At 74.5% G+C, this 44,200-nt stretch carries 44 protein-coding genes; 22 read left to right on the top strand and 22 right to left on the bottom strand.

Annotated features, from left to right (window positions below; translation table 11 throughout):
* Positions 1-160: 160 nt before the first annotated feature.
* From V6U77_RS22930 to V6U77_RS22940, 3 genes are all read right to left on the bottom strand, one after another.
* Complete coding sequence (locus V6U77_RS22930; protein ID WP_334608681.1) at positions 161-1,336, bottom strand: cysteine desulfurase family protein; 1,176 nt, start codon at positions 1,334-1,336, stop codon at positions 161-163.
* Positions 1,337-1,458: 122 nt separating this feature from the next.
* Positions 1,459-2,115, bottom strand: a complete 657-nt coding sequence (locus V6U77_RS22935; RefSeq protein WP_334608682.1) for a class F sortase — start codon at positions 2,113-2,115, stop codon at positions 1,459-1,461.
* Positions 2,112-2,942, bottom strand: a complete 831-nt coding sequence (locus tag V6U77_RS22940; protein ID WP_334608683.1) for a DUF4397 domain-containing protein — start codon at positions 2,940-2,942, stop codon at positions 2,112-2,114. Before V6U77_RS22940 ends, V6U77_RS22935 begins: the two co-directional genes overlap by 4 nt.
* Before the next feature lie 230 nt (positions 2,943-3,172).
* Here V6U77_RS22940 and V6U77_RS22945 point away from each other — a divergent pair, with 230 nt between their 5' ends.
* Entirely contained in the window at positions 3,173-3,775 is a 603-nt protein-coding gene (locus V6U77_RS22945; protein WP_334608684.1) for an RNA polymerase sigma factor, read from the top strand.
* Positions 3,729-4,517 carry an anti-sigma factor gene (locus tag V6U77_RS22950; protein ID WP_334608685.1) on the top strand — a complete coding sequence of 263 codons (789 nt, stop codon included), beginning with the start codon at positions 3,729-3,731 and terminating at the stop codon, positions 4,515-4,517. Before V6U77_RS22945 ends, V6U77_RS22950 begins: the two co-directional genes overlap by 47 nt.
* 117 nt (positions 4,518-4,634) lie before the next feature.
* Here the strand turns inward: V6U77_RS22950 and V6U77_RS22955 are convergent, their stop codons facing one another.
* The 5 genes from V6U77_RS22955 to V6U77_RS22975 all read right to left on the bottom strand — a co-directional run bounded on the left by V6U77_RS22955 (position 4,635) and on the right by V6U77_RS22975 (position 10,838).
* Positions 4,635-7,343, bottom strand: coding sequence for an HAD-IC family P-type ATPase (locus tag V6U77_RS22955; protein ID WP_334608686.1), 2,709 nt, complete (start codon positions 7,341-7,343; stop codon positions 4,635-4,637).
* Between the two features lie 170 nt (positions 7,344-7,513).
* Complete coding sequence (locus V6U77_RS22960) at positions 7,514-8,473, bottom strand: electron transfer flavoprotein subunit alpha/FixB family protein (RefSeq protein WP_334608687.1); 960 nt, start codon at positions 8,471-8,473, stop codon at positions 7,514-7,516.
* Between the two features lie 11 nt (positions 8,474-8,484).
* On the bottom strand, positions 8,485-9,264 hold the full coding sequence (locus V6U77_RS22965) for an electron transfer flavoprotein subunit beta/FixA family protein (protein ID WP_334608688.1): 780 nt from the start codon (positions 9,262-9,264) through the stop codon (positions 8,485-8,487).
* 366 nt (positions 9,265-9,630) lie between these two features.
* Entirely contained in the window at positions 9,631-10,038 is a 408-nt protein-coding gene (locus V6U77_RS22970) for a hypothetical protein (RefSeq protein WP_442934484.1), read from the bottom strand.
* 2 nt (positions 10,039-10,040) lie between these two features.
* Positions 10,041-10,838, bottom strand: a complete 798-nt coding sequence (locus tag V6U77_RS22975; RefSeq protein WP_334608690.1) for a GNAT family N-acetyltransferase — start codon at positions 10,836-10,838, stop codon at positions 10,041-10,043.
* A 41-nt stretch (positions 10,839-10,879) separates the two neighbouring features.
* Between V6U77_RS22975 and V6U77_RS22980 the strand changes: the two genes are divergently transcribed.
* From V6U77_RS22980 to V6U77_RS22990, 3 genes are read left to right on the top strand one after another with little or no spacing between them, the layout of a single operon-like run.
* Complete coding sequence (locus V6U77_RS22980) at positions 10,880-11,272, top strand: YidH family protein (protein ID WP_334608691.1); 393 nt, start codon at positions 10,880-10,882, stop codon at positions 11,270-11,272.
* Complete coding sequence (locus tag V6U77_RS22985) at positions 11,269-11,646, top strand: DUF202 domain-containing protein (protein ID WP_334608692.1); 378 nt, start codon at positions 11,269-11,271, stop codon at positions 11,644-11,646. The genes V6U77_RS22980 and V6U77_RS22985 overlap by 4 nt, the downstream gene beginning before the upstream one ends.
* A 27-nt stretch (positions 11,647-11,673) precedes the next feature.
* Entirely contained in the window at positions 11,674-12,111 is a 438-nt protein-coding gene (locus tag V6U77_RS22990; protein ID WP_334608693.1) for a PLD nuclease N-terminal domain-containing protein, read from the top strand.
* 44 nt (positions 12,112-12,155) lie between these two features.
* Here the strand turns inward: V6U77_RS22990 and V6U77_RS22995 are convergent, their stop codons facing one another.
* Together V6U77_RS22995 and V6U77_RS23000 are read right to left on the bottom strand one after the other, a co-directional pair.
* On the bottom strand, positions 12,156-13,778 hold the full coding sequence (locus V6U77_RS22995; protein ID WP_334608694.1) for an acetolactate synthase: 1,623 nt from the start codon (positions 13,776-13,778) through the stop codon (positions 12,156-12,158).
* 140 nt (positions 13,779-13,918) lie between these two features.
* A complete protein-coding gene (locus V6U77_RS23000) occupies positions 13,919-14,692 on the bottom strand; it encodes an enoyl-CoA hydratase-related protein (RefSeq protein WP_334608695.1) in 774 nt (257 codons plus the stop codon).
* Positions 14,693-14,791: 99 nt separating this feature from the next.
* Between V6U77_RS23000 and V6U77_RS23005 the strand changes: the two genes are divergently transcribed.
* Positions 14,792-15,265 carry a DUF6232 family protein gene (locus tag V6U77_RS23005; protein WP_334608696.1) on the top strand — a complete coding sequence of 158 codons (474 nt, stop codon included), beginning with the start codon at positions 14,792-14,794 and terminating at the stop codon, positions 15,263-15,265.
* Here the strand turns inward: V6U77_RS23005 and V6U77_RS23010 are convergent.
* Positions 15,208-15,510: a nuclear transport factor 2 family protein gene (locus V6U77_RS23010; protein WP_334608697.1), complete on the bottom strand. Its 303-nt coding sequence runs from the start codon at positions 15,508-15,510 to the stop codon at positions 15,208-15,210. The two genes, V6U77_RS23005 and V6U77_RS23010, sit on opposite strands and share 58 nt — an antisense overlap.
* Before the next feature lie 351 nt (positions 15,511-15,861).
* On the opposite strand from V6U77_RS23010, the gene V6U77_RS23015 reads away from it, so the two are divergent.
* Both V6U77_RS23015 and V6U77_RS23020 read left to right on the top strand, forming a co-directional pair.
* Positions 15,862-16,341, top strand: coding sequence for a DUF6232 family protein (locus V6U77_RS23015; protein WP_334608698.1), 480 nt, complete (start codon positions 15,862-15,864; stop codon positions 16,339-16,341).
* A 57-nt stretch (positions 16,342-16,398) separates the two neighbouring features.
* A complete protein-coding gene (locus tag V6U77_RS23020) occupies positions 16,399-17,148 on the top strand; it encodes a hypothetical protein (RefSeq protein ID WP_334608699.1) in 750 nt (249 codons plus the stop codon).
* Between the two features lie 32 nt (positions 17,149-17,180).
* On the opposite strand, the gene V6U77_RS23025 is transcribed toward V6U77_RS23020, so the two are convergent.
* From V6U77_RS23025 to V6U77_RS23035, 3 genes are all read right to left on the bottom strand, one after another.
* On the bottom strand, positions 17,181-18,077 hold the full coding sequence (locus V6U77_RS23025) for a ribokinase (protein WP_334608700.1): 897 nt from the start codon (positions 18,075-18,077) through the stop codon (positions 17,181-17,183).
* Between the two features lie 76 nt (positions 18,078-18,153).
* Complete coding sequence (locus tag V6U77_RS23030) at positions 18,154-18,960, bottom strand: ABC transporter ATP-binding protein (protein WP_442934485.1); 807 nt, start codon at positions 18,958-18,960, stop codon at positions 18,154-18,156.
* A 323-nt stretch (positions 18,961-19,283) separates the two neighbouring features.
* On the bottom strand, positions 19,284-20,459 hold the full coding sequence (locus V6U77_RS23035; RefSeq protein ID WP_121396220.1) for an ROK family transcriptional regulator: 1,176 nt from the start codon (positions 20,457-20,459) through the stop codon (positions 19,284-19,286).
* A gap of 167 nt (positions 20,460-20,626) precedes the next feature.
* On the opposite strand from V6U77_RS23035, the gene V6U77_RS23040 reads away from it, so the two are divergent.
* On the top strand, positions 20,627-22,078 hold the full coding sequence (locus V6U77_RS23040; protein WP_334608702.1) for a glycoside hydrolase family 3 N-terminal domain-containing protein: 1,452 nt from the start codon (positions 20,627-20,629) through the stop codon (positions 22,076-22,078).
* An 84-nt stretch (positions 22,079-22,162) separates the two neighbouring features.
* Positions 22,163-23,365, top strand: coding sequence for a PP2C family protein-serine/threonine phosphatase (locus V6U77_RS23045; protein ID WP_334608703.1), 1,203 nt, complete (start codon positions 22,163-22,165; stop codon positions 23,363-23,365).
* Between the two features lie 4 nt (positions 23,366-23,369).
* On the opposite strand, the gene V6U77_RS23050 is transcribed toward V6U77_RS23045, so the two are convergent.
* Entirely contained in the window at positions 23,370-23,726 is a 357-nt protein-coding gene (locus V6U77_RS23050) for an STAS domain-containing protein (RefSeq protein WP_334608704.1), read from the bottom strand.
* A 167-nt stretch (positions 23,727-23,893) separates the two neighbouring features.
* Between V6U77_RS23050 and V6U77_RS23055 the strand changes: the two genes are divergently transcribed.
* From V6U77_RS23055 to V6U77_RS23065, 3 genes are read left to right on the top strand one after another with little or no spacing between them, the layout of a single operon-like run.
* Positions 23,894-24,487 carry a hypothetical protein gene (locus V6U77_RS23055; RefSeq protein ID WP_334608705.1) on the top strand — a complete coding sequence of 198 codons (594 nt, stop codon included), beginning with the start codon at positions 23,894-23,896 and terminating at the stop codon, positions 24,485-24,487.
* Positions 24,484-24,978 (top strand): thiol-disulfide oxidoreductase DCC family protein, encoded by a 495-nt coding sequence (locus tag V6U77_RS23060; protein ID WP_334608706.1) that lies wholly within the window; start codon positions 24,484-24,486, stop codon positions 24,976-24,978. Before V6U77_RS23055 ends, V6U77_RS23060 begins: the two co-directional genes overlap by 4 nt.
* The gene (locus V6U77_RS23065) at positions 24,941-25,639 is read left to right on the top strand and encodes a TetR family transcriptional regulator (protein ID WP_334608707.1); all 699 of its coding nucleotides are present in this window, start codon (positions 24,941-24,943) and stop codon (positions 25,637-25,639) included. Before V6U77_RS23060 ends, V6U77_RS23065 begins: the two co-directional genes overlap by 38 nt.
* 195 nt (positions 25,640-25,834) lie before the next feature.
* Here the strand turns inward: V6U77_RS23065 and V6U77_RS23070 are convergent, their stop codons facing one another.
* A complete protein-coding gene (locus V6U77_RS23070; protein WP_334608708.1) occupies positions 25,835-26,497 on the bottom strand; it encodes a GNAT family N-acetyltransferase in 663 nt (220 codons plus the stop codon).
* Positions 26,498-26,858: 361 nt separating this feature from the next.
* Here V6U77_RS23070 and V6U77_RS23075 point away from each other — a divergent pair, with 361 nt between their 5' ends.
* The gene (locus V6U77_RS23075; RefSeq protein WP_334608709.1) at positions 26,859-27,044 is read left to right on the top strand and encodes a DNA repair protein; all 186 of its coding nucleotides are present in this window, start codon (positions 26,859-26,861) and stop codon (positions 27,042-27,044) included.
* 121 nt (positions 27,045-27,165) lie between these two features.
* Positions 27,166-27,684 (top strand): hypothetical protein, encoded by a 519-nt coding sequence (locus tag V6U77_RS23080; RefSeq protein ID WP_334608710.1) that lies wholly within the window; start codon positions 27,166-27,168, stop codon positions 27,682-27,684.
* A 4-nt stretch (positions 27,685-27,688) separates the two neighbouring features.
* On the opposite strand, the gene V6U77_RS23085 is transcribed toward V6U77_RS23080, so the two are convergent.
* Complete coding sequence (locus V6U77_RS23085; protein ID WP_334608711.1) at positions 27,689-28,414, bottom strand: Clp protease N-terminal domain-containing protein; 726 nt, start codon at positions 28,412-28,414, stop codon at positions 27,689-27,691.
* A 195-nt stretch (positions 28,415-28,609) separates the two neighbouring features.
* On the opposite strand from V6U77_RS23085, the gene V6U77_RS23090 reads away from it, so the two are divergent.
* Complete coding sequence (locus V6U77_RS23090) at positions 28,610-29,578, top strand: peptidoglycan DD-metalloendopeptidase family protein (protein ID WP_334608712.1); 969 nt, start codon at positions 28,610-28,612, stop codon at positions 29,576-29,578.
* A 9-nt stretch (positions 29,579-29,587) separates the two neighbouring features.
* Here the strand turns inward: V6U77_RS23090 and V6U77_RS23095 are convergent, their stop codons facing one another.
* The 5 genes from V6U77_RS23095 to V6U77_RS23115 form a co-directional block, all read right to left on the bottom strand.
* On the bottom strand, positions 29,588-30,193 hold the full coding sequence (locus tag V6U77_RS23095) for a response regulator transcription factor (protein WP_101411373.1): 606 nt from the start codon (positions 30,191-30,193) through the stop codon (positions 29,588-29,590).
* Positions 30,190-31,380: a sensor histidine kinase gene (locus V6U77_RS23100; protein WP_334608713.1), complete on the bottom strand. Its 1,191-nt coding sequence runs from the start codon at positions 31,378-31,380 to the stop codon at positions 30,190-30,192. Before V6U77_RS23100 ends, V6U77_RS23095 begins: the two co-directional genes overlap by 4 nt.
* Entirely contained in the window at positions 31,377-32,207 is an 831-nt protein-coding gene (locus V6U77_RS23105) for an ABC transporter permease (RefSeq protein WP_334608714.1), read from the bottom strand. The genes V6U77_RS23100 and V6U77_RS23105 overlap by 4 nt, the downstream gene beginning before the upstream one ends.
* Positions 32,208-32,215: 8 nt before the next feature.
* Positions 32,216-33,148, bottom strand: coding sequence for an ABC transporter ATP-binding protein (locus V6U77_RS23110; protein WP_334608715.1), 933 nt, complete (start codon positions 33,146-33,148; stop codon positions 32,216-32,218).
* Positions 33,149-33,345: 197 nt separating this feature from the next.
* Positions 33,346-34,818 carry an amidase gene (locus tag V6U77_RS23115; RefSeq protein ID WP_334608716.1) on the bottom strand — a complete coding sequence of 491 codons (1,473 nt, stop codon included), beginning with the start codon at positions 34,816-34,818 and terminating at the stop codon, positions 33,346-33,348.
* A gap of 457 nt (positions 34,819-35,275) precedes the next feature.
* Between V6U77_RS23115 and V6U77_RS23120 the strand changes: the two genes are divergently transcribed.
* The 6 genes from V6U77_RS23120 (at position 35,276) to V6U77_RS23145 (ending at position 43,788) form a co-directional block, all read left to right on the top strand.
* Positions 35,276-36,220, top strand: coding sequence for an ABC transporter ATP-binding protein (locus tag V6U77_RS23120; protein WP_334608717.1), 945 nt, complete (start codon positions 35,276-35,278; stop codon positions 36,218-36,220).
* Positions 36,220-36,981 carry an ABC transporter permease gene (locus tag V6U77_RS23125; protein ID WP_334608718.1) on the top strand — a complete coding sequence of 254 codons (762 nt, stop codon included), beginning with the start codon at positions 36,220-36,222 and terminating at the stop codon, positions 36,979-36,981. Before V6U77_RS23120 ends, V6U77_RS23125 begins: the two co-directional genes overlap by 1 nt.
* Before the next feature lie 78 nt (positions 36,982-37,059).
* A complete protein-coding gene (locus V6U77_RS23130) occupies positions 37,060-37,881 on the top strand; it encodes a hypothetical protein (RefSeq protein WP_334608719.1) in 822 nt (273 codons plus the stop codon).
* Between the two features lie 4 nt (positions 37,882-37,885).
* Positions 37,886-39,676 (top strand): non-ribosomal peptide synthetase, encoded by a 1,791-nt coding sequence (locus V6U77_RS23135; RefSeq protein WP_334608720.1) that lies wholly within the window; start codon positions 37,886-37,888, stop codon positions 39,674-39,676.
* Between the two features lie 2 nt (positions 39,677-39,678).
* A complete protein-coding gene (locus V6U77_RS23140) occupies positions 39,679-42,741 on the top strand; it encodes a condensation domain-containing protein (RefSeq protein ID WP_334608721.1) in 3,063 nt (1,020 codons plus the stop codon).
* 51 nt (positions 42,742-42,792) lie between these two features.
* Positions 42,793-43,788: a TauD/TfdA family dioxygenase gene (locus V6U77_RS23145; RefSeq protein ID WP_334608722.1), complete on the top strand. Its 996-nt coding sequence runs from the start codon at positions 42,793-42,795 to the stop codon at positions 43,786-43,788.
* The last annotated feature ends 412 nt before the right edge of the window (positions 43,789-44,200 follow it).

Here is a 44,200-nt window from a genome sequence, read left to right on the forward strand (position 1 = left end):
CGACTTCCCCCACCCCCCCGCCCTTCCCCCCCTCCCTCCGCCCTCCCACCCCGTCCTCCTGCCGATCATGCAGTTGTGGCGGTGGAGGAATGCCGCGGAAAGCCACGCTTCGGGCACCACAACTGCATGATCGCCGCAGGAGGAGTGGGGGGAGGTGGGGTCAGCGGGGGGTGCGGAGGGCGGCGGCGCGGCGGGCGCGGTCGACGGCGACCGGGAGGGCGGCGATGAGGGCGTCGACGTCGGCGGGGGTGCTGGTGTGACCGAGGGTGAAGCGCAGCGACGAGCGGGCGCGGTCGTCGTCGGCGCCCATGGCGATCAGCACGTGCGACGGCTGGGCCACCCCGGCGGAGCAGGCGGAGCCGGTCGAGCAGGCGATGTCCTGGGCGTCCAGCAGGAGCAGCAGGGCGTCGCCCTCGCAGCCCGGGAAGGAGAAGTGCGCGTTGCCCGGCAGCCGGTCGGTCGGGTCGCCGTTGAAGACGACCTCGGGCACCGCGTGCCGGACCCGCTCCACCAGGTCGTCGCGGAGCGCGGCGATGCGGGCCGCGTACTCCTGCTGGCCCTTGACCGCCGCCTCCACGGCGACCGCAAAGGCCACGATGCCGGCGGTGTCGAGGGTGCCGGAGCGCACGTCGCGCTCCTGCCCGCCGCCGTGCAGCAGCGGGGTGGCCGACACGTCGCGGGCGAGCAGCAGGGCCCCGACGCCGGTCGGCCCGCCGAGCTTGTGCCCGGTGACGGTCAGCGCGGCGACCCCGGCGGCGGCGAAGTCCACCGGCACCTGCCCGACCGCCTGGATCGCGTCGGTGTGGAACGGCACCCCGTGCTCGGCGGCGACGGCGGCCAGCTCGGCGACCGGCTGCACGGTGCCGACCTCGTTGTTGGCCCACATCGCCGTCACCACCGCGACCCGGTCGCCGTGCGCGGCCAGCTCGGCGCGCAGCTCGTCGGGGCCGAGCCGGCCGGCGGCGTCGACGGAGAGCCAGCCCACGCCGGCCCCCTCGTGGTCGACGAGCCAGTCCACCACGTCGAGCACCGCGTGGTGCTCGACGGCGCTGGAGACCACCCGGTCCCGCCGCGGGTCGGCCGACCGGCGGGCCCAGAAGATGCCCTTCACCGCGAGGTTGTCGCTCTCGGTCCCGCCGCCGGTGAAGACGACCTCGGAGGGCCGCGCGCCCAGCGCGGCGGCCACCCGTTCCCGCGACTCCTCCACCCGCCGCCGGGCACGGCGGCCCGCCGCGTGCAGTGACGACGCGTTGCCGACCTCGCGGGCGGTGGCGACGTACGCCTCGAGTGCCTCGTCGAGCATCGGGGTGGTCGCCGCGTGATCCAGGTAAACCATCACCGTTCAGCCTACGACCGGTGCCGGACCCTGCGGAGCCCGGAGTACGCCGTGCGCGGCCGGGGCGGGAGGTGTCGCGCTCCCCGCCCCGGCCGCGAGCCCGCGACGAACCGGGGATCCGGTCAGGCCGGCACGGCGGTGACCACGATGTTGTCGCGGTACCGGCGTGCCTGCGCGTCGAACGGTCCGCCGCAGGTGATCAGGGTCAGCCGGGGCTTGCCGTCCCGGGCGAAGTACCGGTCCAGGGGGATCTTGGTCTTGCGGTACTCCTCCCGGGCGATCACCCGGTACTCCTTGCCGACGCCGTCGACGCCGGTGGCGGTGAGGGTGTCGCCGCGGTCGAGTTCCCGGAGCCGGAAGAAGGCCCCCTCGCCCTGGGTGGCGCTGTCCACGTGCCCGGCGACGACCACCGAACCGGCCTTCGCCTCCAGCCCGGGGCCGTGGCGGTACCAGCCGATCCGGTCCACGCTGGGCGGCACCTCGAACTCGCCGGTGGCGCCGTTGATGCCGACCGCGTCGACCGTGGCCCTGACCCCGATCGCCGGGATGACCAGCCGTACGGGCGGGACGGTCCGCGTACCGCCGGGCAGGTCGCCCCGGGCCACGGACACCGACGGGCCGGCGGCCGGCGTGCTCGGGACGGTGCTGGCCAGGTCGGCCGCCTCCGCCGCGCCGACGTCCTCGGCCGGCTGGGAACCGCAGGCGACCACGGTCGCGACGGTGAGCGCGGCGACGCCGGCGGCCACGGCCGCCAGCGCCCCGCGATGACGCACCGTCACCTGCGACCGGTCCGGGCGGTGGCCACCCGCGCCCCGCCGCCGACGAGGAGCAGCGCGCCGGCGCCGGTCAGCACGTACCACCAGGTGTCCACGCCGGTGCCGGCCCGACCGCCGTCGCCACTGGGCACCCCGGCCGGGGCCGAGTGCAGGCCCGTGATGGTCTGCGCCACGACGCCGAGGTTCTTCGCCTCGGCCGAGCCGATGGCGTACACGATCGTCGCGGTGCCCTCCTTGAGGTCGAGGTCCGCCGGCCCGATCGCCACCGTGTCGGTGCCGGCGAGCACCACGTCGGCCTTGACGGTGCCCGCGTCGACGTCGCCCTTGGCCTCGTTCGGGTTGGTGAGGCCCTCGAAGACCGGGGTGCCGCCGGCGCGCACGTCCACCGCCGGGGCGGCCGCGGTGTGCCGGACGATCAGCCGGGCCTTGCCGGCGGCGACCTTGCCGGTGTCGTTGACGAACGGCGTGATCTTCGGCTTGCCGGCGGCGTCGAGGTGGGCGGCGATGCTGATGTTCGCCCCGCCCGGCACCTCGGCGTCGTCGACGGTGAGGATGGCCTGGGCCACCGGCTCGCCGGGCTTGGTGAGGGCGATGTCGTACGCGCCCTCCGCCAGGTCCAGCGGGCCGGCCACGTCGCCGGGCTTGAAGTTGTCCAGCGTCTTCTCGCCGTTGACGTACACGTCGACCGGGGTGTCCGGGATGCCGTGCACGACGGAGACCTTGGACGAGGCGGCGTACGCGGGGGTGGCGGTGAGGGCACCGGCTCCGGCGAACGTCAGCGCGGCGACCGCGCCGCCCGCCGCGACCCGACGGAAGTACGAGAGCTCCATGTCTGCCTCCTGGTATTTGGTGCTGATTCGTCAGGCCTGGTGTGCAGAACGAGTTACGCCCCGCCCACCGCCGCCGGATGCGGCCGGGAACAACTTCTTTTCGTCCGCCGGATCCGCATCCGTCCGGCGCCCGCGGAGCGAAGAGCTGCTGAGACCAGACCGACCGGAAAGGTGGGGCGATGGCTGTGGGAGTTACAGTCGGGCATGCCCCCTGGAAGGCGAGCCGCCCTGTGACAGCGGCACGGCAGGAGCCGTACCCACCCGAGGACGACCTCGCCGCGCGCTTCCGCGCGGGCGACGAGCAGGCGTTGCGGGAGGCGTACGACCGGTACGGCCGGGTGGTCCTGCACCTGGCGACCAGCACGTTGGCCAACCGCAGCGACGCGGAGGACGTGACCCAGACCACCTTCGTCGCCGCCTGGTTGGGGCGGGACACCTTCGACCCGGAGAAGGGCTCGCTGGTCGGCTGGCTGCTCGGCATCGGCCGGCGCAAGGTGATCGACCGGCTGCGGGCCTCCGCGCGGGAGACCCGGGTGGTCGAGACGGTCCGGCAGCTGCCGGAGACGGCGCGCACGGGCCCCGACCCGGACACGGTGGTCGACCGGCTGGTGGTCGCCGACGAGCTGGCCCGGTTGCCCGACGACCAGCGGCGCATGCTGGAGTTGGCGTTCTTCGACGACCTGACCCACCAGCAGATAGCGACGGTGACCGGGGTGCCGCTGGGCACGGTCAAGAGCCACATCCGGCGCGGCATGGCGAGCTTGAAACGCAGATGGGAGGTGGACGGTGTCACATCTGGACCACGACCGGCTGGTCTTCCTGGCGCTCGGTGAGAGCGAGGCGGACACCACGGAGAGCACCCACCTCGGCGCCTGCGCGCACTGCCGGACCGAGATGGACACCCTCCAGCACGTGGCCGGCCTGGGCGCCGGCACCCAGGGCCTGCACGATCTGCCCGACCCACCGGAGCACGTCTGGCAGGACATCGTCGCGGAGATCCGCGCGGCGGAGACCCTCCCGGCACTGCCCGGGCCGCGTGCCGAGCGGTCCGACGAGCGCCCGTCCGGCGACCGGCCGGGCGATGGCGCGGGCGGGGTGCTCCTCGCGCCGTCGCGCCGTCGCGGGCGCTGGTCGCGTTGGGCCGCGACCGCCGCGACCGCGGCGGCCGCCGCCGTGGTCGGCGTCGTCGGCACCCTCGTCGTGCTCGACGGGACCGGGCCGACGCCGGAGCCCGCCCCGCCGCGGGTGGTGCTGGCCAGCGCCCCTCTGAAGGCGTACGGCGCGACGCCGCCGGACGCCAACGGCGAGGCCCGGGTGTTCGACAACGGCCGATTGCACCTGCATCTGGCGAATCTCCCGGACGTCCCGGGGTACTACGAGGTGTGGCTCATCAACCCGCGGAACATGCAGATGTTCTCGGTCGGTGTGCTCGGCGACGCCACGGACGAGCTGCTGCCGTTGCCGCCGAACGTGGACCTTGAGGCATACTCGGTTGTCGACGTCTCCGCCGAGGCGTACGACAACAACACCGCCCACTCCGGCAAGAGCCTGTTGAGGGGCACCCTGACGGGCTGATCGGCGGGCCGGCTCAGCTCCCCGGCCCGCCGATCAGCTCCCATCGCCGGCCCCGGTCGTCGCCTCCGCAGCTCGGCCGAGGCGCCGGCCGGCCGGTCGGCCGGTCGGAGGGGCAGGTCAGCCGAGGCGGCGGCCGAACCGGCCGAACCGCTTGTCGAGCGCCACGATGGCGGAGACCACGACGGCGATGCCCAGGATCCGCAGCCACGCCTGCCCGTCGATGGGCGCCGTGCGGAACAGGTCGTTCATCACCGGCAGGTAGGTCAGGGCGAGCTGGCCGAGGGCCTGCACGAGCACCCCGACTATCAGCCAGCGGTTGCTGAACAGGCCCAGGCGCCACGGCGAGCGGGTCAGGGAGCGGCAGCTGAACAGGTAGAACGCCATCACGGTGACGAAGAGGTTCACCGCGGCGGTGCGCGCCTGCGCCAGGTCGGCCCCGCCGGAGCGTTCCCACTCGAACAGCCACCAGGCGCCCACCACCAGCAGCGCGGAGACCAGCAGCACCCGGACCACCAGCGCGACGGTCAGCAGGGGCTGACCGGGATCGCGGGGCGGCCGGTCCATGATCCCGGGTTCCTTCGGCTCGAAGGCGAGCGTCAGGCCGAGGAACACCGCCGTGGTCATGTTGATCCAGAGGATCTGGCTCGGCAGGATCGGCAGCGCCGAGCCGAGCACGATCGCGACGAGGATGACCAGCCCCTCCGCCGCGTTGGTGGGCAGCGTCCAGGTGATGAACTTGGTCAGGTTGGCGAAGACGCCGCGCCCCTCCGACACCGCCGCCTCGATGGTGGCGAAGTCGTCGTCGGTGAGCACGACGTCGGCGGCCTCCTTGGCGACCTCGGTGCCGCTGCGGCCCATGGCCACCCCGATGTTGGCCTGGCGCAGCGCGGGGGCGTCGTTGACCCCGTCGCCGGTCATGGCGACGACCTGGCCGTCGGCCTGCAACGCCTCCACCAGCCGCAGCTTCTGCTCGGGGGAGACCCGGGCGAACACCGACGCCTGCCGTACGGCCGCGGGCAGTTCCCCGGCGGGCAGCGCCGCGAGGTCGGTGCCGGTCAGCACGTCACCGGGACCGGGCTCGGTCCGCAGCAGCCCGATCCGGCGCGCGATGGCGCTGGCGGTGGCCAGGTGGTCACCGGTGATCATCTTCACGTCGATCCCCGCGCGGTGGCAGGAGGTGACGGCCGCCGCCGCGGCGGCCCGGGGCGGGTCGAGCATCGCGTGCAGGCCGGTGAGGACCAGGTCGCCGGCCAACTCCTCCTCCACGAGCCCGTCGGTCGGGCCGAGCGGCCGCATCGCGGTGGCGAGCACCCGCAGCCCCTCGGCGGCCAACTCGTGGGCGGCGGCCAGCACGGCCGGGGCGTCGAGCGGCCCCGTCGAGCCGTCGGGGCGCAGGGTCGACCCGCACCACTCGACCACCCGCTCCACCGCCCCCTTGACGAGCACCACCCGGTCGCCGCCGGGACGCTCGTGCAGGGTCGCCATGAACTGCCGCTCCGAGGTGAACGGCACGGCGGCGACCCGGGGCAGCTCGGCGGCGACCTCGTGCGCGTGCAGCCCCACCTTGGCGCCCGCCACCAGCATCGCCCCCTCCGTGGGGTCGCCCAGCACGACCCAGCGGCCGTCCTGCTCGTCCAGGCGGGCGTCGTTGCACGCCACGCCGGCCAGCAGCGACCAGCGCAGCGGGCCCTGCCCGGTCGGGGCCGGGCCGCCGGCGGAGTCCCGGATCCCGCCGGTCGGCGTGTAGCCGGTGCCGTCCACGTCGTAGCGCCCCTGCGGGGTCCAGAGCACCTGCACCGTCATCTGGTTCTCGGTCAGGGTGCCGGTCTTGTCGGTGCAGATCACCGTGGTGCTGCCCAGCGTCTCCACCGCCGGCAGCCGCCGGATCACCGCGCGGCGGCGGGCCATCCGCGAGACGCCGATCGCCAGGGTGATCGTCACGGCGGCGGGCAGCCCCTCCGGGATCGCGCCCACGGCGAGCGCCACGGCGGCGGTGAACGTCTCCCCCGCGTCCTGCCCGCGCAGTACGCCGATGCCGAAGGTCACCGCGGCGAGGAACAGGATCGCGACGGTGAGCAGCCGGCTGAACCGGGCGAGCTTCACCGTCAGCGGGGTGTCCAGCACCTGCGCGCCGCCGACCAGGCGGTGGATCCGGCCCAGCTCCGTCTCCGCCCCGGTGGCCACCGCGACGCCGGCCGCCGTGCCGCCGGTCAGCAGGGTGCCCGAGTAGAGCAGGTTGCGGCGGTCGGCCACCGGCGTCTCGGCCGGCACGACCAGCTCGTCCTTGCGTACGGGCAGCGACTCGCCGGTCAGCGCCGACTCGTCGGCCCGCAGCTCGGCGGCGCGCACCAGCCGCAGGTCGGCGGGCACCTTCTCGCCCGCCTCCAGCAGCACCACGTCCCCGGGGACCACGTCGTCCGACGACACCTGGCGCTGCCGGCCGGCGCGCAGCACGCGGGCCTGCGTACGCACCATCGCCCGCAGCGCGTCGAGGGCCGCCTCCGCACGGGACTCCTGCAGGAAGCCGACGACGGCGTTGACGAGCACCACCCCGAAGATCACCGCCGAGTCGACGTACTCGGCGAGCAGCAGGGTGACCACGCCGGCGGCGACCAGCACGTAGATCAGCGGGTTGTGGAACTGGCGCAGCAGGCGGCGCAGGGCTCCGCCCCCGGCGGCGCTGGGCAGCACGTTGGGTCCGTACCGCTGGAGCCGGGCCGCCGCCTCCTCCTCGGTCAGCCCGTGCTCGGTGTCGGTCCCGAGCAGCAGCACGACCTCGTGCGCGGCGAGCGCGTGGTGATCGCCGTCGGACGTCCTGGCCGGCATCGGCACACTCCTGTTCCGCCCGGGGACGGCCGGGCGCGGGTGCCCCCGGAGATCGTCTCCATCGTCGCAGGCCGACCCGGGGCGCGCGAGCCGTTCGGGCGCGGCCCCGGCAACGGCGAGGGCCGGCAACCGCGTCGCGGTTGCCGGCCCTCGCGCGGTCGGACGTCAGCTCACTTGCGCTTGCGGATCTCGTCCGCGGCCTGCGGGACGATCTTGAACAGGTCGCCCACCACGCCGAAGTCGGCCAGCTCGAAGATCGGCGCCTCGCCGTCCTTGTTCACCGCGACGATGGTCTTCGAGGTCTGCATGCCGGCCCGGTGCTGGATGGCGCCGGAGATGCCGAGGGCGACGTAGAGCTGCGGGGAGACCGTCTTGCCGGTCTGCCCCACCTGGAACTGGTGCGGGTAGTAGCCGGAGTCGACGGCCGCACGGGACGCGCCGACGGCGCCGCCGAGCAGGTCGGCCAGCTCCTCGACCAGCTTGAAGTTGTCGGCGTTGCCGACGCCGCGACCACCGGAGACGACGATGCCCGCCTCGGTGAGCTCAGGGCGCGAGCCCTTCTGCTCGGCGACCCGGTCGACGACCCTGGCCAGCTTGTCGGTGTCGGTGACCGCGACGGTGAGCTGCTCGACGGCCGGGGTGGCCGCCGCCGGGGTCGGGTTGACCGAGTTCGGCCGGACGGTGACCAGCGGCAGGCCGCGGGTGACCTTGGACTTGACGATCGTGGAGCCGGCGAAGGCCACCTGGGTGGCGGTGCCGTCGGCGGCCAGGCCGACCACGTCGGTCAGGATGCCGTTGTCCAGCTTGACGGCCAGCCGGGCGGCGATCTCCTTGCCCTCCTGGGACGACGCCAGCAGCACGGCGGACGGCTGCGTACGGGAGACCAGCTCGGCCACCACGGTCGCCTTGGGGGCCACCAGGTAGCCGTCGATCTCCTCACTCTCGGCCGCGTAGATCTTCTCCGCGCCGTACTCGCCCAGCTTGGCGCTCAGCGCCTCGGCGGCGCCGGGGCCGCCGAGCACGACCGCGCTCGGGGTGCCCAGCTCGCGGGCGAGGGTGAGCATCTCCAGGGTGACCTTCTTGACGCCGAATTCCCGGGTGGCTTCGACGACGACGAGAACCTCAGACATGTCCAGACCTCTCACACGAACTTCTCGGTGGCGAGGAACTCGACCAGCTTGACGCCGCCGTCGCCCTCGTCGGTGATCTTCGCGCCGCCGGAGCGCGGCGGGCGCTTGGTGTGCTCCAGCACGGCGCTGGTCGCGCCCTCGAAGCCCACCTCGGCCGGGGCGACCCCGAGGTCACCCAGGGAGAGCGTCTGCACCGGCTTCTTCTTGGCGGCCATGATGCCCTTGAAGGACGGGTAGCGCGGCTCGTTGATGGTGTCCCAGACGGAGACCACGGCGGGGGTGGTGGCGGTGACCACCTCGTAGCCCTCCTCGGTCTGCCGCTCGACGGTCAGGCTGGAGCCGTCGACGGTGAGCTTGCGGGCGCCGGTCAGCGCCGCGATGCCCAGCCGCTCGGCGATCATGTGCGGCATGACCTGGACCCGGCCGTCGGTCGACTCGCTGCCGCACAGCACCAGGTCGGCGTTGAGCTGACCGAGCGCGGCGGCGAGCACCTTCGAGGTGGCGACGGCGCAGGAGCCGTGCAGGGCGTCGTCCACGACGTGCACGGCCTTGTCCGGCCCCATGGAGAGCGCCTTGCGGATCGACTCGGTCGCCCGGTCCGGACCCATGGTCAGGACGGTCACCTCGCCCCCGTGCGCCTCCTTGATCTTCAACGCCTCCTCGATGGCGTACTCGTCCATCTCGTTGATGACGTTGTTCGCCGAACCGCGGTCGACGGTGTTGTCGTCAGTGCGCAGGTTGCGGTCCGCGCCCGAATCGGGCACCTGCTTGACGAGTACGACGATGTTCATCGCGCTTCGACGACCCTCCTGTTGGTGTTGCGATCGCTCGCCCGGTCTGGGGCGCAGCCTCGCGCGTCCGCTGACGCCGGTCAACCGCGCGGTGCTGTGCAGTTGCCCACGGCGCAATGTTACCTGCCAGTAGCATTCCGCTCCGGCGACCTCAGGGTGACACAGCTCACCGAAGGCCCTGCGGGCGGGTAATCTGGCGAATCGGGAGGTGTCACGAAATGTCAGAAAAGGCCAGCGGCCATCATCCCGACGTACCGCGGCACCTGTGTCGGCGGACGCGACCCGACGCCTACCGGTGCGCCTGCGGCCGGCTGCGCGACCGGTGCGTACGGGCCGCTGTCCGGGCGCTCTGGTCGCCGGGGCGGCTCACGCCGGCTGATCGAGCGCGTTCCGGATCCGCGCGATGACCGCCGCCTCGGCCGGGGCCACCCCCCGGTGCGCCTGCGCCACCCGTTCGGCCGCGGAGAGCACCACCTCGCGGTAGCCCGCCACGTCCTGCGGCGACTTCTCGCGCAGGATGCGCACGGAGCGACCCAGCGCCGGCAGCACCACCGACTCGATCTCCCGCGCCGAGTCCCGGGGCAGTTGCGGCAGCGGACCGCTGGTCAGCGCCTCCTTCACCACCCCGCTGCTGTCGGCCATCGCCCCGGAGGCGGCGAAGCTCTCCCGGAACAGGGCCAGCATCCCCGGGTCCGCGTTGGCGACCAGGAACACCGCCCCGAACGCGCCCGTCTTGAGGGTCAGCCGCTCCTCGGCCGTCAACCGCTGCTCCATGATCACGGAGTGTAGACGTAGGCGGTGACGGTGGTGACCGCTACGAGCCCCAGCCGCTCCAGGATCGGCCGGCTGTCCGGCGAGCAGTCCACCTGGAGCAACGTCCTGCCGCGCTGCTCGGCCAGGCGCGCCCGGTACGCGACGAGCGCCCGGTAGACGCCCCGCCGCCGCCACCCGGGCAGGGTCGAGCCGCCCCAGAGGGTGGCGAAGCCGGTGTTGGCCTGGTAGCGCACCCAGCCCGCGCTCACCACCTCGTCACCGGCCTCGGCCACCACCACGGTGATCGACTGCGGGTCGGCCTCGATCTCCTTCGCCAGGGCGGTCGCCAGGTGGCCACGGTCGTCGTGCCAGACCGCCTCCTCCATCGCGGCGATCCGCTCCAGGTCCTCCCGGGCACTGACCTCGCGCAGGCGTACCCCCTCGGGCAGCACGGGGACGGCGGCGGCCAGCGCCGCGACCGGACCGACCACGACGGTTTCCTCGTCCTCCGCGACGAACCCGGCGGCGCGCAGCCGGTCGGGCAGGTCGGCCGGCTGGTCGTGGCCGTTGAGCTTCCACTCCACCGCCTCGCCACGGCGGCGGAAGATCTCCACCTGCCGGGCGATCAACGCGTCCAGCTCGGCGCCGGCGAGCCCGTCCAGGGTGCGGTAGGTGAGGAAGCCACGCCTGTCGAGGCCGAGGACGCGCACGAGCGGGCCGTCGCGCTGCACGGTGACCCCGGCCGGCAACGGGTCCGGGATCTCGGGGCGGATCTGGGCGTCGTAGGCGTCCCGGAGGGTACGGGCGTCAAGATCGGTCATCACCCGAGGCTACGACCGAGGGGAAGCGGATAATCGGCGGCGTGTGGCAGGCGATCAGACGATGGTTCGACCCGCGCGAGCTGCGTGCGGTCGGCAGCACCCCCGACTACCGCTTCTCGCTGGCCAACGAACGGACCTTCCTGGCCTGGCTGCGTACGGGGCTGGCGCTGGTCGCGGGTGGGCTGGCCGCCGCGCAGTTCCTGCCGCCGCTGCCGCTGGCACACCTGCGCGAGGTGATCGCCGTCGCGCTGCTGCTGCTCGGTGGCACGGTCGCCGTCCGGGCGGTCGACCACTGGGCGCGTACGGAACGGGCCATCCGGCTCGGCGAGGAACTGCCCGCGTCCCGCTTCCCGGCGGTGCTCGCCCTCGCCGTCGGTCTCGGCGCGCTGTTGCTGGTCGCGGCGGTGCTGGTCCGGGCGATCGGCGGCCCGTGAGCCGGCGTGGCCCGCGCCGCCACCGGACGGTGCCGCCGGCGCCGGACGGATCGACGCGCGACCCCGGGCTGCAACCCGAGCGGACCCGGCTGGCCTGGCGGCGTACGGCGCTGGCGCTCACCGTGATCATGGTGCTGACCGTGCGACTCGCGCTCACCGGCCCGCCCGGCGGCGGGAGGCAGGACGTGACGCTGGGCGCGTCGGTCGCCGGGGCCGCCGTGCTGGGCTGGGGCGCGGCGCTGACGGTCTGCTGGCGGCGGGCCACCGGCACCGGCCCGGCCCCCGGATACGGACGCGCGTTGCCCCTGGTCGCCCTGGCCACCGTCGGGTTCGCGCTGCTCGGCACCCTGCTGGCGGCGCGCGGACTGGGTTGACGGGAGCCGGTAGGCCATCATTGACCCATGGCCCGGCTCTACGTCCTCCTCTTCGTGGTGCAGATCGTCCTCGCCGTCTGCGCCCTGATCAGCTGCCTCTCCGCCGAGGAGGGCGAGATCAAAGCCCTGCCCCGGATCGTCTGGGTGCTGATCATCCTGTTCTTCCCGCTGCTCGGGTCCCTCGCCTGGTTCGCCGCCGGGCGCGAGCGCGTCCCCGGGCGACCCGTCGGCGGCGCAACTCCGAAGGGGCGGATCCTGCCGCCCCGGGAGCGGCCCCGCCCGGTCGCCCCCGACGACGACCCCGAGTTCCTCCGCTCGCTCGGCGAACGCTCCCGGCGGGAGGACGGGGAGCTGTTCCGCCGCTGGGAGGAGGACCTGCGCCGCCGCGAGGACGAGATGCGCCGGCGCGACGGCGAGCCGCCGCGCGAGGAGGACCGCCCCGAGGGGTCCACGCCCAGCGCCTGAACCCCGCGCCGTCGCCGGCTGCCCGGCGACGGCGGCGGCTGAGCTCAGGCCAGGTTCGACGAGCGGGGGTACGCGTCAGCCGGGTCGGTGAGCACGTTGACGAGGTACGGCACGCCGGCGTCGAACGCCCGCCGCAGCGCCGGACCGAGGTCGCCGGCCTTCGCCACCGTCTCGCCGGCTCCGCCGAGGGCGCTCACGACCTGGTCGTAACGCAGCTCCGGCTGGAGGTCGGCGGCGACGTCGTAGCCGTACATGGCGCGCATGGGGTGCTTCTCCAGCCCCCAGATGCCGTTGTTGCCCACCACGATCACCACGGGCAGCTTCTGCCGGGCGAGGGACTCCACGTCCATCAGCGAGAAGCCGGCCGCGCCGTCGCCCATGAGGACGCAGATCTGCCGGTCGGGGTGGCTGACCCGGGCACCCATCGCGTAGCCCATGCCGGTGCCGAGGCAGCCGTACGGGCCCGGGTCGAGCCAGGTGCCGGGCTGCGCGGGCTCCAGGTAGCGGCCGGCGTACGAGACGAAGTCGCCGCCGTCGCCGATGGTGATGGCGTCGCGGGCCAGGACCTTGCGCAGCTCGCCGTAGACCCGGGCGGGCCGGATCGGGTCCGTCTCGGCGGACATCTCCTCGGCGTCGCGGGCCTTCGCGGCGTCCTCGGCGGTACGCAGCTCGGCGATCCAGTCGGCGTGCTCGGCCCGGTCGCCCGGGTGGTCGGCCAGCGCGGTGAGGATGAGCCGGAGGTCGCCGGCGGGGGCGGCGGCGGGCTGGACGTGCCCGGCCCGCTGGCTGGGCGCGTCGACGACGTGCACCACCTGGGCGTCGCCGAAGTCGCCGAAGCTGAGCCGGAAGTCGAGCGGGGTGCCGACCACCACGACCACGTCGGCGCCCTTCAGCGCCACGCGACGGGCCTTGGCGAAGGCGAGCGGGTGCTCCGGCGGCAGCGCGCCCCGGCCCATCCCGTTGGTGAAGACCGGCACCTGGAGCGCCTCGGCGGCTGCCCGCAGGGCGTCGACCGCGTCCCCGGCGTAGACGTCGGAGCCGGCGATGATCACGGGGCGGCGGGCGGCGGCGATCAGGCCGGCCGCCTTCGTCACCTCGTCGGGGTCGGGCTCGACCGGCGCGATGCCGGGCAGCGGGGGCAGCTCGACGTCGGAGACCGAGAAGATCGCCTCCAGCGGGAAGTCGAGGAAGACCGGACCCCGGTGCGGGGTGAGCGCGGTGGTCAGCGCCGCCGTGACCGCGCGCGGGATGTCGTCGGGGCTGAACACCGTCTCGGCGTGCTTGGTGACCGGGGCGACCAGCGGCAGGTGGTCCATCTCCTGCAGGCTGCCCGAGCCCCAGCGGAACTGCGGGGCCCGGCCGCCCAGCACCAGCACCGGGGAGGCGTTGAAGTATGCGCTGGTCAGCCCGGAGATGCCGTTGGTGACGCCGGGGCCGGCGGTAAGCACGGCGAGACCCGGCCGGCGCTGGAGCTTCGCGACCGCCTCGGCGGCGAAGACCGCCGACTGCTCGTGCCGCACGTCGTAGAGGGGGAAGCCGGCCTTGTGCGCGGCGTCGTAGAGCGGGAAGACGTGCCCGCCGGAGAGGGTGAACATCTCCCGCACCCCGTACGCGCGCAGCGCCGCGAGCGCGAGCTCCCCGCCGTGACCTTCGATCCGCTCCGTCATCGCCGCTTTCCCCTTCGTCCGCTCGACCGGAGTCACACGCTACTCACCGGTAGGCCGGATGTGAACAGTTCTCGACTCGTCCCCTGGGCCGGCGCGGCCGGCGGGTGGCAGCCCCGCCGGCCGCCGCCGGTCCGGACCGGTCAGCGACCGGTGAAGTCCGGCTTGCGCTTCGCCACGAACGCCGCCATGCCCTCGCGCCGGTCGTCGGTGGCGAAGAGCGCCGCGAAGAGCTGACTCTCCCAGGCCAGGCCGGAGTTGAGGTCCATGTCCAGGCCGCCGTCGACGGCGAGCTTCGCGGCGCGCAGGGCCTGCACCGGACCCGTGAGGTACGGGCGGACCAGCTCGACCGCCGTGTCGTAGACCTCCGCCGCCGGCGCGACCCGGTCGGCCAGGCCGATCCGCAGGGCCTCCTGGGCGTCGACCATCCGGCCGGACATGATGAGGTCCTTGGCCCGCGCCGGACCGACCAGGCGGGCCAGCCGCTGGGTGCCGCCCGCGCCGGGGATGATGCCGAGCTTGATCTCCGGCTGCCCGAGCTTGGCGTCCTCGGCCACCACCCGCCAGTCGCACGCCAGCGCCAGCTCGCAGCCGCCGCCGAGGGCGTAGCCGGTGATCGCCGCCACCACGGGCTTCGGGATCCGGGCGATCGCGCCGAGGGCGCTGGACAGGTCGGCCGCCCGGTCCGCCATGTCCACGTAGGACATATCGGCCATCTCCTTGATGTCCGCGCCGGCCGCGAAGACCTTCTCCCCGCCGTACACGATGACCGCGCGGACGCCCGGGTCGGCGGTGGCCGCGGCGGCGGCGGCGCGCAGCTCCTCCTGCACCTGGGTGTTCAGGGCGTTCATCGGCGGCCGCTCCAGCCGGATGGTGCCGATGCCGTCCTTGGTCTCCAACCGCACGAACTCGCCCACGCTGGCCCTCACTTCCTCGTCGAAGTCGCGTGCCAACCTTACGGCCCGGATCGTTGGGGTAAGTAGTGTGGTCTCAGGCCCGCCACCGGGAGTACCGCCATGATCACGTACTACGACGACAGGTCCGTGCAGGTCACGTCGGCCGCCGTCCGGGTGGACGGCCGGACGTTCCGGCTGGCCGACATCAGCATGGTCTGGCACCGGCGCGGCAGCCGGTCCTGGCGGGTGCTCGCCGGGCGCGGTGCGATCGGCGCGGCGCTCGCCGGCCCCCTGGTCGCCGCCGCCCTCGGCATCGCGCTGGCGCTCTGGCTGGACCGCTCCCTCACCGTCACCGTCGCGATCGTCGGCGCCTCGGCGCTGGTCGGTCTCGCGGTCGGTCCGGTCGCCGACTTCCTCTTCGAGCACCTGGACCGCTCCTACACCCGGGGCAGCCGGCAGCTGGAGATTTGGGTCCGCTGGCGCGGGCAGCCGGTGCGGCTGCTGTGCACCCGCGACGCGCTGCGCTTCGGCCAGATCTACCGGGCGGTGCAGCGGGCCGCCGAGGCCGGCCAGCCGGTGCCGCCCCGGCGGTAGGTCTGCGCCAGCGACACCACCACGCGGTCGCCGGCGGCGAAGATCTCGACGATCTCCTGGTCGAGCACGGTCAGCCCCGGCGAGGCGACGGCCCCCTCGACGTAATGCCGCCCCCGGACCCCGGCCCCCGAGCCGTAGATCCGCACGTCCTCGTCGACCACCGCGCGCAACTCCACCAGGTCCTTGGTGACGAAGGTCCGCAGGTAGCGGCGGACCACCTCGACGTTGCGCTCCTGCTCCGTCATGACCGGTCACGGTACCGCTTCGGACCGACTCGGACCGACTCGGACCGGAGGCGGACGAGGCGCACCCGTCACACGGCGGCGGCGGTACGGCCTCGCGCGCCCTTTGGAGCTGATGACGTAAGCGACTCAGCCGCTCCGGCCGCCCGACGAGCGCCAGCGACCCACAGGGCGATGTCATGAACGATTCAGCTCCAAAGGGCCGACGCGCCACCACCTGGCCCGGCACGGCCCGCCCGACCTACACCTCCGCGCGACACTGCCCCGCCTGGCACCGCCGCGCCCTGCGCCACCCGCCCGCCCGAGCGGACCGCGCGAGCGGCGCGACCCGCCAGGCAGTGGTTAGGGTTAGTGATGACCATCTATTACCGGGACGACGCGGTGCAGGTGACGTCGGAGTCGATCCGGGCGGGCGGGCACGCTGTGGCGATCGCCGACGTGACGTACGTGTGGCACGCGCAGGGGCCGAAGACGCTCGCGGTGCGGGGCCGGGTGCTGGGTCGCGGCGTGCTGGTCCTGCTCCTCTCGCTGCCCCCGCTGGTCGCGGTGGTCTGCGTGCTCTCGCTGGCCTGGTCGGCGCAGGACCGGGGCGAGTGGCAACTGGCGCTGATCATTCTCGCCGCGTGCGCGGTCGGCGCGCTGGCCCTGACCCCGTTCCTGGAGATCCCGCTCGGCTGGCTCGACCGCTCCTACGAGCGGGGCAGCAAGATGCACGAGCTCTGGGTCCAGCACCACGGCCGGGAGGTGCTGCTGCTGCGCACGCCGGACGCGCTGCGGTTCGGGCAGATCTACCGGGCGGTGCAGCGCGCGGTCGAGCAGCAACCGGGCTCCTGACCTCGGGCCCGTCGCGCTGTCCGGCGGTACGGGCGCGCGCGACGCACACTGGGTGCCATGGTGATTCCCCTCCCCCGGCCCGCCGCGGTCGTCGGTCTGACCCGCTCCGCTCTCGACCAGGCCCTCGGCTCGGCGGCCTCGTTCGCCGCCGTGCCGGCCCGCGCGTTCGCCGTGCTCGATTCGGTGGAGGCCCTGCTCGCCCGGGTCGACGGCATGGTGGACCGGATCGACGGCGTGGTGGACCGGATCGAGCAGACCCTCGACCGCACCGACCGGGTGCTCACCGACGCCGAGGGCGCGGTGCGGGAGGTGGCCGTGATCAGCGCCGCCGCGACCGCCGCCATCGACACTGCCACCGAGGTGGCCGCGGCCGCGGCCGTCGTGGTCGGCGAGGCGGAGAAGGTGGCCCGCACGGCCGGTGCGGTGGTCGGCGAGGCCGACGCGGTGGCCGCCCGGGCCGCCGGCACGGTCGGCACCGCGGCGGAGGCCGCGGCCACCGCCGCCGAGCTGATGACGGCGTACGAGCCGGCGCTGCGCCGGGCCGCCCCGATGGCGAACCACTTCGTGGAGCAGCTCAGCCACGAGGAGGTGACCGCCGCGATCCGGCTCGTCGACGAACTGCCGAAGCTCAAGCAGCACCTGACGGCGGACGTCCTGCCGATCCTCGCCACCCTGGACCGGGTCGGCCCGGACCTGCACGACCTGCTCGACGTCACCCGCGACCTGAAGCTCGCCGTCGCCGGCATCCCCGGGCTGGGCATGCTCCGCCGCCGGGGCGAGAAGCTCACCGACGACGCCGAGGCGTGACCGAAGGACCGCACGGCCCGTGGCCGGGCGGCTCAGCCGGGGACGTACAGCTCGTCGATCTCCGCCCGGGTCGGCAGCGCCACGGAGGCGCCGAGCCGGCGTGCGCAGGCCGCTCCGGCCGCCGCCGCCCAGCGCACCGCGTCGATGATGTCGCGGCCCTCGCCCCAGGCCACCGCGAGCGCGGCGGTGAAGGCGTCCCCGGCCGCGGTGGAGTCCACCACGTCGACCTTGACCGCCGGCACGTGCACGGCGGTGCCGTCCCGGTCGCCGTACCAGGCGCCCCGCGCGCCGAGGGTGAGCACCGCCCGGGGCGCCAGGTCGAGCAGGGTCGAGGGCTCGTCCAGGCCGTGGCCGGTGAGCGCGTGGGCCTCGGTCTCGTTGACCACCAGCAGGTCCGTCGCCGCCAGCAGCTCCGGGGGCACCGGCACGGCCGGGGCGGCGTTGAGCACCACCCGGGTGCCGGCCGACCGGGCCGCGACGGCCGCCTCGGTCACCGTCGCGACCGGGATCTCCAGCTGCGCGAGCAGCACGTCCGCCCCGCGTACGGCGGTCAGCTCGGGCTCGGTCAGGGCGGTCATCGAGGCGTTGGCGCCCGGACTGACCAGGATCGCGTTCTCGCCCTCGGCGTTGACCATCACCAGCGCCACGCCCGACGTGCCGTACGTCGTGCGCAGCTGCCCGGTGTCGACGCCGGCGGCGGTGATCCGGGCCCGCAGGGTGACGCCGAACGAGTCGGAGCCGATCGCCCCGAGGAAGGCGCAGGAGGCACCGGCCCGGGCCGCGGCCACGGCCTGGTTGGCGCCCTTGCCGCCGGGCACCGTCACGAAGTCGGTGCCGAGCAGGGTCTCCCCCGGCCGGGGCAGGGCGGGGGCGGTGCCCACCAGGTCCATGTTGGCGCTGCCCACCACGACGACCCGCGTCTGCCGCATCGCCACCTCCTCGCCGCCGGACGTGCTGCGGCGAAGTCTAGGACCCCGGCGGCGGCTGCCGTCCGACCCGGGCCGGTCAGGCGGCGCGGGCGGTGAACCGGTCGCCGGAGCGCTCGACGACCAGCGGCAGCCCGAACGTCTTGGAGAGGTTGTCCCCGGTCAGCGTGGCGTCGAGGAGCCCCTGCGCCACCACGCCGCCCTCGCGCAGCAGCAGCGCGTGGGTGAAGCCGGGCGGGATCTCCTCCACGTGGTGGGTCACCAGCACCAGCGCGGGGGCGTCCGGGTCGTACGCCAGCTCGGCCAGCCGGGCGACCAGGTCCTCCCGCCCGCCCAGGTCGAGCCCGGCGGCGGGCTCGTCGAGCAGCAGCAGCTCCGGGTCCGTCATCAGCGCGCGGGCGATCTGCACCCGCTTGCGCTCGCCCTCGGAGAGGGTGCCGTAGGTGCGCTCGGCGAGCCCGCCGATGCCGAGCTGGCCCAGCAGGGCGCGGGCGCGGGCCTCGTCGCTGCTGTCGTAGCTCTCCCGCCAGCGCCCGAGCACCGACCAGGCCGCCGTGACGACGACGTCGCTGACGCGCTCGTCGGCAGGCACCCGTTCGGCCAGCGCGGCGGTGGAGAGCCCGATGCGGGTCCGCAGCTCGTTGACGTCGGTGCGACCGATCCGCTCGCCGAGCACGTGGGCGGTGCCGGTGGTCGGGTGCAGCCGCCCGGCGGCGAGGTTGAGCAGGGTCGTCTTGCCGGCGCCGTTGGGCCCGAGCACCACCCAGCGCTCGTCCAGCTCGACCCGCCAGTCGACGTCGTGCAGCAGTGCCGTGCCAGCCCGGCGTACGCCGACGCCGTCGAGGCTGACCACCAGATCCTCGTCCCCAGTCACCCGACCATCCAACCACGCACCGCCGGGGAGCCCCCCACGGGCGGCGCCCCGGCCATAGGGTGGGGCCGTGTCGTTGGTCACCACAACCCGGGGACGGTCGACGGGCGCGCTGACGGCCGCCGCCTTCCCGACGTTCGGCCGCCGCGACCTGACGTGACCGGCGGCAGGTGCTCCCGGTCACGGGAGCCGGCGCCGACCCGGGCGCGGCAAGTCCTTGCAGCACCCACGTCGGCGATGAAATATTCCTTCACATGACGCACGCCCGCCCCCGACCCCACCGCAGCGGGTCGGGCGTGGCCACCGCGCCCCCGGCCGCGGCGGGCGACCGGCCCCGGTCAGCCGACGGTCGAGCCGAAGACCTCGTCGCGCACGGCGTCCAGCGCGGTGCGCAGCGCACCACGCAGGATCGGCTCCTCGGTCAGCCCGGTGGGGACCACCCGGGGGCGGACCAGGGTGATCGCCGCGACCTCGTGCTGCACGCGCTCGGCCAGCGCCGCCCCGCCGGCCTGGCCGACCTCCCCGGCGAGCACCACCAGCGGCGGGTCCAGCACCACGCAGGTGCTCGCCACGCCCAGCGCCAGCCGGCGGGCCACCTCGTCGAGCATGGGACCGCCCGCCGTGCCGTCGGCCACCGCGGCCCGGACCGCGGCGGCGCCGCTGTCGTCCGGGTAGCCGTGCGCGCGGGCCAGGTCCCGGACCGCGTCCGCGCCGATCAACTGCTGGAAAGCCGGCTTCGCGCGGCGGGACACGTCGCGCGGGATGGGCGCGCCGGGCACCGGCAGGTAACCGATCTCGCCGGCGGCGCCGCTGCTGCCGTGGTGCAGCCGGCCGCCCAGCACGATCGCCAGGCCGACGCCGGCGCCCACCCAGACCAGCACGAAGTCCGTCAGCCCCTGGGCCGCGCCCGACTGCGCCTCGGCGACGGCGGCCAGGTTGACGTCGTTCTCGAAGACCACCGGGGTGTGCAGGTCGTCGCGGAGCGCGGCGAGCAGACCGGTGTGCCAGCGGGGCAGGTTGAAGGCGAACGTGATGTCGCCCGTGCCGGGGTCGACGAGGCCCGGGGTGCCCAGCACGATCCGCCGTACGCTCGACAGCTGCGCCCCGGCGCTGCTCGCGGCCTGGACCACCGCGTTGTGCACGACCCCGACGGGATCGTCGGTGTCGTGGGTCGACTGCTCGACGCGGCCGATCACCGCCCCGGTGATGTCCGCGCAGGCCGCGACGACCCGGTCGGCGCCCACGTCCACCCCGACCACGTGCGCGCTGCCAGGCCGCACGGCGTAGAGCTGGGCGTTCGGTCCCCGCCCGCCGGCCTGCTCGCCGACCCGGGTGACCAGTCCCCGCTCCTCCAGCCGCTCGACGAGCTGGGAGGCGGTGACCTTGGACAACCCGGTCAGCTCGCCGAGCCGGGCCCGGGTCAGCGGTCCCCGCTCCAGCAGCAGCTCCAACGCCGCGCGGTCGTTCAGCGCCCGCAACAGGCGGGGGGTGCCGGGCAGCCGGGTCGCACTCATGCCACGTCCTCTAGTTTTGGTAAACCTTGCTAACTGTAAACCGACCTGCGAGCGGGTAGCCGACAGCGTATCGGCCGGCCCGGAGCGGGGTGGTCGGCCGACCAGGTACGTCACCGACCCCCGCCGGTACGACTTGCGTGCCGTCGGGGACGAAAGGGGAAGATCACGTGGGGCTGGATCCAGGACTGCGCCGGCTCGCGCTCGGCACGCTGCTCGCCGCGTATCCGGGGCCGGTGCCCCCGGGCTGGGCGGTCGACCTGGTCGCCGAGGGGCTCGCGGGGCACACCCTGTTCGGCACCAACGTCCACGACCCGGGGCAGGTGGCGGCGAGCACCGCCGCCCTGCGGGCCGGCCGCCCGGACGTGCTGGTCGCGATCGACGAGGAGGGCGGCGACGTCACCCGGCTGGCGCACGCCACCGGCAGCCCGTACCCGGGCAACGCGGCGCTCGGCGCGATCGACGAGGTGGCGCTGACCCGCCAGGTCTACGCGGCCATCGGCGGCGAACTGGCCGCCCTCGGCGTCACCGTGAACCTCGCGCCGACGGTGGACGTCAACACCGCCGACGAGAACCCGGTGATCGGCACCCGCTCGTTCGGCGCCGACCCGGCCCGGGTCGCCGCGCACTCCGCCGCGGCCGTGGCCGGCCTCCAGGCCACCGGGGTCGCCGCCTGCGCCAAGCACTTCCCGGGGCACGGCGCGACGGTCGCCGACTCCCACCACGAGCTGCCCACCGTGGACGTGCCGCTCGACGTGCTGCGCCGGCGCGACCTGCCGCCGTTCGCCGCGGTCGTCGAGGCCGGCGCGCGCGCCGTGATGACGGCACACATCCGGGTGCCGACGCTGACCGGCGACGGCCCCGCCACGTTCAGCCGGGCGGTCCTGGTCGACCTGCTGCGCAACGAGTACGGCTTCACCGGCACGGTCATCACCGACGCGCTGGAGATGAAGGGCGCCGCGGTGGCGGCCGGCGGGGTCGGTCCGGCCGCCGTCCGGGCGCTCGCCGCCGGCGCCGACCTGCTGTGCATCGGCGCCCAGGTCGACGCCGAGCTGGTCGAGCGGGTGGTCGCGGAGATCGTCGGCGCGCTCGGTGACGGCCGCCTCGACCGGGCGCGGGTGGAGGAGGCGGCCGGCAGCGCCGCCGCGCTCGCCGCCTGGACCCGGGCCGCCGGCTCGGCGTCGGCCGTCCCCGACGGGCTCGGGTACGCCGCGGCGCGGCGCGCCGTCCGGGTGGAGGGGGAGCTGGCCGGCCTGGACCGCCCGCTGATCGTCCAGCTGCACGCCGCGTCGACCATCGCCGAGGGGCGGGTGCCGTGGGGCCTCGGCCCGCACCTGGACGGCGCGGAGGAGTTGCGGGTGGTCGCCACCGAGACCGGGCCGGCCGCCCTGCGCCAGCTCGCCGGTGACCGGCCGATCGTGCTGGTCGGTCGCCACCTGCACCGGTTGCCGGGCGGCGCGGACCTGGTGACCGCGCTGGCCGCCGCGCACCCGGTGACCGTGGTCGAGATGGGCTGGCCCTCCCGGTGGCGCCCGGTGGGCGTCCGGGCGTTCGTCACCACGTACGGCGCGAGCCACGCCTGCGGCCGCGCGGCCGCCGAGGTGCTCGGGCTGGTCGGCTGACGCCGGCACCGCGTCGTCGCCGGCCCGTGCGCTCCCGGTCGGGCCGGTCGGCGTGGACCGGGCCGGCCCTGGGTATGCGACAGCATGACCGCCACCGACCCCTGGCACCGGGCCCTGGCCGATCTCGCGTCCCGGTCCCACCGGCTGCCCCCGGACGAGCTGGCGGACCTGGTCGACGCCGTGCTCCGGCCGCTGGGCGTGACGGCGACCGTGTACCTGGTCGACGCCGAGCAGCGTGACCTGCGCCCGCTGCCCGGGTCGTCCCGGCCGGCGCCGGAGGTGCTGCCGATCGACACCAGCCTGGCCGGGCGCGCCTTCACCCAGGTCGAGGTGCACGCGGGGCAGGGGCCACCGCCGCGGTTGTGGGTGCCGATCGTCAACGGCACCGACCGGCTGGGCCTGCTGGAGGTGTTCCCGCCCACCGACGTCGACCTCGGCGACGAGGCGCTGCGCGACGGCTGCCGGCTCGTCTCCGGCCTGGTCGGCCACCTGGTCACCAGCAAGCGGGACTACGGGGACGTGCTGCACCGCGCGCGCCGCAGCCGGCCGATGGGCGTCTCCGCCGAGCTGCTGTGGAACCTGCTGCCGCCGCTGACCTTCGCCACCTCGCAGGTGGTGGTCAGCGCCCTGCTCGAGCCCTGTTACGAGGTCGGCGGGGACGCCTTCGACTACGCGGTGAACGGCCCGACCGTGACGCTGGCGATCCTCGACGGCGTCGGTCACGGCCTGCCGGCGGTGCTCACCACCTCGGTGGCGCTGGCCGCGCTGCGGGCGGCCCGGCGCGCCGGCTCGGACCTGCCCGGCCTGGCGCGGGCGGTGGACGCCGCGATCGTCGCCCAGTGGCGCGACGCGCGGTTCGTCACGGCGGTGCTCGCCGAGTTCGACACCGGCACCGGGCTGCTGCGCTACGTCAACGCGGGGCACCCGCCGCCGGTGCTGCTGCGCCGGGGCCGGACCGTGCAGGAGCTGGCCGGCGGCCGCCGGCTCCCGCTGGGCCTGCCGGACGACGGCGTCGAGGTGGCCCGGACCCGGCTCGAGCCGGGCGACCGGCTGCTGCTGCACACCGACGGGGTGACCGAGGCGCGCGACCCGGCGGGCGAGATGTTCGGGCTGCCCCGCCTGGCGGACCTCGCCGAACGGCACATCGGTTCCGGGCTGCCGGCCGCGGAGACGCTGCGCCGCCTCAGTCACGCGGTGACGGAGCACCAGGGCGGGGCGCACCGGGACGACGCCACACTGATGCTCGTCGAGTGGTCCGCGGACGCGTCGGCGAACTCGGAGCCCTGAGCGCTCAGTCGAGCCCGCGCCACCCCCGCGCGACGGGTCGGCCGGTGTCGGCGTCGGCGAGCCCGAGCAGGGCGTCCACACCGGTGATCCGCAGGACCCGCGCCACTCCCGACTGCGGGCCTGTCACCCGCAGCGTCACGTCGCGCTCGCGGCCCACGGCGGCGCCGTGCACCAGGACGCGTACGCCGCTGGAGTCCAGGAACCGCACGGCCGCGAGGTCGACGACGACCTCCCGGACCCCGGGCCGGCGCAGCGCCTCGGTGAGCGTCGCCTCGAACTCGCCGGCGCTGGCCATGTCGATCTCTCCGGCAGGGCGCAGAACCATCCGCCCCGGCTCCGTGTCCCGCGTACGCCGGTCCATGCCCCGCCTCACCCGTTGAAGGACGCGCCACACCGGCGCGACTCGACCATACCGACCCGGCGTCCGGGCGGGCCACGCCGACGACCGTCGAGTCTCACTTGAACGCGTTCAAGAACTGCCCTACAGTGGGGCGAGAAAATTGAACATGTTCAAGAAGGGTCTCGACGATGGACACGAAGGTCTGGATGTACCTGGTCTACCTGGCGATCAGCATCGGGTTGACCATCTGGGTGGCCCGGGCGCTGACGCGCAACGGGCTGGTCTTCCTCGAGGAGGTGTTCGCCGACGAGCGGCTGGCCAGAGCCGTCAACAGTCTGCTCGTCGTCGGCTTCTACCTGCTCAATCTCGGCTACGTCACGGTGGCGATGAAGCACCCCGATCCGGTCGGCTCCACCGCCCAGGCGATGGAGGAACTCTCCCTCAAGATCGGCCTGGTGCTGCTGGTGCTCGGTGCGCTGCACTTCTTCAACGTCTTCGCGCTCGGCCGGTACCGCCGTGGCCGGCTCCGCCAGCTCGCCACCCATCCGCCGCTCGCGCCCGTCGGCCGGCTGCCGATGCCACCCGCGCCGCGCGACGCCCGACCCGTGGGGGCCCAGCCCGTGGGGCCGTACCCCACGGGGGCGCAGCCCACCGCCGGGCCGTACCCCACGGGGGCGCAGCCCACCGCCGGGCCGCACCCCGCCGGGCCGCATCCCGCCGGACCGCACCCCGCCGGACCGGGGGCGGGGACCGGGCCGGCCGGCGGACCACCGGTCCGATGAGCGCCCGACCCACTGACGGGTCGGGCGGATCCCCGGACGCCACCGCACACGGGGGCGGTGGCGTCCGGGGGTTCACCGTCCTCTACGACGCGCACTGCCCACTCTGTCGGGCCGCCCGGCGCTGGCTGGCATCCCGGGCCCAGCTCGTACCCCTGGAGTTCGTGCCGGCCGCCTCCGCCGAGGCCCGGCGGCGCTTCCCCGGCCTGGACCACGACGCCACGCTGCGCGACCTCACCGTGGTCGCCGACACCGGCGAGGTGTACGCGGGCGACGGCGCATGGCTCGCCTGCCTCTGGGCCCTGGCCGACCACCGGGACGCCGCCGAGCGGCTGGCCCACCCGCGCCTGCTCCCGCTCGCCCGCCAGGTGGTGGCCGCCGCCTCCGCGGTCCGCGAGCGCGTCCGCGACCCGGGGACGGAGCCGGCCGACGACCTGGCGGGATACGGTGGCCCCGATGACCGAGCAGAGTGTGCCGACGACCGCTGCGGGTGAGCCGGCGACCGCGCGCGGCGAGCAGACCCGACAGCTCATCGTGGACACCGCCATGCGGCTGTTCCGCGAGCGCGGGTACGCCCGGACCACCATGCGCGCCATCGCGCAGGAGGCCGGGGTGGCCGTGGGCAACGCCTACTACTACTTCGGCTCGAAGGAACACCTGATCCAGGAGTTCTACGCGCGCGCCCAGACGGAGCACCGGGCGGCGGCCGGGCCGGTGCTCACCCGGGAGAGCGACCTCGCCGCCCGGCTGGCCGGGGTGATGCACGCCGGGATCGACGTGCTCACCCCGTCGCACTCCTTCGCCGCGAGCTTCTTCAAGACGGCCGCGGAGCCGACCTCCCCGCTGAGCCCCTTCTCGGCGGAGTCGTCCGGCCCGCGCGAGGCGGCGATCGCCCTCTTCGCCGAGGCCCTCGAGGGCTCCACCGCCCGCGTCGACCCGGAACTGCGCCCGCACCTGCCGGAACTGCTCTGGCTGGCGTACATGGGAGTGGTGCTGTACTGGGTCTACGACCGCTCGCCCGGCCAGACCCGCACCCGGCAGCTCATCGACGGCGCCGTGCCGCTGGTCGACCGACTGGTGGGGCTGTCCCGGCTGCGCGTGCTACGCCCGGTGACGCGGCAGGTGCTCGACCTCATTCGCACGCTGCGTCACTGACGCCTTTCGGGGCCCACTCCGGATAGCCGCAGGTCAGAGTCTGTTAGTCGACAGTCGGAACACCCCTGTGGGACCTTGCCGTCGCCCCTGCTGATACGTAGCGTGATGAGCACGCACGCTACCCGCGGGCCCTGGGGGGAGACTGCGGACCGTGGTTCCGGCCCGGGAGCCACGGTCCGCGCCCCACCACCGAGGTCAGGGCGGGTAGACGCCGAACGAGCGCCAGCCCCGGTCGGGGAAGCCGGCGGCGGCCGCCACCCGCGCGGAGGCGGTGTTGGCGGCGGCGTGCAGGTACGTCGGGACGGCGCCCTCGTCGAGCACCCGGCGCGCCGCCTGGGCGACCAGTCGCCGCGCCAGCCCCCGCCCCCGGGCCTCCGGCACGGTGCCGACCGCCAGTTCGTGGCCGTACGCGTCGTGCCGCTTGATCCCGACCCCGGACAGGTAGCGCCCCCGGGCGTCGCGCACCACCAGCACCGGCCGGTCGAACAGGCGCAACCAGGACGGCAGCCCGGCGGCGGCCGGGGACGTCCACTCCCCCACGTCCGGCAACGGGGCCGGTGCCGCGCTCCACCGGAACACGTCGTCGTGCACCGCCCAGCCGGGCCGTCCGACCGCGGCGGGCAACCCCGCGAGCAGCGGCGTCCCCGGCCGCCGGGCCAGCTCCCGCACCGCCGCGACCCGGTCGGGGGCCACCGAGAGCACGGTGCTCACGCCAGCGGTCACCGCGACGGCCGGCCGGAGCCGGCCGTCCCAGGCTGGCCGGGCCCGCCGGTGCGAGCCGACCACGTGCAGCCCTGGCGCGGCCGGCCACTGGCCCAGCCAGCTCGCCAGGTGCAGGTGCAGCCGCCGGTCGGGCATCGCCGCTCACCTCCCCCGGCGCCGTCGGTCGTCACCCGGCGGGGCGGCCGCCGACGCCCGGCCCGCCTCGCCGACGATCACCGTACGCGGGCGCGCCGGCGCGCGCGACGGAACCGGTCGGGGTGGGCCGGCCGCGCTCCCGCGACCTCGGGCGGTGGCTGCTCCCGGCTTCGAGCGGTGGCCGCCACCGAGGGGCGTGTGCCGGCGCGAGGGTTGGGCGGCGTGGCAGGGGGTAGACGTACCGGTAGATCGATGTCCGCCGGTTTTCGCAGGGCGCGGGCCGATCAGGGGAACCAATCGCATCGATCGGTCGTCATATTCATTTTCATACATGGACAACTTTGTTTGGGACGGTATGGTCATGCCGAATCAGCCGAACGACCGGCACCACCAGGACCCCGCGCGACTCTGGCGGGCCACCGAGGCCACGGGGCGGTTCCCGGCCCAGTCGGCCTACCGGGGTCACCGCGCCGAGACGCTGCCGTGGCGCGAGGTGGACAAGCAGCCCGCCGGCGCCGCCGCGCGCGGCGGGCTGAACACCCGCTGAGCGCCCGGGAGCGCGCGGCGGCCCGCGACACACCCGGACGGTCCAGCGGCGGCTTTCGCACACCTGTCGGGTAATTTCTTCTGGTCCGGCATCCCGGCCTACGACAGGAGAAGCTCCGCGCATGGGCAAGAAGACGATCCACGTCTCCGACTTCAGCGGCACGGTCATCCAGCCCGACGACGAGGTGGTCCGCGTCGTCGTCCTGGAGCACCCTGACCTGGTCGCGGGGCCCGTGCGGCTGGACGCCACCCCGGCCGAGGTGGAGCACATCGACGACGCCGCGCTGGACGTCGCGGTGGTCGAGGTCCACGACCGGCACGGCGACGGTGAGCCGCGCCGGGTGGTGCTCACCGCGAGCGAGTTCGACGCGATGGCGACGGACGTGCCGATGGCGCAACTGCTGAAGACGGCCGAGCGGGTCCGTCCGCCGAAGGCCCGCAAGGGCGCGGAGCGGATCGACTACGCCACGATCGAGCACGCCGGCCGGCCGCACCGGGGCCGGGTCACCGAGGAGGAGTCCCGGCTGGTGCGTGAGCGGCTCGACGAGGTCAACAAGCGCCTCGCCGACGCCGGGATCCGCCAGGTCGACCCGACGGACCCCGAGCACGCCGCCCGCTACGGCTTCCCCGCCGCATCCTGAGCGCTCAGCCCCGCAACCGCACGGCCTCCAGGGCCGCCGCCACCCACTCCTCGACCCCGGCCTTGGTCACGCCGAGCCCACTGAGGACCCCGGCGCCGTTCTCGTGCTCCAGGAGCGCGAGCAGGACGTGCTCGGTGCCGACGTAGTTGTGGCCGAGCCGCAGGGCCTCCCGGAAGGTCAGCTCCAGCGCCTTCTTGCCCTGGACGTCGTACGGGATCAGGTCGGGCACCTCGGCGGTCGAGGGCGGCAGCGCCGCCGTGGCGGCCTCGCGCACCCGCTCCAGCGGCACCCCCTGGGCGACGATCGCCTTGGCGGCCAGGGCCTCCGGCTCGCTGAGCAGCCCCAGCACCAGGTGCTCGGGGCGGATCTCGGCGTGCCCGGTGGCCCTGGCCTCGTTCTGCGAGGCCATCACCGTGTTGCGGGCGCGCGGGGTGAAGCGGGCGAAGCCCTGCTGCGGGTCGAGCGGCGGATCGTCGGCCTTCGGCACGAAGCGCTTCTGTGCCGCCTGCTTGCTGACGCCCATGCTGCGGCCGATCTCGGTCCAGGACGCGCCGGAGCGGCGGGCCTGGTCGACGAAGTGGCCGATCAGGTGGTCGGCGACGTCGCCGAGGTGGTCGGCCGCGATGACCGCGTCGGTGAGCTGGTCGAGCGCGTCGGGGCGGGCCCTCTTGATCGCCTGGATCAGGTCGTCGAGGCGTACGGGGTTGTTCATCTGCGTCGGTTCCGTCATGCGTCAACCATAGGTTGACGGCCCGCATCCGTCAACCAGAAGTTGACGCGCCGGGCGACACCGTCGCCGACCCCGGCGGATCACAATGCGTGACGGCCCGTAGGAAAGTTTCACCATTGCCTCGGCCGATATAGAAGATTTACGATCCGGTCCCCATCGTCCAACCGCCCCTGCGGGACGAACATCGGAGGCACCATGTGTGACGCACCGGAGACCGCCAGCCTGAGCCACGTGCCGGCCCGGCGCCGCGCCCTCCTCACGGCGCTCGGCGTCGGGGTGGGGATCGGGGTCGTCGGCCTGCCCACCCCGGCGCAGGCCGCCGTCGGCGCCTGGAGCAACCCGACGCGTGGCACGCTGACCTCCGGCTACAAGATCCCCAGCCGGCCCGGGCACCTGGGCTGGGACGTGGCCAACAGCCAGGGCACCCCGGTCTACGCCGCCGCCGCCGGCACCGTCCGGGACATCAGGACCAACTCGTACCCGGGCGACACGACGAGCGGGCCCCTGGGCGGCCGCACCGGCAACAGCGTCCACCTCAACCACGCCGACAGCTACTTCTCCTACTACGGCCACCTGCACCGGGTGCTGGTCGGCGTCGGCCAGCAGGTCAGCTGCGGACAGTTGATCGGCCTGATGGGCACCACCGGCAACTCGACCGGCCCGCACCTGCACTTCGAGATCCACCGTCCCCGGCTGACCTCACTCGACCCTCGGGTCTTCCTGGCCAACCGGGGCATCACCCTCGGCTCGACGGCCCCGCTGGGCAGCACCGGCTACCCGAGCGTCGGGCAGGGCGCGTCGGGGTGGGTGCCCCGGGTGATCCAGTACCTGGTGCGCTCGCGCGGCGTCTCCGTCGTGGTGGACGGGATCTACGGGCCGGGCTGCGCCGCCTCGGTCAGGTCGTTCCAGAGCGGCCGGGGCCTCTACGCCGACGGCCTCGTCGGCCCGATCACCTGGACCGCGCTCGTGCTGCCCCTGCGCGAGGGCAACTCGGGCGACCAGGTGCGCGGCCTGCAGACCGCCCTCAACGCCCGGGGGGCGAGCCTCCTCGTGGACGGCGGTTTCGGCTCGGTCACCACCAGCGCGGTACGCAGCTTCCAGAGCCGCAACGGCCTCGTCGTCGACGGCCTCGTCGGCCCGGTGACCTGGAGCGTGCTCATCTGAGCGGCGCCGTCAGAGCCAACCGTTGTCCCGGGCGGTGCGGAACGCCTCGGCCCGGTTGGCCACCCCGAGCTTGCTGACCGCCGCGGAGAGGTGGTTGCGGACCGTGCCCGCCGACAGGTGGGTACGGCGGGCCACCTCCGCCACCGGCGTGTCGTACTCGGCCAGCCGGAGCACGTCCAGCTCGCGCGGCGTGAGCGGGCACTCCGGTGCGGTGAGCGCGTCGGCGGCCAGGGCCGGGTCGACGTACCGGCCGCCGGCGTGCACCCGACGGATGACGTCGGCGAGCGTCCCGCCCGGCGCGCCCTTGGGCAGGAACCCCTTGGCCCCGGCCGCCAGCGCGCGTTGCAGGTGCGGCGGCCGGCCGTGCCCGGTCAGGATCACCACCTTGCAGGCGGGCAGGACGCGAGCCAGTTCCGCGGTCACCTCCAGCCCGTCCAGGGCCGGCATCTGCAGGTCCACCACGGCGACGTCCGGGCGGTGCGCGAGCGCGGCCGTCACGGCGGCCCGACCGTCCGGCGCCTCGGTCACCACCTCCAGGTCGGACTCCAGCCCGAGCAGGGCGGCCAGCGCCGCCCGGATCAGGTCCTCGTCGTCGGCGAGCAGCACCCTGATCACGGGCGGGTCCGTACCGTCACGTCGAGGCGGAACACCCCGTCGTCGATCCGGTGGCGCAGCGCTCCCCCGGCCTCGGCCAGCCGCTCGGCCAGCCCGCGCAACCCGAAGCTGTGCCGGTCCGGCGACGCCCCCTCGGCGCCGTCGTTCGTCATGGTCATCCGCACCTCGTCCTCGTCCTGGCTGATCTCGATGGTGCACCAGGTGGCCCGGCTGTGGCGCAGCACGTTGGTGCTGGCCTCCCGCAGCACCGCGACGAACTGCCGGGCGATCTCCGACGGTACGTCGTCCGGCGGCAGCGCCACCGCGCAGCGGATGCCGGAGGAACTCAGCACCTGCTCCACCGCGGCGATCTGGTCCCCGAGGTCCACCGCACGGTACCCGTGCACCACCTCGCGCAGTTCGACCAGCGCCGACGCGGCCAGCCGCTGCACCTCGGCGGCCTCCCGGCTGGCCCGCCCGGCGTCGGTGGCCGCCAGCCGGGACGCCAGTTCGGCCTTCAGCGCGATGACCGAGAGGCTGTGCCCGAGCAGGTCGTGCACGTCGCGGGCGAACCGCAGCCGCTCCTCGGTGGCGGCGAGCCGGCCCTGGGCGGCCCGCCCCCGCTGCGCCTGGACGAGGAGCCCCCACAGCCAGAGCTGAAGGGCGTTCCACGCGGCCATGGAGAGCCCCGCGACCACCACGATGGTGACCTGGTCGCGGACCGGTGCCCCGTTCCAGGCGGCCACCCCGGCGGCCGTCGCCACGGACAGCAGCACCGCCGGGCCGGCGACCCACCACTGCCGCAGCAGGAACACCGAGCCGATCACCGACGCCCCCAGGAACCCCCAGGTCGCCCACTCCGGCCCGCCCACGGGCCCGACCAGGGGCACGGAGAGCACGGCGGCCCAGACGAAGCCGGCGAGCAGGCGGCGGCGCGTCGACTCGGCCAACCAGGGAGTGATCGCCCCGTACAGCGCACCGCTCTGCGCGGCTATGAAGACGACCACCCCCACGGCCCCGGCCGCCGCCCAGCGGGGGTCCTCCTCCCGCGACAGGCCGACGGCGGCCAGCAGCAGCGTGCCCAGCACGCCGCTGCCCACTGTGCTCAGCGTGACGGCACGGGCGCGGCGCAGGTCGACGTCGCGCTCGACCTGCGCCCGCTCCATGCTCACGCCCCGGATTCCGGGTCGCGCGATGGTCTCGATCATCCGTGCCGGGGTTCCCAGCGGAAGTACCGGCCGGCCACGAGCAGCGACACCACCAGCCAGGCCAGCAGCACACCGAAGGAGGGCAGCGTCTCGACGAGGGTTCCGGCGAAGCTCAGGGCCTGGCCCTCGTCGGTGCGGGCGAGCCAACCGACCCGCATGACCTCGGTGAACGGCCCGTTCGGCAGGAACCACAGCACCCGTTCCAGCGACTCCGGCAGGGCGCCGAGCGGCAGCAGCGCGCCCGGCGTGGCCAGGAAGATCACCACGGTCGGCAGGGTGGTGAGCATGGCCGCCTCGGAGCTGCGGGTGATCGCGGAGAGCGCCGCCGAGAACGCCGCCATGATCGCGGAGCCGAACAGCAGCGCCACGGCCATGACGAGCGGGTTCTTCGGCATCGGCAGGCCGAGCACCAGGACCGCGTACGCGGCCAGCACGACGAACTGGGCGAGGAAGATGGCCACCGTGCTGCTGGCCGTGCCGAGCAGGATCGTGCGGTCCGAGGCGAGCCCGGCCCGCAGCCGCTTGAGCACCAGCTCCTGGCGGCGCGCCGCGTAGACGGTGGTGAGGTGGTGGTGCACCAGGAAGACCATGATCAGGGTGGTGATGCTGACGACCCGGCGGACGCCGGGCACCGCCTGCCCGCCGTACTCGCTGACGAGCAGGATGGCAATCATCAGCGGGGTCACCACGGACATGGCCGTGGCCGTCCAGTTGCGACGCAGCGCCAGCAGTTCCATCTTCAACATCGCGGCCATCTGCCAGAGCGGCCTGGTCGCGCGGTCACCCGAGGTGGCGGTGGGGGTCGGGGTGGGGCTCGGCGTCGTCATCGTCCCGCTCATCGGGCGGCCTCCGGTTCCGCGTGCTGGTCGGTCAGGTCGTGGTCGGCGGCGATGTCCAGGAAGACATCCTCCAGGGTGGCCGGTCGGGCCGACAGGGCCGCCAGCCGGATGTCGCCCGCGTTGGCCCATTCGAGCAGCCGGGTGAGGTCGGTCTGGAGCTGGCGGGACTCGTACGTGACGCGGTCGCCCTCGACCAGGCGGGCGGCGTGCGGCAGGTCGGGAAGCGCCTCCGCCGCCGGCAGCCGGAAGCTGATCCGGGCGGGCAGGGTGCGCACGACGTCCTCCGGCGCCCCGGTGGCGACGATGCTCCCACCCCGCATGATCGCCACCCGGTCGGCGAGGACCTCCGCCTCCTCCAGATAGTGCGTGGTGAGCAGGACCGTCGTCCCACCCTTCTGGAGCTCGCGGACGACGTCCCAGGTGCGGCGCCGGGAGGCCGGGTCCATACCGGTGGTCGGCTCGTCGAGGAAGAGCACCTCCGGCCGGCCGAGCACGGCCAGCGCCAGCTCCAGCCGCCGGCCCTCGCCGCCGGAGAGCTGCTCGACCGCCACGTTCATCCGGTCGCCGAGGTCGACCAGGTCCAGCACCTCGGCGGTGGTCTGCGGCCGGACGGTGAGCGACCGCCAGATCTCCACCGTCTCGCGGACGGTCAGCGCGCCGGTGAACCCGCCGTGCTGGAGCATCACCCCCGTCCGGGGGCGCACCGAGTTACGGTCCCGGATCGGGTCCAGCCCGAGCACCCGGACCCGGCCGGCGGTGGCCGGTTGCAGTCCCTCCAGGACCTCGATGGTGGTGGTCTTGCCGGCACCGTTGGTGCCCAGCAGGGCGAACAGCTCGCCCCGGCGGATCCGCAACGAGATCCCCCGCACCGCCTCGAACTCCCCGTAGCTGCGGCGCAGCCCGTCCACTTCGATCACGACGTCATCCATGGCTATCAGGCTGCCGGCGACCGGCGACAGATCCAACCCCCGCCGCGTCACGTTCCGTCCGTGTCGTACGCACGCCCCACCCGTGCGTCCCTCACGTACGCGCCACGCGCGGCACGACGCCGCCGGTCACGGTGAACGGCCCTCACGCCCGGACGCGGGCACGAGGCCGGTCGGCGGGTGCCCCGGGACGGCGCCCGTCAGCCCGGGTGGGCGGCGAAGGGCGCCACGTCCACCGGGAGTTCCGGCAGCACGCCGGCGAGCGCCTCGACCTTCGTCCACGTCATCGTCACCTGGTCGAGGTCCCCCTCTCCCAGCGGGACGCCCAGCTCGCCGAACGCCCGGGCCAGCCGCTCCCGGCGGACGGGGTCGACGCCGTCGGCGGGCGCCTCGGGGGCGCAGACCGGCGCGAGGTCCGCCACGACGTCCAGCTTCGGCTCGCGCTCGTGCCAGCCCGTACGCCGCTGGTAGACGTCGGCGACGGCGGCCAGCTCGAAGTCGCGGCCGGGGGCGGCGGCCAGTTGCAGCGACAGCGGCAACCCGTCGCCGTCGGCCCCCATCGGCAGCGCCAGCGCGGGGAAGCCGACCGCGCTCCAGATGCTCGGCAGGAAGGAGATCGTCTGGAGGCTGGCCTGGTCGTCGTAGCGGGGGGCGGCGGACGGCCAGGCGGGCGTGGCGATGACGTCGACGTCGCGCAACCGCGCCCGCAGTGCGTCGGCGCCCCAGCCGCGCACCCGCTGGGCCCGCAGGTACGTCTCCGCTGTCAGCACGCCGCCGAGCGCGACGTTCCACCGGAACGGCCGGCCGTAGTCGCTCCAGCGCGTCCGGAACTGCGCCCCGTGCACCTCGAACGCCTCCACCAGCATCGTCACGAGCTGCGCGGCGAAGAGCGGGAACGCCTCGTCGAACGGCACGTCGACGACCTGCGCCCCGGCGGCCCGCAGCTCGTCGAGCGCGGCGTCGAAGGCGGCGGCGGTGTCGTCGGTCAGCGCGGCGGCGTACCGCACGAGGTCGCCCGGGACGCCGACGCGCACGCCCGCGAGGTCGGCGAGCGGCGGCCGGGACAGCTCCGCGGGCCGGTCCGCCATCACGGCGAGCAGCCGCGCGCACTCCCGGGCCGTACGCGCCAGCGGGCCCGCCGTCTCGACCGAGCGCGCCAGCGGGCGGACGCCCGCCGCCGGCAGGAGGCCCTGCGTCGGCTTCAGCCCGGTCACGCCGCACAGCGCGGCGGGGATCCGGATGCTGCCGTTGCTGTCGGTGCCGACCCCCGCGTCGAAGAACCCGGCCGGGATGCCGTTGGCGCTGCCGCAGCTCGACCCGCCGGTCCACCGGTGGGGGTCCCACGGGTTGCGCGGCACCGGGAAGGGCGAATCCGGGTCCGGCCGGGACAGCGCGTGTTCCGCCATCGTCGTCTTGCCCACGATCACCGCGCCCGCCGCGCGCAGCCGCGCCACCACGGTCGCGTCGCGGTCGGCCCACCAGCCGGCGTCGTGCACGACGCTCTGGCAGGTGCTCGGCGCGCCGGCCACGGCGACCACGTCCTTGACGCCGATCAGCGTGCCGCGCAGCGGCCCGTCCGTGCCCGGGTCGTCGGCCGGGAAGCGGTGCAGGAAGGTGCCGAGCATCGGCCCGAGCCGGTCGGCCCGCTCGGCCGCGGCGGAAAGGCGGTCCATGTCAGCCCACCACCGGGTGCCCATGCCGACCGGTGGCGACGACCGGGGACGAGGAGGCCCGGCAATTACCGGCCAATTCCGGTCCGGTGCCCGTTCCGGTGTCCCGGAAAAAGTCACTGTGTGGAAATGCGAACAGCTCGGCCGTGCTGTCGTCACGGACCAGAGCCTCCGCCTTCCCGTCACCGTCGGACGAATGACGATCAGCGTTCCGCTCCTGGCTTGCCACGAACACCTCCCCGCACGGGCCGCGGATATGCGCAGCCCAGGACCACGACAGGTCCGACGATGGCGGGTACGGCCGTCGCGGGGTAACCCCTACGGTCACCCCTCAGCACCCCGGAATGAGGCGTCGCGTACGCCAATTCTCGCGACGGCGGCCCCGGAATTCCTGGCTCCCCGCTCCACGACGCTGCTAAATACTATTCGCATACCCGCACCGATCTAAATGGGGAAATCAATGAGCAACGCAATCGCGAACCTCGTGGCGACACCCACGCTCGGTGCGGTGGACCCGCAGGCGATCGCCGTGTCGGACGTGCACAAGAGCTACGGCGACGTGCGCGCCGTCAACGGCATCAACCTGCGGATCGCCCCCGGCGAGGTGGTCGCGCTGCTCGGGCCCAACGGCGCGGGCAAGTCGACGCTCGTCGACATGATCCTGGGGCTCACCCGCCCCGACCGGGGCGAGATCCGGGTCTTCGGGCACACCCCGCGGGAGGCCATCACCCGGGGCGTCATCGGTGCGACGCTCCAGGACGGCGCGCTGCTCGACGACGTGTCGATCCGCGAGCTGCTCACGATGGTGGCGTCGCTGCACACCGCCCCGCTGCCGATCGCCGAGGTGCTGCGCCGCACCGACCTCACCGACATCGCCGACCGCCGCAGCCGGCTCTCCGGCGGTCAGCGCCAGCGGCTACGGCTGGCGCTCACCCTCGTGTCCGACCCGCGGCTGCTGGTGCTGGACGAGCCGACGGTGGCGATGGACGTCGAGTCCCGCCACGTGTTCTGGGCCGCGATGCGGGAGTTCACCGACTCCGGGCGCACCGTGGTGTTCGCCTCCCACTACATGGAGGAGGCCGAGGAGTTCGCCGACCGGGTGGTGCTCGTCCAGTCCGGGGTGGTCATCGCCGACGGCACCGTCGCCGAGATCAGCAGCGTGGTGGCGGGGCGCTCGCTGTCGGCCACCATTCCGGACGCGACGGTCGAGCAGCTGCGCCTGCTGCCCGGCGTGATGACCGCCGAGGCCCGTGGCCAGCGCGTCGAACTCGTCAGTTCCGACTCCGACGCCACCGCCCGGGAGCTGTTCGCGCGCTTTCCCGGGGCGTACGACGTCGAGATCGGCGCCCTCGGCCTGGAACAGGCGTTCCTGGCCCTCACCGCGACGAAGGGCGGGGCCGCCTGATGAGCGCCGGTTTCCTCAAGCTCGAAGTGAAGCGGGTGATCCGGGCCCGCAAGTTCTGGATCGTCGCGTTCCTGTTCCCGACGCTGCTCTACCTGATGCAGGCCAACCTGTTCGACATGATGCAGGCCAACATGTTCCGCGGTGGCGGCCGCGACGGCACCGCCATCAACTTCAGCGAGCACCTGCTCGGCAGTCTCGCCGCCTTCGGCGCGCTCTTCGTCGCGCTGAACGTCGGCACCAGGGTGGCCATCGAGCGGTCCACGGGCTGGCAGCGCCAGCTGCGCATCACCCCCCTGTCGCCGACCTCCTACCTGGCGGCGAAGCTGGCCGCGGCGATGGTGGTGGCGCTGCCGGCGATCGCGGCGGTGGCGCTCACCGGCGCGCTGTTGCAGGGCGTCCGGCTGCCGGTGGGCGGCTGGCTCCAACTGGTGCTCGGGGTCTGGATCGGCACGCTGCCGTTCGCGCTGCTGGGCGTCTTCATCGGCCAGGTCGCCACGGCCGAGAGCGTGCAGGTGCTCACCTCCGTCTCGCACATGCTGCTCGGCGTGCTCGGCGGCGCGCTGGTCCCGTCGGTCGCGTTCCCCGACTGGATGCGGACCATGTCCGCGATCATGCCGAGCCACTGGCTGGCCGAGGTCGGCCACAGCCCGTTCGAGGACAGCGCCCGGCTCGGGCTCGCGGCCCTGGTGCTCGCGGGCTGGACCGTCGTGCTCGGCGGCGCCGTGACCCTGCGGTACCTGAAGGACAGCGCCCGCGTCTGAGCGCCCGCGACCGGGAGCGCACGGGCCCGCACCCCCTTAACGACGAACGTACGCACCGCTACGACGAGGGATCCCATCGTGAAGAAGAACTCCTGGCAGATACTGCGCAAGGGCGGGCAGGGCGGCCTCACGCTCACCGTCGACTTCACCAGCACCGGCCGCACCCAGGCCTGCTTCCGCGACCTGGTCCCCCTGTTGAGCGCGCCCGGCGAGATCTGGGAGACGGTGGCACCCGCCAACGGCGCCGAGGAGACCATGTCCGGCGCCGACTACGTCGAGCGGTGGGCGAAGGGCGTACGCCGGCGGGAACGCACCGTCGACACCGTGATCGGCTACTGCGTGGGCGCGGTGTTCGCCGCCCCCCTCGCGTCCCGGCTGGCCGAGTCGCAGGACGAGGCGCCCCGGCTGGTCCTGCTGGACCCGGAGCTGCCGAACATCGTCGGGCTCTACCGGGACTTCCACGCCGCCGCCGACGCGCTGCGGACCATCCTCACCCCGGAGGAGATCGCCGCGTTCCACGCCGACGGCCAGGCGGTGCAGGAGAAGTACGGCCTCGAGGACCTCACCCTCATCGGTCCCGCGCTCGCCGGGATCTTCCGCGACGCGATCGACGTGGCGGGCCGCCGGCTCGGGCTGGACGACGACGTCCGGGGCGACCTGGGTGGCAGCTTCGCGTCCTTCGTCGGCTACCTGCGAGCGGCGGCGGAGATCGACCCCACCCCGCTCTGGGCGACGGCGACGGCGATCACCTCCGCGCACTCGACCCAGCGCGGGCAGGGCTTCGGGCGCACCATCGCGCTCGACGTCGACCACGACCAGATGCTGCGCCACCCCGACGTCGCCGCCGCGGTCTCCGGCCTGATGACCGGCACGGACGCCGGCCTGCGGATCGCGGGGTAGCGCGGTGGCACCGGGCCCGGCGGGCGGTGAGCCCGCGCTCTTCACCGACCTGTTCGCGCAGCAGGTGCGGCGCACCCCGGACGCCACGGCCGTCGTGTGGGGCGAGCACCGCAGGACGTACGCCGAGCTGGACGCCGAGGCGAACCGGCTCGCGCACCGGCTGGTGTCGCTCGGCGCGGGACCGGAGCGCCTCGTCGCGATCGGGATCCGGTCCGCGCGCCTGGTGGTGGCCGCGCTCGCCACCCTCAAGGCCGGGGCCGCCTACCTGCCGCTGGACCTGAGCTACCCGCCCCAGCGGCTGGAGTACATGCTCACCGACGCGCGGCCCATGCTGCTGCTGACCACCGCCGACGACCGGCACGCGCTGCCGGCGTACGACACGCCGCAGGTGCTGCTCGACGAGCCGGAGGCGTACGCCGGGCAGCCGGACACCGACGTCACCGACGCCGACCGGCTCGCCCCGCTGCGCCCCGCCAACGCCGCGTACGTCATCTACACCTCCGGCTCGACCGGCAGCCCGAAGGGCGTGGTGATCGAGCACCGCCAGCTCGGCACGTACCTGCGCCACGTCGTGCGGGCCTACCCGGGCGTACGCGGCCGGGCGCTGCTGCACTCCTCGTTCGCGTTCGACCTGACGGTCACCGCGTTCTACGCGCCGCTGATGACGGGCGGCTGCGTGCACGTCGGCGCCCTGGAGGAGATGGGCACGCCCGCCGCCGGACCGTCGGGGCAGCAACGGCCCACGTTCGTCAAGGTGACGCCCTCGCACATCCCGCTGCTCACCGCGCTGCCCGCCGAGGCGTCCCCGACCGGGGAGCTGATGGCCGGCGGCGAGCTGCTGCTCGGCGAGACCGTCGACGCCTGGCGCCGCCGGCACCCCGGGGCGCGGATGGTCAACGAGTACGGCCCGACGGAGACGACCGTCGGGTGCAGCACGGTGGTCATCGAGCCCGACCAGCCGGTGCCGCCGGGGCCGCTGCCCATCGGCCAGCCCATGCCCGACGTGCGCTTCCACGTGCTCGACGAGGAGCTGCGGCCCGTCGCGCCCGGCGAGATCGGCGAACTGCACATCGCGGGGGGCCAGCTGGCCCGGGGCTACCTGGGCCGGCCGGGGCTGACCGCCGAGCGCTTCCTGCCCGACCCGTTCGGCCCGCCCGGCTCGCGCATGTACCGCTCGGGCGACCGCGTCAAGCCCACCCACGACGGCGAGTACGAGTTCTGCGGGCGGGTCGACAACCAGGCCAAGATCCGCGGCTACCGCATCGAGCTGGGCGAGATCGAGGCGGCGTTGCTGCGCCGCCCGGAGGTGCGGCACGCCGCGGTGGTGGTCCGCACGGACACGCCGGAGGTCAAGCAGCTCGTCGCGTACGTCGTGCCCGGGGCGGACGCGAGGGTCGACGCGCAGCAGCTGCGCAAGGACCTCGCCGAGACCCTGCCCGACTACATGGTGCCGAGCGCCGTGGTGAGCCTCGCGGCGCTGCCGCTGACCGTGAACGGCAAGCTCGACACCGCAGCCCTGCCGGCGCCGGAGGCCGCGGCGAGCGCGGGCGGGCGGGCGCCGACCGACGAGTTGCAGGCGCTGCTGTGCGAGCTCTTCGCCACCTACACGGCCGTCTCCTCCATCGGCGTCGACGACGACTTCTTCGTCCGGGGCGGCACCAGCCTCGGCGCCGCCCAACTGGTCAACGAGGCGCGCCGACGCGGGCTCACGCTGTCGCTGCGCGACGTGCTGGAAAACCGGACCGTGGCGCGGCTCGCCGAGGTGTGCGCCGACACCGACCGAGGGGACGAGTGAGCATGAGCATCGCAGCCAGCAGGAAGGAAGCAGCCATGTGGCTGCTCGAGCGGCTGGTGCCGGACACCGGGGTCAACAACGTGGCGGTCGCCTTCGAGGTGGCCGGCCGCATCGACCGCGAGCTGTTCACCGCGGCGCTGCGGGCGGTGCTGGCCCGCCACGAGGTGTTGCGTACCGTCTTCCGCTCCGACGACGCGACGCTGACCCGGGAGGTGCTCGGTCCCGACGAGGTCGACGTGCCCCTGGTGGAGATCGGGGCAGGCGACGCCGGGCGTGACGCCGACCTGACCGCGTTCGCCGCCGAGCCCTTCGCGATCGACGGCCATCCCCTGCTGCGGGCGGGCGTACGCGCCGGGGAGGACGGCGACGTGTGCTGCGTCGTCGTGCACCACCTGATCTTCGACGCCATGTCGACCACGATCCTGCTGCGCGAGCTGCTCGTCGCCTACGAGACCGTCGCGGCCGGGGGCCGGCCGGACGACGCCCCGGTCGCCGCGCTCACCGAACGCGCGCCGAACGAGCGCAGCGTCGCGTACTGGCGCAGGAACCTCGACGGGCTGCGGCCCGCCGAGGCCGGCCTGTGGTGCGCCCGACCGCCCGTCGGGGCGCCGTCCCTGCGCGCCGAGACCGTCCACCACGAACTCTCCGCGCCGGCCCGCGCCGTGGTGCGCCGCTTCCAGCGCGAACTGCGCGCCTCCGAGGCGGTGGTGCTGCTCGCGGCGTACTCGGTGCTGCTCGCCCAGCACGGCGCGGGCTCCGACGTGGTCATCGGCACCCCGGTGAACGTCCGGGACCAGCGCAGCGTGAACGCCATCGGCTACCACGCGAACCTGGTGCCGCTGCGGGTGCGCCTCGACCCGGACGCCGACTTCCGCGCCGTGGTCAAGCAGACGCGCAGCACCTTCCTGGAGGCGATCAGCCACGCCGACGTACCGCTGGAGCACGTCTCCCCCGCCGTGCTCGGCGACGCGCCGTCGTCGTGGCGCAGCTCGTTCTTCCGGCACCTGTTCAACTACGTGCCCGGCACCGTCGACGCCTCCGCCACGCTGACCGGGATGCCGCTGCGACACGTCATGGTGGAGAACGGCTACAGCCGCTTCGACCTGGAGTTCTTCATCATGCCCGGCGAGGACGGGACCAGGGTGCGCGCGGCGTTCTGCGTCGACGCCTTCGACGCGGCCGACGTCGCGCTGCTGCTGGAGCGCTACGACGCGCTGCTCGTGCGGCTGGGCGAGGAGCTGGACCGGCCGGTGGCGCGGCTGTCCCGCCGGGGCGCGGGCGACCTCGCCCTGCCGTCGCCGTCGCCGCCGGCGGCGACGGCCGCGGCGTCCGTGCTCGACGCGGTGCACGCGACGGTCGTCGCGAGCCCGGACCTCGTCGCGGTGCAGGACGGCACGGAGGCCGTGTCGTACGGCCGGTTGTGGGCGGCGGCGACCGCCACCCGGGACCTCGTCGCGGCCTCGGGTGGGGACACGGTCGCCGTGCTGGCGCCGCGCGGCGCGGAGCTGGCCGCCGCGTGGCTCGGCGTGTGGCTGGCGGGCAAGCGCTGCGTCCTGCTCGACCCGGCCCAGCCGATCCCCGACCTCGCCGCCCGGCTGGCCGACTCGGGTGCCGCCCCGGTGCTGGCGGCCGAGGGCCTGCCCGTGCCCGGCGCGGTACGCATCCCCGCCGTCCCCGACGCGGTCCGCACCGACGCGCCGTCGGGTCCCGACCTCGACGCGGTGGCCTACCTGGAGTACCACCTCGACGGGCCCGCGCCGCTCGCGGTGACGGTCACCCACCGGGCCCTGGCCGCTGCCGTCGCCCGGGTCGTCGACCGGGTCGCCACCGGGCCGGCCGTCACCGCGTGGCTGAGCAGCGCGGCCACGGACGCGGCGCTGACCGAGCTGCTGGTCGCGCTGAGCACCGGCGGCCGGGTCGTCGTCGCCCCCGACGGGGCCCGCACCGACGGTCACGCGCTCGGCGAACTGGTGCGGGCGCACGGGGTGGACGTGGTGCAGGCGCCGCCGGCGGTGTGGCGCCAGGTGGCCGAGCACGCGGGTGACCGGCTCGCGGGCCGCGCCGTCCTGGTGGCGCACGAACCGCTGCCCCGCCCGCTGGCCGCGCAGTTGCGCGCCACCGGCGGCACGCCGTACCACGGCTACACCACGCCCGGCGTCGCCGGGTACGCCGCGCTCGGCGGCGGACCGGACGGGGCGGGGGTCGTTCCCACGGCCCGCGTGTTCGTCACCGAGCCCGGCACCGGACACGAGCTGGGCATCGGCGTACGCGGCGAACTCTGCGTCGCGGACGACGCCCTGGCCTGCGGCTACCACGGTCGGCCGGAGCTGACCGCCGCCCGCTTCGGCGAGCACCCGACGTACGGGCGCTTCCACCGCACCGGGGACCTCGCGCGCCTGCTGCCCGACGGCCGGGTCGACGTGGTCGGCCCGCTGTCGGCCCAGGTACGCGTCGGCGGCCAACGGGTCCACCTGCGCGACGTCGAGTCCGTCCTCGCCGCCCATCCGGACGTGGAGGCGGTCGTCGCCGTCGGATCCGCCGGCGGCGCGCGGGAGGCCGGGGCCGGTGAGGCCGACCCGGGCCACGTCACGGTCGCCGGGCCCGCCGGCGACGCGCGGGAGGTCACGGTCGTCGCGTTCGTCGAGTCCCGCAAGCCCGACGTGGTGGAGCGGCTGCGCGAGCACGCCCGCGGCGCCCTGCCGCTCGTGCCCGACCTGGTCGTGCTGAACCGGCTGCCCGTCACCGTGGCGGGCACCGTGGACCGCGCCGCCCTCGTCGCGCTCGCCGCCGCGCGGGCGGCGGCCGACGTCGAGCCGCCGGACGAGACGACCGCCGCCCTGGTCGGGATCTGGGCCGACATGCTCGACCGGCCGGACCTGCACGCGGACTCGAACTTCTTCGCCAGCGGTGGCCACTCCCTGCTGGGCGCCCAGCTCGTGCAGCGGGTGCGGACCGACCTGGCGATGCCGGTCCAGCTCGCCGACCTGTTCGCCAACCCGACGCCACGGCAGCTCGCAGAGCACCTGCAGGACGCGTTCTGGGACGACGACGAGGACGACGACTGACCGATCGCGCAACCCCCACACCGTCTCGGACCTCAGCAGAGGAGGCTCGGCGTGACCGTCGACGTCCAGCCCGTACGCAGTACCGACCGTTCGATCGTCCTGACCCGCGAGGAGAGCATCGAGGTCGACACGATCGCCCGCTACCTGGCGGGCCGGCCGCCGCGCCTGGTGGACTCGGCCACCTGGCTCGCCACGGCCCGCGAGCTCTCCAGCAACCTGCCCGCACGACTGCGCCAGATGGTGCGGCGCTTCGCCTGGGATCCCGGGCCCGACGCCGTGCTGCTGGTGCGGAACCTGCCCGTGGACGCCGACGAACTGCCCGGTACGCCCACCGTGGCCGGCTCGGCGCAGCGGGAGTCCACCGTGCCCGCCGCCGCACAGGTGCTGCTCGGGCTGCAGCTCGGGGAGCTCATCGCCTTCAAGGAGGAGAAGAGCGGCGCCCTGGTGCAGGACGTCGTGCCGGTGCCGGGCATGGAGAAGTTCCAGGGCAACGCGGGCTCGGTGAAGCTCTCCATGCACGTGGAGAACGCCTTCCACGTCTACCGTCCGGACTACGTCGGGCTGCACTGCCTGCGCAACGACCACGACAACGTGGCCGGGTTGCAGGTGACGTCGATCCGCAACGCGCTGCCCCTGCTGTCCGAGCAGGTCCGTAAGGTGCTGCACGAGCCGCGGTTCGTCACCGAGCCACCGGCGTCGTTCGGCGACCTGCGCAGCGCGCCGGAGCCGCACGGCATCCTCAGCGGCAGCTTCGACGACCCGGACGTCCAGGTCGACTTCGAGAGTTCGTTCCCCCTCGACCCCGAGGCCGCACAGGCGCTGTCGATGCTCGGCGACGCGCTGCGTACCGTCCGTCGGACGTTCATCCTGGAACCCGGCGACCTCGCGTTCGTCGACAACCGGCTGGCCCTGCACGGCCGGACCGAGTTCACGCCCCGCTACGACGGCCGCGACCGGTGGCTGCAGCGGATCTTCGTGCACCGGGACTTCCGGCGCTCGCGGGCCCTGCGCCCGGACGACGGCAACGTGCTCACCAGCGGGAGCTGACGGACCCGGCCGCGGCCGGGAAGACGACGACGCCGGCCCCGGCCGTTTCCGGTCGGGGCCGGCGTGACGTGCGACGACGCGGGGTCCGTACGCGGCTCACGGCCCCGTCGACGACAGCGGTGCGACGCGGTGGTGGGGTCTCCGGATGTCCGGAGGCCCCACCACCGCGTCTTCGTCGTGCCCGGGTGACGCCCGCCGACCGCGCCCTGAGGTGACGTCAGAATTGCGGACGCGGCGCGGGCGCGAGGTGCGGCGAGAAGACGTCCCGGCGCCGGCCATTACCGATCCGCGTCAATGCGAGGGCACCGTTCCGCAATCGCTCGTGCGCCGTTCATCCGGCCCGGATGACGGATTCACGCCCCACCACCACCCGACAATGCCTGACCAGCAACTCCACACTGCCAACCCGATA

The sequence above is a fragment of the Micromonospora sp. CPCC 205546 genome, from assembly GCF_036902715.1.
Lineage (GTDB): Bacteria > Actinomycetota > Actinomycetes > Mycobacteriales > Micromonosporaceae > Micromonospora.

Bases quoted from the DNA above. Each gene is read 5' to 3' on its own strand.
- V6U77_RS22930 (WP_334608681.1), bottom strand. From the start codon at position 1,336: ATGGTTTACCTGGATCACGCGGCGACCACCCCGATGCTCGACGAGGCA.
- V6U77_RS22940 (WP_334608683.1), bottom strand. From the start codon at position 2,942: ATGGAGCTCTCGTACTTCCGTCGGGTCGCGGCGGGCGGCGCGGTCGCC.
- V6U77_RS22955 (WP_334608686.1), bottom strand. From the start codon at position 7,343: ATGCCGGCCAGGACGTCCGACGGCGATCACCACGCGCTCGCCGCGCAC.
- V6U77_RS22960 (WP_334608687.1), bottom strand. From the start codon at position 8,473: ATGTCTGAGGTTCTCGTCGTCGTCGAAGCCACCCGGGAATTCGGCGTC.
- V6U77_RS22965 (WP_334608688.1), bottom strand. From the start codon at position 9,264: ATGAACATCGTCGTACTCGTCAAGCAGGTGCCCGATTCGGGCGCGGAC.
- V6U77_RS22970 (WP_442934484.1), bottom strand. From the start codon at position 10,038: ATGGAGCAGCGGTTGACGGCCGAGGAGCGGCTGACCCTCAAGACGGGC.
- V6U77_RS22975 (WP_334608690.1), bottom strand. From the start codon at position 10,838: ATGACCGATCTTGACGCCCGTACCCTCCGGGACGCCTACGACGCCCAG.
- V6U77_RS22990 (WP_334608693.1), top strand. From the start codon at position 11,674: ATGGCCCGGCTCTACGTCCTCCTCTTCGTGGTGCAGATCGTCCTCGCC.
- V6U77_RS22995 (WP_334608694.1), bottom strand. From the start codon at position 13,778: ATGACGGAGCGGATCGAAGGTCACGGCGGGGAGCTCGCGCTCGCGGCG.
- V6U77_RS23005 (WP_334608696.1), top strand. From the start codon at position 14,792: ATGATCACGTACTACGACGACAGGTCCGTGCAGGTCACGTCGGCCGCC.
- V6U77_RS23010 (WP_334608697.1), bottom strand. From the start codon at position 15,510: ATGACGGAGCAGGAGCGCAACGTCGAGGTGGTCCGCCGCTACCTGCGG.
- V6U77_RS23015 (WP_334608698.1), top strand. From the start codon at position 15,862: ATGACCATCTATTACCGGGACGACGCGGTGCAGGTGACGTCGGAGTCG.
- V6U77_RS23020 (WP_334608699.1), top strand. From the start codon at position 16,399: ATGGTGATTCCCCTCCCCCGGCCCGCCGCGGTCGTCGGTCTGACCCGC.
- V6U77_RS23025 (WP_334608700.1), bottom strand. From the start codon at position 18,077: ATGCGGCAGACGCGGGTCGTCGTGGTGGGCAGCGCCAACATGGACCTG.
- V6U77_RS23035 (WP_121396220.1), bottom strand. From the start codon at position 20,459: ATGAGTGCGACCCGGCTGCCCGGCACCCCCCGCCTGTTGCGGGCGCTG.
- V6U77_RS23045 (WP_334608703.1), top strand. From the start codon at position 22,163: ATGACCGCCACCGACCCCTGGCACCGGGCCCTGGCCGATCTCGCGTCC.
- V6U77_RS23050 (WP_334608704.1), bottom strand. From the start codon at position 23,726: ATGGACCGGCGTACGCGGGACACGGAGCCGGGGCGGATGGTTCTGCGC.
- V6U77_RS23055 (WP_334608705.1), top strand. From the start codon at position 23,894: ATGGACACGAAGGTCTGGATGTACCTGGTCTACCTGGCGATCAGCATC.
- V6U77_RS23060 (WP_334608706.1), top strand. From the start codon at position 24,484: ATGAGCGCCCGACCCACTGACGGGTCGGGCGGATCCCCGGACGCCACC.
- V6U77_RS23065 (WP_334608707.1), top strand. From the start codon at position 24,941: ATGACCGAGCAGAGTGTGCCGACGACCGCTGCGGGTGAGCCGGCGACC.
- V6U77_RS23070 (WP_334608708.1), bottom strand. From the start codon at position 26,497: ATGCCCGACCGGCGGCTGCACCTGCACCTGGCGAGCTGGCTGGGCCAG.
- V6U77_RS23075 (WP_334608709.1), top strand. From the start codon at position 26,859: ATGCCGAATCAGCCGAACGACCGGCACCACCAGGACCCCGCGCGACTC.
- V6U77_RS23080 (WP_334608710.1), top strand. From the start codon at position 27,166: ATGGGCAAGAAGACGATCCACGTCTCCGACTTCAGCGGCACGGTCATC.
- V6U77_RS23085 (WP_334608711.1), bottom strand. From the start codon at position 28,414: ATGACGGAACCGACGCAGATGAACAACCCCGTACGCCTCGACGACCTG.
- V6U77_RS23090 (WP_334608712.1), top strand. From the start codon at position 28,610: ATGTGTGACGCACCGGAGACCGCCAGCCTGAGCCACGTGCCGGCCCGG.
- V6U77_RS23100 (WP_334608713.1), bottom strand. From the start codon at position 31,380: ATGATCGAGACCATCGCGCGACCCGGAATCCGGGGCGTGAGCATGGAG.
- V6U77_RS23105 (WP_334608714.1), bottom strand. From the start codon at position 32,207: ATGACGACGCCGAGCCCCACCCCGACCCCCACCGCCACCTCGGGTGAC.
- V6U77_RS23110 (WP_334608715.1), bottom strand. From the start codon at position 33,148: ATGGATGACGTCGTGATCGAAGTGGACGGGCTGCGCCGCAGCTACGGG.
- V6U77_RS23115 (WP_334608716.1), bottom strand. From the start codon at position 34,818: ATGGACCGCCTTTCCGCCGCGGCCGAGCGGGCCGACCGGCTCGGGCCG.
- V6U77_RS23120 (WP_334608717.1), top strand. From the start codon at position 35,276: ATGAGCAACGCAATCGCGAACCTCGTGGCGACACCCACGCTCGGTGCG.
- V6U77_RS23125 (WP_334608718.1), top strand. From the start codon at position 36,220: ATGAGCGCCGGTTTCCTCAAGCTCGAAGTGAAGCGGGTGATCCGGGCC.
- V6U77_RS23140 (WP_334608721.1), top strand. From the start codon at position 39,679: ATGAGCATCGCAGCCAGCAGGAAGGAAGCAGCCATGTGGCTGCTCGAG.